This window comes from Niastella yeongjuensis (assembly GCF_900110245.1).
GTDB lineage: Bacteria > Bacteroidota > Bacteroidia > Chitinophagales > Chitinophagaceae > Niastella > Niastella yeongjuensis.
This window is the reverse complement of sequence record NZ_FOCZ01000007.1, coordinates 345,616-403,286: the sequence shown is the minus strand read 5'-3', so window position 1 is coordinate 403,286 and position 57,671 is coordinate 345,616. Positions and strand designations below refer to the sequence as shown.

General features: G+C 45.8%; 48 protein-coding genes (2 of these 48 only partly in view). 30 read left to right on the top strand and 18 right to left on the bottom strand.

Going from position 1 to position 57,671, the window contains the following annotated elements; translation table 11 throughout:
• A protein-coding gene (locus BMX95_RS20745; RefSeq protein WP_081203756.1) for a GMC family oxidoreductase crosses the window boundary here: on the bottom strand, nucleotides 1–136 show its start. 1,454 nt of this gene lie to the left of the window's left edge; the window shows 136 of its 1,590 coding nt (coding positions 1–136); its start codon is at nucleotides 134–136; the stop codon falls past the left edge of the window.
• 266 nt (nucleotides 137–402) lie between these two features.
• Nucleotides 403–606, bottom strand: a complete 204-nt coding sequence (locus BMX95_RS34575) for a hypothetical protein (RefSeq protein ID WP_133054051.1) — start codon at nucleotides 604–606, stop codon at nucleotides 403–405.
• 108 nt (nucleotides 607–714) lie between these two features.
• Between BMX95_RS34575 and BMX95_RS20740 the strand changes: the two genes are divergently transcribed.
• The 3 genes from BMX95_RS20740 to BMX95_RS20730 all read left to right on the top strand — a co-directional run bounded on the left by BMX95_RS20740 (nucleotide 715) and on the right by BMX95_RS20730 (nucleotide 6,370).
• Entirely contained in the window at nucleotides 715–4,380 is a 3,666-nt protein-coding gene (locus tag BMX95_RS20740) for a hypothetical protein (RefSeq protein ID WP_133054052.1), read from the top strand.
• Nucleotides 4,381–4,534: 154 nt separating this feature from the next.
• Entirely contained in the window at nucleotides 4,535–5,371 is an 837-nt protein-coding gene (locus tag BMX95_RS20735) for an SDR family NAD(P)-dependent oxidoreductase (protein WP_081203758.1), read from the top strand.
• A 96-nt stretch (nucleotides 5,372–5,467) separates the two neighbouring features.
• Nucleotides 5,468–6,370, top strand: a complete 903-nt coding sequence (locus BMX95_RS20730; RefSeq protein ID WP_081203759.1) for a helix-turn-helix domain-containing protein — start codon at nucleotides 5,468–5,470, stop codon at nucleotides 6,368–6,370.
• On the opposite strand, the gene BMX95_RS20725 is transcribed toward BMX95_RS20730, so the two are convergent.
• Complete coding sequence (locus BMX95_RS20725) at nucleotides 6,367–6,852, bottom strand: YqhA family protein (protein ID WP_081203760.1); 486 nt, start codon at nucleotides 6,850–6,852, stop codon at nucleotides 6,367–6,369. The genes BMX95_RS20730 and BMX95_RS20725 overlap by 4 nt on opposite strands.
• Nucleotides 6,853–7,077: 225 nt before the next feature.
• Here BMX95_RS20725 and BMX95_RS20720 point away from each other — a divergent pair, with 225 nt between their 5' ends.
• The 10 genes from BMX95_RS20720 (at nucleotide 7,078) to BMX95_RS20675 (ending at nucleotide 18,070) form a co-directional block, all read left to right on the top strand.
• Entirely contained in the window at nucleotides 7,078–8,652 is a 1,575-nt protein-coding gene (locus tag BMX95_RS20720) for an ArnT family glycosyltransferase (RefSeq protein ID WP_081203761.1), read from the top strand.
• The gene (locus BMX95_RS20715; protein ID WP_081203762.1) at nucleotides 8,649–9,599 is read left to right on the top strand and encodes a glycosyltransferase family 2 protein; all 951 of its coding nucleotides are present in this window, start codon (nucleotides 8,649–8,651) and stop codon (nucleotides 9,597–9,599) included. The genes BMX95_RS20720 and BMX95_RS20715 overlap by 4 nt, the downstream gene beginning before the upstream one ends.
• On the top strand, nucleotides 9,596–10,438 hold the full coding sequence (locus BMX95_RS20710) for a lysylphosphatidylglycerol synthase transmembrane domain-containing protein (protein ID WP_081203763.1): 843 nt from the start codon (nucleotides 9,596–9,598) through the stop codon (nucleotides 10,436–10,438). The genes BMX95_RS20715 and BMX95_RS20710 overlap by 4 nt, the downstream gene beginning before the upstream one ends.
• 34 nt (nucleotides 10,439–10,472) lie before the next feature.
• Nucleotides 10,473–12,215 carry an MOSC and FAD-binding oxidoreductase domain-containing protein gene (locus BMX95_RS20705; RefSeq protein WP_081203764.1) on the top strand — a complete coding sequence of 581 codons (1,743 nt, stop codon included), beginning with the start codon at nucleotides 10,473–10,475 and terminating at the stop codon, nucleotides 12,213–12,215.
• Nucleotides 12,216–12,446: 231 nt separating this feature from the next.
• Nucleotides 12,447–12,788, top strand: a complete 342-nt coding sequence (locus BMX95_RS20700) for a carboxymuconolactone decarboxylase family protein (RefSeq protein WP_081203765.1) — start codon at nucleotides 12,447–12,449, stop codon at nucleotides 12,786–12,788.
• Nucleotides 12,789–12,875: 87 nt separating this feature from the next.
• Nucleotides 12,876–14,321 carry a Gfo/Idh/MocA family protein gene (locus BMX95_RS20695; RefSeq protein WP_081203766.1) on the top strand — a complete coding sequence of 482 codons (1,446 nt, stop codon included), beginning with the start codon at nucleotides 12,876–12,878 and terminating at the stop codon, nucleotides 14,319–14,321.
• A gap of 7 nt (nucleotides 14,322–14,328) precedes the next feature.
• Complete coding sequence (locus BMX95_RS20690) at nucleotides 14,329–15,678, top strand: putative oxidoreductase C-terminal domain-containing protein (protein ID WP_081204118.1); 1,350 nt, start codon at nucleotides 14,329–14,331, stop codon at nucleotides 15,676–15,678.
• Between the two features lie 134 nt (nucleotides 15,679–15,812).
• On the top strand, nucleotides 15,813–16,601 hold the full coding sequence (locus tag BMX95_RS20685) for a DUF4382 domain-containing protein (protein WP_081203767.1): 789 nt from the start codon (nucleotides 15,813–15,815) through the stop codon (nucleotides 16,599–16,601).
• A 79-nt stretch (nucleotides 16,602–16,680) separates the two neighbouring features.
• Nucleotides 16,681–17,493, top strand: coding sequence for a helix-turn-helix transcriptional regulator (locus tag BMX95_RS20680; protein WP_081203768.1), 813 nt, complete (start codon nucleotides 16,681–16,683; stop codon nucleotides 17,491–17,493).
• Nucleotides 17,494–17,575: 82 nt separating this feature from the next.
• Nucleotides 17,576–18,070 (top strand): DinB family protein, encoded by a 495-nt coding sequence (locus BMX95_RS20675; RefSeq protein ID WP_081203769.1) that lies wholly within the window; start codon nucleotides 17,576–17,578, stop codon nucleotides 18,068–18,070.
• 87 nt (nucleotides 18,071–18,157) lie between these two features.
• Here the strand turns inward: BMX95_RS20675 and BMX95_RS20670 are convergent, their stop codons facing one another.
• Nucleotides 18,158–18,601, bottom strand: coding sequence for a carboxymuconolactone decarboxylase family protein (locus BMX95_RS20670; RefSeq protein WP_081204121.1), 444 nt, complete (start codon nucleotides 18,599–18,601; stop codon nucleotides 18,158–18,160).
• 110 nt (nucleotides 18,602–18,711) lie between these two features.
• Here BMX95_RS20670 and pdxR point away from each other — a divergent pair, with 110 nt between their 5' ends.
• The 3 genes from pdxR (at nucleotide 18,712) to BMX95_RS20655 (ending at nucleotide 21,266) form a co-directional block, all read left to right on the top strand.
• Nucleotides 18,712–20,190, top strand: coding sequence for a MocR-like pyridoxine biosynthesis transcription factor PdxR (pdxR, locus tag BMX95_RS20665; RefSeq protein ID WP_165759085.1), 1,479 nt, complete (start codon nucleotides 18,712–18,714; stop codon nucleotides 20,188–20,190).
• A 188-nt stretch (nucleotides 20,191–20,378) separates the two neighbouring features.
• Complete coding sequence (locus BMX95_RS20660) at nucleotides 20,379–20,822, top strand: hypothetical protein (protein WP_133054053.1); 444 nt, start codon at nucleotides 20,379–20,381, stop codon at nucleotides 20,820–20,822.
• A 9-nt stretch (nucleotides 20,823–20,831) separates the two neighbouring features.
• Nucleotides 20,832–21,266 carry a GNAT family N-acetyltransferase gene (locus BMX95_RS20655; protein WP_081203772.1) on the top strand — a complete coding sequence of 145 codons (435 nt, stop codon included), beginning with the start codon at nucleotides 20,832–20,834 and terminating at the stop codon, nucleotides 21,264–21,266.
• Nucleotides 21,267–21,478: 212 nt separating this feature from the next.
• On the opposite strand, the gene BMX95_RS20650 is transcribed toward BMX95_RS20655, so the two are convergent.
• Complete coding sequence (locus BMX95_RS20650) at nucleotides 21,479–22,249, bottom strand: cupin domain-containing protein (RefSeq protein ID WP_081203773.1); 771 nt, start codon at nucleotides 22,247–22,249, stop codon at nucleotides 21,479–21,481.
• Nucleotides 22,250–22,273: 24 nt separating this feature from the next.
• On the opposite strand from BMX95_RS20650, the gene BMX95_RS20645 reads away from it, so the two are divergent.
• Together BMX95_RS20645 and BMX95_RS20640 are read left to right on the top strand one after the other, a co-directional pair.
• The gene (locus BMX95_RS20645; RefSeq protein ID WP_081203774.1) at nucleotides 22,274–23,206 is read left to right on the top strand and encodes a sigma-70 family RNA polymerase sigma factor; all 933 of its coding nucleotides are present in this window, start codon (nucleotides 22,274–22,276) and stop codon (nucleotides 23,204–23,206) included.
• Between the two features lie 22 nt (nucleotides 23,207–23,228).
• On the top strand, nucleotides 23,229–23,600 hold the full coding sequence (locus BMX95_RS20640) for a DoxX family protein (RefSeq protein ID WP_081203775.1): 372 nt from the start codon (nucleotides 23,229–23,231) through the stop codon (nucleotides 23,598–23,600).
• A 392-nt stretch (nucleotides 23,601–23,992) separates the two neighbouring features.
• On the opposite strand, the gene BMX95_RS20635 is transcribed toward BMX95_RS20640, so the two are convergent.
• On the bottom strand, nucleotides 23,993–25,447 hold the full coding sequence (locus BMX95_RS20635) for a 2OG-Fe(II) oxygenase (protein WP_081203776.1): 1,455 nt from the start codon (nucleotides 25,445–25,447) through the stop codon (nucleotides 23,993–23,995).
• Between the two features lie 227 nt (nucleotides 25,448–25,674).
• Between BMX95_RS20635 and hemN the strand changes: the two genes are divergently transcribed.
• Nucleotides 25,675–27,042 carry an oxygen-independent coproporphyrinogen III oxidase gene (gene hemN, locus BMX95_RS20630; protein ID WP_081203777.1) on the top strand — a complete coding sequence of 456 codons (1,368 nt, stop codon included), beginning with the start codon at nucleotides 25,675–25,677 and terminating at the stop codon, nucleotides 27,040–27,042.
• A gap of 124 nt (nucleotides 27,043–27,166) precedes the next feature.
• Nucleotides 27,167–27,565 (top strand): hypothetical protein, encoded by a 399-nt coding sequence (locus tag BMX95_RS20625; RefSeq protein WP_081203778.1) that lies wholly within the window; start codon nucleotides 27,167–27,169, stop codon nucleotides 27,563–27,565.
• Between the two features lie 5 nt (nucleotides 27,566–27,570).
• Here BMX95_RS20625 and BMX95_RS20620 read toward each other — a convergent pair whose 3' ends face one another.
• Nucleotides 27,571–28,617: a response regulator gene (locus BMX95_RS20620; RefSeq protein WP_081203779.1), complete on the bottom strand. Its 1,047-nt coding sequence runs from the start codon at nucleotides 28,615–28,617 to the stop codon at nucleotides 27,571–27,573.
• A gap of 136 nt (nucleotides 28,618–28,753) precedes the next feature.
• Here BMX95_RS20620 and BMX95_RS20615 point away from each other — a divergent pair, with 136 nt between their 5' ends.
• The 8 genes from BMX95_RS20615 (at nucleotide 28,754) to BMX95_RS20580 (ending at nucleotide 37,628) form a co-directional block, all read left to right on the top strand.
• On the top strand, nucleotides 28,754–31,222 hold the full coding sequence (locus tag BMX95_RS20615; protein WP_242673239.1) for a heavy metal translocating P-type ATPase: 2,469 nt from the start codon (nucleotides 28,754–28,756) through the stop codon (nucleotides 31,220–31,222).
• A gap of 144 nt (nucleotides 31,223–31,366) precedes the next feature.
• Nucleotides 31,367–31,537 carry a cbb3-type cytochrome oxidase assembly protein CcoS gene (gene ccoS / locus BMX95_RS20610; RefSeq protein WP_081203780.1) on the top strand — a complete coding sequence of 57 codons (171 nt, stop codon included), beginning with the start codon at nucleotides 31,367–31,369 and terminating at the stop codon, nucleotides 31,535–31,537.
• 13 nt (nucleotides 31,538–31,550) lie between these two features.
• The gene (gene ccoN, locus BMX95_RS20605) at nucleotides 31,551–33,680 is read left to right on the top strand and encodes a cytochrome-c oxidase, cbb3-type subunit I (RefSeq protein WP_081203781.1); all 2,130 of its coding nucleotides are present in this window, start codon (nucleotides 31,551–31,553) and stop codon (nucleotides 33,678–33,680) included.
• Nucleotides 33,681–33,684: 4 nt separating this feature from the next.
• Nucleotides 33,685–33,843, top strand: a complete 159-nt coding sequence (locus BMX95_RS20600; protein ID WP_081203782.1) for a cytochrome C oxidase Cbb3 — start codon at nucleotides 33,685–33,687, stop codon at nucleotides 33,841–33,843.
• A 22-nt stretch (nucleotides 33,844–33,865) separates the two neighbouring features.
• A complete protein-coding gene (locus tag BMX95_RS20595; RefSeq protein WP_081203783.1) occupies nucleotides 33,866–35,026 on the top strand; it encodes a cbb3-type cytochrome c oxidase N-terminal domain-containing protein in 1,161 nt (386 codons plus the stop codon).
• 3 nt (nucleotides 35,027–35,029) lie between these two features.
• Nucleotides 35,030–36,457, top strand: a complete 1,428-nt coding sequence (gene ccoG, locus BMX95_RS20590; RefSeq protein ID WP_081203784.1) for a cytochrome c oxidase accessory protein CcoG — start codon at nucleotides 35,030–35,032, stop codon at nucleotides 36,455–36,457.
• A gap of 17 nt (nucleotides 36,458–36,474) precedes the next feature.
• A complete protein-coding gene (locus BMX95_RS20585) occupies nucleotides 36,475–36,918 on the top strand; it encodes a FixH family protein (RefSeq protein ID WP_081203785.1) in 444 nt (147 codons plus the stop codon).
• Nucleotides 36,919–36,923: 5 nt separating this feature from the next.
• Nucleotides 36,924–37,628, top strand: coding sequence for a sulfite exporter TauE/SafE family protein (locus BMX95_RS20580; RefSeq protein WP_081203786.1), 705 nt, complete (start codon nucleotides 36,924–36,926; stop codon nucleotides 37,626–37,628).
• Here the strand turns inward: BMX95_RS20580 and BMX95_RS20575 are convergent.
• Both BMX95_RS20575 and BMX95_RS20570 read right to left on the bottom strand, forming a co-directional pair.
• Nucleotides 37,622–38,866 (bottom strand): PAS domain-containing sensor histidine kinase, encoded by a 1,245-nt coding sequence (locus BMX95_RS20575; protein ID WP_081203787.1) that lies wholly within the window; start codon nucleotides 38,864–38,866, stop codon nucleotides 37,622–37,624. The genes BMX95_RS20580 and BMX95_RS20575 overlap by 7 nt on opposite strands.
• Before the next feature lie 10 nt (nucleotides 38,867–38,876).
• On the bottom strand, nucleotides 38,877–39,623 hold the full coding sequence (locus tag BMX95_RS20570; protein ID WP_081203788.1) for a DUF542 domain-containing protein: 747 nt from the start codon (nucleotides 39,621–39,623) through the stop codon (nucleotides 38,877–38,879).
• Between the two features lie 144 nt (nucleotides 39,624–39,767).
• Here BMX95_RS20570 and BMX95_RS20565 point away from each other — a divergent pair, with 144 nt between their 5' ends.
• The gene (locus tag BMX95_RS20565) at nucleotides 39,768–40,763 is read left to right on the top strand and encodes a glycoside hydrolase family 43 protein (RefSeq protein ID WP_081203789.1); all 996 of its coding nucleotides are present in this window, start codon (nucleotides 39,768–39,770) and stop codon (nucleotides 40,761–40,763) included.
• A gap of 8 nt (nucleotides 40,764–40,771) precedes the next feature.
• On the opposite strand, the gene BMX95_RS20560 is transcribed toward BMX95_RS20565, so the two are convergent.
• From BMX95_RS20560 to BMX95_RS20550, 3 genes are all read right to left on the bottom strand, one after another.
• A complete protein-coding gene (locus BMX95_RS20560; protein ID WP_081203790.1) occupies nucleotides 40,772–41,233 on the bottom strand; it encodes a hypothetical protein in 462 nt (153 codons plus the stop codon).
• 48 nt (nucleotides 41,234–41,281) lie between these two features.
• Nucleotides 41,282–44,008, bottom strand: coding sequence for a T9SS type B sorting domain-containing protein (locus BMX95_RS20555; protein ID WP_081203791.1), 2,727 nt, complete (start codon nucleotides 44,006–44,008; stop codon nucleotides 41,282–41,284).
• Between the two features lie 312 nt (nucleotides 44,009–44,320).
• Nucleotides 44,321–46,339 carry a kojibiose hydrolase gene (locus BMX95_RS20550; protein ID WP_081204123.1) on the bottom strand — a complete coding sequence of 673 codons (2,019 nt, stop codon included), beginning with the start codon at nucleotides 46,337–46,339 and terminating at the stop codon, nucleotides 44,321–44,323.
• A 69-nt stretch (nucleotides 46,340–46,408) separates the two neighbouring features.
• Here BMX95_RS20550 and BMX95_RS20545 point away from each other — a divergent pair, with 69 nt between their 5' ends.
• Nucleotides 46,409–47,005 (top strand): methyltransferase domain-containing protein, encoded by a 597-nt coding sequence (locus tag BMX95_RS20545; RefSeq protein WP_081203792.1) that lies wholly within the window; start codon nucleotides 46,409–46,411, stop codon nucleotides 47,003–47,005.
• Nucleotides 47,006–47,040: 35 nt separating this feature from the next.
• Here the strand turns inward: BMX95_RS20545 and BMX95_RS20540 are convergent, their stop codons facing one another.
• The 6 genes in view from BMX95_RS20540 to BMX95_RS20515 are tightly spaced (at most 31 nt apart) and all read right to left on the bottom strand, a layout consistent with a single transcriptional unit that may run on beyond the window.
• Nucleotides 47,041–47,910, bottom strand: coding sequence for a cyanophycinase (locus BMX95_RS20540; protein ID WP_081203793.1), 870 nt, complete (start codon nucleotides 47,908–47,910; stop codon nucleotides 47,041–47,043).
• A gap of 21 nt (nucleotides 47,911–47,931) precedes the next feature.
• Nucleotides 47,932–49,278: a RagB/SusD family nutrient uptake outer membrane protein gene (locus tag BMX95_RS20535; protein WP_081203794.1), complete on the bottom strand. Its 1,347-nt coding sequence runs from the start codon at nucleotides 49,276–49,278 to the stop codon at nucleotides 47,932–47,934.
• Between the two features lie 9 nt (nucleotides 49,279–49,287).
• Nucleotides 49,288–52,299, bottom strand: a complete 3,012-nt coding sequence (locus BMX95_RS20530) for a SusC/RagA family TonB-linked outer membrane protein (protein ID WP_081203795.1) — start codon at nucleotides 52,297–52,299, stop codon at nucleotides 49,288–49,290.
• Nucleotides 52,300–52,320: 21 nt separating this feature from the next.
• A complete protein-coding gene (locus tag BMX95_RS20525) occupies nucleotides 52,321–55,029 on the bottom strand; it encodes a M14 family zinc carboxypeptidase (RefSeq protein WP_165759087.1) in 2,709 nt (902 codons plus the stop codon).
• Nucleotides 55,030–55,060: 31 nt separating this feature from the next.
• Complete coding sequence (locus BMX95_RS20520) at nucleotides 55,061–56,395, bottom strand: RagB/SusD family nutrient uptake outer membrane protein (protein ID WP_133054054.1); 1,335 nt, start codon at nucleotides 56,393–56,395, stop codon at nucleotides 55,061–55,063.
• Between the two features lie 16 nt (nucleotides 56,396–56,411).
• On the bottom strand, nucleotides 56,412–57,671 hold the end of the coding sequence (locus BMX95_RS20515) for a SusC/RagA family TonB-linked outer membrane protein (RefSeq protein ID WP_081203798.1). Its footprint extends 1,785 nt past the window's final position; the window shows 1,260 of its 3,045 coding nt (coding positions 1,786–3,045); the start codon falls outside the window, past its right edge — the gene reads right to left on this strand; it ends in the stop codon at nucleotides 56,412–56,414.

Sequence of the window (57,671 nt, the reverse complement as noted above, 5' to 3'; positions counted from 1 at the left end):
CGCAACCGCTTGAACCGGCGCCGATGATGATAAAATCAAACTGTTTATCTTCTCCTTTTTTTAATAATGCATTGGGAGAAATGGCAAATCCCAAACCGATCGCTGCGGTAGACTTCAGAAATGTACGTCTTTGCATAACTATTTATTACTTACTGAAAATTTCTACAGAGGAAACTTTTTACATTCTCTTTCTTCGAAATTGTCTTTAGGCAAGTCTTAAATACACAATAAACAATCCAAACAGGATCCTTGCTTTTTTTACACTACCACCTCAAATGAATAACAGGATTTATAGACATGCGTTGGCGTTACGCATTAATGGGAATTTGTAACTGTTCAGTAGGTTAAATTGACTAACGTTAATGAGGCTGCAATAGTACACCTTATAATCATATTCTGATATTACGTTAACATTACCAATGTTTCAGCTGCAATAAAATCACCGGCCATTATTCTTCCCGTATAGAATACATAAAACTTACAAAAGCGAGTACCGCCGAGGCGGTAGCTGCAAAAATGAAGGAGAGTGGTGGTGGCAGTATAGTGAACATCGATCAGTTCCGTATCGTCCGTTTCCTGGTAGTTGGCTCCGAAAGTCTGTATCACCCGGGCAATCATTTACAAAAGTATATTATCAATTCGAAGTGCCTGATTTTTACTGATTTCGGGAAGCAAGTGTTTAATATCTTTGCAACACTTCCTTCAACAGGGCCCATGAATAAAAAAGTGTTCAAAAAAGCCAGTATTGCATCGCTTGTTATGGCGATGGTAATCGTGCTGTCCCTGATCTTTATAGTAAAATACCGGATCAAATCTATTATACAGGAAGTGGTTCGCCAGGAAACAAAAGGCTTTTATGAACTTGATTTTTCTAAAATAACCATAGATTTTTTTAATGGCATGGTAAAACTAAATGCCGTTGATCTTAAACCTGCCAGTATCGATACCAGTAAAAAGAACTACCAGCTAACCGTTGGCCATCTCTACTTTTCCCTTGCTTCCTGGAACCAGCTGCTCTTTCACCGGAAATTATTCGTTGACAGCCTACGGATAAACGATCCGGATATTACCATTTTTCAACGCCTGGTGCAGAAAAATAAAAATGGGTTGGCACCTATTCAGGAAATCTTCAGGTCGCTGGAAGATATAAGTGAAATTTTTAAACTGCACGTGCTGGAGATCAACCGGGGTCGTATCGAGGTCCATACAAAAACGAATGCCCTGCCATTGGTGATCAAAAATATCAATTTCCGTGTTGAGAATTTTGGGCAGAAGCAAAAAGAAAATAACCACCTCCGCTATGCCGACAATGTAACGCTCAATATAGGCAAACAGTATTGGTCGTTCCCCACCGGTCAAACCATTCAATTAGGAAGTTTATATTTTTCCGGTAAAGACCAGATGTTCCAGGTAGATTCCTGCGCTATCACAACGGCGCCCAACAGCAGGGGACAACGCACAGCTCTATATGCAGAGAAATTCTTATTCCGGATAGATGAAATTGTTTCCCTCTTTGATAAAAATGAACTCAATCTCGATACGCTTTATTGTAAATCGCCGGTGCTGTCAGTTGCCATTCCTGCCGGCACAAAAGATACTGATACGGTCAGCGACCTGAATGAATCAATACATCAGTTGCCGGTCAACATCAATATTAAATTTATAAATATTGAAAATGGACAAATCAAACTAACTTCTTCAGACAATAAGCGAACGTATACCGGTAAAAAAACAAATTTAAAAATATACAGGTTGAACGTTGGGCATAACCCGGACCCTGTGATCCGTGCCGGCAAGATCGATCTAAATCTCCATGAGATCAGTTTTGCAACCCGCGACAGCCTTTACCTGTTAACCGTTAACGAATTCAGATTTGATAGCAATAACCTGGTTTGCAGCAATGCCTTTCTAAAACCTTCGTTAAAAGCAAAAGGCTATTTAAAGGGTATAAATCTTCCTGCCTTTACACTTATTGATATAAGCCTGAATGACCTGTTGGAAAAACGATTGAAGGCGCTGGTAGCCGTGATAGATAAACCGCAGTTTTTCTTTTCGTCAAGGGTAGGAAAAAAGAAAGCCATTGAATATGGGATTCCTGTCGGTAAGTTTTACAGCACGTTAAAAGGCCTGGCGCAACTGATCGATGTGCACTGGTTAACGATCAAAGACGGGACACTGGACTATACCCCCCGTGGTTCCCCATCGCCTGAGTTATCCCTCAAAAATATCGATGTAGAAATAAACCTGGAAGGGATGCTGAACAGTTCTTCCCTTCAGGAAACCAGGCAAACCATTCAATCGTTGCGTATAGGTTCCATCAACCTGGTAAAGGACAAAATAAGTGCCGGTTTGAATAATTTTTTCATTAACGGCAGCCGGGAGATAGGGACCCTGGGATCGCTTGTTGTTCAGTTGTCGGCTGGTATACGGTTCAATGCGGCCAATTTATACTGGCAGGGGTTCTCCTGGGAAGATTTTGTCAGGAATAAAAGTATACACATCGACACCCTGAATATCCCGTCGCTTGGCTTTTGGGCACGCTCAACACAAGGTGGCCCCCTGAATAAGACAGGGGGGTTACATCCATTAGCCATTAATAAATTGAATATTGGACAAGCACTGATCGATATAAAAACCGTAACTAACGCGGAAATAAAGGCAACGGCAAGCCACGTAGCACTGGATCAGTTACATACTGCCGGTAACTTTTTCTACTGGCAAAAACTGAGCGCCCGGGCAGACAGTATTTTTTTTAAAGATGATAAAAGACAACTGGCCATTCAACAATTGCATGTGCAAACGCAGGGGGAATCACTTATCCGGCATTTCGAATACTCGGATGGTATGAATCGGGTGAAAGTCCCTCAAACAAAATTTCAGCTGCAGGCAAACAACTCTGACCGGAAACAATGGATGTTCCCTTTTTTATCGGTATATCAACCGGAAATAACCATTAAAAGTTCAAAGGAGGATAAAACGCCGGCTACCCCAATCAACGAACGCAGTTTTAATTTCTTTCCAATAGGCAAACTGGATATTTTCGATGGCAGCCTCCATTATACAAAAACCGGCACCCGGTTAAACCTGTTTACACGTTTCAATGCACACATTCTTTCAGCACGCGTAGAGAAAAGCAGCCATGCGCTTGTAACCGACAGGTTTTCTTTACAGGTAGATTCATTGGCGATAGATAAACCGATGCAACATGGCTCTATAGCCATCAGGAACCTGTGTGGCGGCATAACAGATTACCCGCTGATATTTTACCCTGGAACAGAGAATACGCATCTTAAAAGCCTTATAAACAACGTGCATGTAACAGATGGGCAGCTTTCTTATACGGACAGCGCTGTTATTGCATCGGTTTCAAAAATCACCGGCAATGGAAACGAGGGTACCCTTTCTTTCCGGAATGTTACCATCAATCCCCAAAAATCATTGGAAACCTTTCTTAAAACATCGATCTGGCAAAAAGATTACCTCACGTTCCATTGCGATGGTATTAGTTTACAGCAAATAAATAACCACGCATTTATAAATGATTCCGCGCTGGCCATCGGGCATGTTTATTTGCAAAACCCACACCTCTCCACTTATCGAAACAAGAATATCGCTTTTCAGCATGGCATTGAAAAATTAATGCCTACAAAACTGATAGCCAATATGAAGGTCCCGGTACGGATAGATTCGGTTCAAATTACAGGAGGGGCTATCGATGTACATGAAGTGTCGGCCATTACCAAAAGAAAAAGCATTTTACCTATAAGTGGGTTGAATGGCACCCTTACTAACCTGGTCAGCCGGCCCAATGAACAGGACAGCCTGATACTGGAAGCCTCAGCCCGCGTTTTGGATTATAAACTCCGCACAGTTAGGTATGCAGAATCCTACCAGGATTCATTATCGGGGTTTAACATGCAGTATGGCATATCGCCTATGCAATTGAAACACCTGACCCAGGTGACCGATCCTGCTACTGCCATTGCTGTTATACGCGGACAGTCAGATACCCTGTATGCAAACCTGTCGGGTAATAAGTATGCGTCATCCGGACAAATGAATTTTTATTACCGCGATCTGAAGGTGCGCTTATTGGACAAAGAAGATTCTCTGAAGAAAAGCTTATTGCTTTCATTGGAAACGCTGTTGGCAAACGGACTGATCAAATCAAAAAATCAAAAACCGGCGCGGATGTTTTTTATCAGGGACAGGGAAAAGTTCGTATTCAATTATTGGGTAAAAACACTTTTCAGTGGATTTGTTACCAGTGCAGGCGTGAAAAGCAATAAGAAATATAAAAAGATGTACAAAGAGGCGGATGAAAAATATTCGCTGCCACTTTTCACGCCTGATCTTCTTCTTCTTCACACGGAACGGTAGGCCAATTTACTAACAGTCCTGGCCGAACTTATCACAGATGCGCACTTTATAACAAAATCGGGGAATCTGCGTTTGGGATACAACTATCGCTCGTTCAGCTACTTTAAGGTTCCCACAGTCAGGGAAATTTGTGTTGAAATAAAAAGCACAAATTATGAGCAACAAAGTATGGTTTGTAACCGGCGCCTCCAAAGGAATGGGACTGGCCCTTGTTAAACAACTTTTAAATTCGGGACATAAAGTAGCAGCCACATCGAGAAATGTGGATGAACTGGTAAAACAGGCAGGTGGGCTGAACAATAACTTGCTTCCCCTGCAGGTAAATATTGGCAGTGACAGGGAGGTAAAAGACGCTCTGTTACGAACCATTATAACATTTGGCCAATTAGATGTGGTAGTGAACAATGCCGGCTATGCCATATATGGCAGCATGGAAGAACTTTCTGACCAGGAATTCAGGGATTCAGTAGAGATCAATCTTTTTGCAATGGCCAATGTGATCCGTAATGCCATGCCTTATCTGCGGCAACAGAGAAGTGGGCATATCTTCAACTTTTCATCAATAGCCGGTTACAGGGGTTATGGCTCTGCCGGCGCATACGATGCAGTTAAGTTTGCTGTAGTTGGATTATCGGAAGCATTGGCAGAAGAAGCGAAACCGTTTGGTGTAAACGTTACGGTGGTAGCTCCGGGGTTCTTCAGGACTTCTTTTCTCGACAAAGGTTCCATGAAGATGGCTGCCCACAGGATTGAAGGATACAATACCGCTGGTATCGAAAATTGGATGAAAGAAATGGACGGCAAACAATCGGGTGACCCACAAAAGCTCGCCAAACTGCTGGTAGACATTACCGCTGAAATAAATCCACCTGTACATCTTTTTGCCGGCCCGGATGCATACCAGATCAGAAAGGAAAAAGCAACAACTGATTTGAACAACCTGGAAGTATGGAAACACCTAACCCTCTCTACCGATTTTGATAATCAATAAACAGAGATCTCCGCTCATAAGCGGAGATTTTTCAATTATATAACCGGAAAGTGAAAATATTTTAACTTTATAACGGCACCTTTCCCCACAATTATTATGAAACCACATTTATTTGATTCCATATCAGCCTTTCTTCGTACACTGGATTTGCAAAAGCCCTTGCACCCGCTGGTAAATGTGATAGAACGGGTGCAACTGGAGGATGTCATCGATAAGTTGCCGCATAGCTTTCTTTTTAATTTTTACATTATATCATTTAAAGCCGACCCACCAGGAAAAATAAAATACGGCCAGCAATATTATGATTTTGAAGAAGGCACGATGATCTTTGTAGCGCCTGGCCAGGTAACTTCTATTGAAGATGAATTGCGGAACACCGGTTATTCTTTGCTTTTGCATCCTGATTTTTTGAACAGCTATCCGCTTGGGAAAACAATCAAAAAGTTTGGCTTCTTTTCTTATTCGGTAAACGAGGCCCTGCATCTTTCCGAAAAAGAACAGGCAATCATTGTCAATATCTTCCGGAATATAAGCGATGAGTTAAAAGAAAATATTGATGATTTCACACATGATCTTATCGTTGCCCAAATAGAGTTGTTGCTTACCTACAGTAATCGTTTTTACAAGCGTCAGTTTATTACCCGCAGCAGTGTAGTCAGCAATGACCTGTTGCAAAATTTTGAACGGCTGTTGAATGAATATTTCGATACCAATTCAGCGCTTCGAAAAGGTTTGCCATCGGTACAATATTTTGCCAAACAACTTCATTATTCGCCCAGGTATTTGAGTGATATGTTGAGATCGCTGACGGGGCTGGCGGCCAGCCAACATATCCAGAACAAGATCATTGAAAAAGCCAAGGAAATTTTATCTGTCAGTGATCTATCGGTAGCAGAAACAGCTTATCAGCTCGGCTTTGAGCATCCACAGTCATTTAATAAACTGTTTAAGCGAAAAACAAACCTGTCGCCGCTGGAATTCCGGCAATCATTCAGCTAATGACTGCCTTCTCCCTTCTTAAGAAAGAACAAACTCAATGCAATGATCAGGATGCCGGCCGGAATTATTAGCGAATAAACATCTGTTGGTACTCCATTGATCTTACTTTCTACCAGGCTGGCAAGCCAATGTACCACCAGTGTAGTTAAGATAGCTTCCCACAAAATAACTTTCAGTTGGGTAAAATTCTTTACATGCAACCAGGCGGGCAACTGCACCTTTAATGGCGTTTCATCGGTCTCGAATAAAATGAAAAACCCAAGTGCCAGTACAAAGAACACGATGGCCACCAGAAAGAAGTCAACCGCATGTAAAAGGCCGATGGCCATCAGGGAAGTGGTGTGTTCGGCATTGTCTGCCAGGTGAACAAAAACCAGGAATAAGTTATATATAGCTATGCCGGTTAAAACAATACCGGAAATAAATACCAGCCACGCAATGATTGCAATGATAATTTTTAGAGCTCCTGTGATCGCTTTCATGATCGGTTTTTAAGGCCCGCAATATTTCCTAAAAATACGATACCCCTATCGGCCATTAATAATTCAGCAGGATGTTAACCGATAAAACTTAACCGTAAAATGGGGGGGGTGATCAAAACACATACCAGCCCGATTGCAGAAATTAACCTTTAATTTTGAAAGGGTGCAAACAAAGTAGGCAAGGCGTTGTTTTGTCCCACTGTTAGCCAGAAAAAACTTTTGGGTATGAGGTATCCCCGGTCATTTTTTCTCATCCTGCTTCTTGCGGTGGTTTTATTATTTATAAGACTCGGGGCTGTTACCGTATTCCAGGTTGCTGAAGCGCGTAACAGCGAGGCGCCTGTTGAAATGCTGGTTAAACATGATTACATCGTACCGTATTATAATGGAGTCCTGCGCACCGATAAACCGCCGCTGCATTATTACGCTATGTTACTGGCTTATAAGATCGGTGGTATTTCCCCAACAAGCGCCCGTTTCTTTTCCGCAATATGCGGCGTGCTGGTTATAATGGCCACCTGGCTGTTCGCCAAAAAATATGCAGGCGTGCAGGCCGCCTGGTGGAGCTGCCTGGTATTATTAGGATCTGTACACACCATATTCCAGTTCAGGCTGGCCACGCCAGATCCATTTCTCATTGCCTGTCATGTGTTGTCGTTGTATTGTTTTTGGGAAGGTTACCAGGCACAAAAAAAAGAATTCCTGTGGCTGATGTATGGTTTGTTCGGATTGGCCATACTGGCCAAAGGACCGGTGGGCGCGGCCCTGCCTATTATGACGATTGCCTTGTACCTGTTTCTACAAAAAGAATGGTCTTTAAAAAATGTACGCCGGCTTCACCTGTTAAGTGGTTTTATTATTACCGCCGTTATAACTATTCCCTGGTTTTACCTTGTGCACGTTCAAACCCAGGGCGCCTGGACCAATGGCTTTTTCATACAACACAACATCAACCGTTTTAAAGACCCCATGGACGGGCATAAAGGCCCATTTGTGTTAACCTGGGTTTTTGTTATTATGGGGTTGTTCCCGTTTTCCATTTTTTTAATCCGAAGTGTTGGCTGGGCCTGGAAACAACGCAAAAGCAACCAATGGTTGTTCTTTAACGGAGTAGCGGCCGCAGCGATCATCCTCGTTTATTCTGTATCGGCAACCAAACTGCTCAATTATACTACGCCCGCTTATCCCTTCCTGGCCCTGATCATTGGTCCCTTTATTTTTCATACGATAGCCCACAAGGCCACTAACCGCCTATGGCCGGAATGGATAATACTTGCCGCGCTAACCGTTGCCTTACCGCCAGCGATGTATTTATGGATGCATTCGGAAGCGGCACTGCAGGCAATCGCTCCCTTAAGCATTTTACTGGCCGTACTGCCAGTCACCCTTCTGGCGGCCATCTATTTTTATAAACAATGGCGCGTTCAACAGGCTTTTCTTATTACTGCCATGGGCGCCATAACTGTAACCTTTATTTTCTTTTCCCTATTGTTTCCTGCGTTGGATAAACAAGGATCGGTGTATCAAATGAAACAACTGGTTCAAACGGGTAAACCTATCATTGCCTATCGCAATTTCAATGATGCATTTACCTTTTATCATGGGCAGCCTATAGTTGTATTCAACGGGGCTGATTCCATTGCCGCTTACCTGGAAAACCATCCGGATGCCCTTGTGCTGGAACGAGCCTCCCTGCCGGCCCTGCCCGACAGCCTGCCTCAGCTGGTTATGATCGCCAGCGGCAAGGACCTTTTCAGCCGCCAACATTCATTTATTTATCAATTGAAACAATCGAAATGAAAAGGCCCCAGGTCTCTGTTGTGATTGCCTTGTATAACGAAGCAGACAACATACAGCTCTTGTTGAACAAATCAAAGGCAGCCCTGCAACATCTTGATTACGAGTTGATCCTTGTTGATGACGGATCTACCGACGGTTCCGCCGCTGTTATAAAAAAATACCTGCATCCCGACATGAAGCTGATCGTACTGCGAAAGAATTATGGGCAATCGGCCGCAATGGCCGCCGGCATCAATGCTGCCCGGGGTGAGTTCATTGTTACGATGGATGCCGATCTGCAAAACGATCCTACCGATATCCCTGTTATGCTGGAAAAATTGCAGGCGGAAGATTGTGACCTGGTAGCAGGCATCCGGGCAAAAAGAATGGACAACTGGCTGAGAAAGATCCCCAGCCGCCTCGCGAATAAACTTATCAGATCAACCACCGGGGTTACCCTGCATGATTATGGCTGCACCCTAAAAGTATATCGGCAGGATTTAGCGAAAAACCTGGGTCTGTACGGCGATATGCACCGTTTTATACCGGTGCTGGCCGCTATGCAGGGCGCCAGCATGTGTGAAATGCCGGTGAAACACCATCCCCGGATCCATGGCAAATCAAAATATGGCATTGGGCGAACTGCTAAAGTACTTAGCGATCTGTTGCTGATCCTGTTTATTCAAAAATATTTTCAACGGCCCATGCATATTTTCGGCCCCATAGGACTGCTCCTGTTTTTTTCGGGGCTTGTTATCAACGGATATCTGCTCGTAGATAAAATGCTTGGCAAAGAGATCGGCGGCAGGCCGTTGCTTATTCTTGGCGTAATGTTGTTGCTGGCAGGACTACAGTTGATCATCTTTGGATTTGTTGCCGAAATTCTGATGCGTACCTATTATGAATCACAACATAAAAAAATCTTCCGCATCAGATCAGTTATTGAATTCAACAACGTACTGACATGAAAAAATGGTTACCTGTTCTGGCAAAATGCCTGGTTGCTGTTGTAGCGATTGCCATTGCGCTACAACATGTAAACAGGGAGGAATTGAAACATTTCCGCTGGGACCTTTCTGTTAGCTGGATCCTGCCTGCCATCCTGTTCTTTAATGCATCACAGTTCCTCAGCGCATACAGGTTATTACAATATTACAACCTGCTGCAAAAAGAGCTCCCGTACCGGTACAACCTGGAATTATATTATACAGGCATGTTTTATAATTTGTTTCTTCCAGGTGGGGTAGGTGGTGATGTATACAAAGTGATCCTTTTAAAAAAGCGGGGTATTGCCTGGGCGCCTGCAGCCAAAGCAACCTTGCTCGACCGGATCACGGGTTTATTGGTACTACTGGCTGTCGGGGTGTTGCTGCTGAATGTTGTTCCTGTTGCCATACCGGCATTGCCCATTCGCATACTAACTTTCGCCATTGTTCCCGGTTATTTGCTTTACGTGTTTATTGTAAAGCGATATTTTCCGCCATTTGGTATTGTCATAAATAAAGCCATTGTTTTATCGGTTGGAGTACAATGCCTGCAAGTCCTTGCATTCTTTTGCCTGCTTCATTTTCTGCATACCCGGCCCATTGCCTACACCCCTTATGCCGTGTTGTTCTTTGCGGGAGGGGTAACGGCTGCACTGCCAATAAGTATCGGCGGTATCGGCATACGGGAATTAGCCATGACCACGGGCGCCATTTATCTGCATATTTCAACTACCATAGCCATCACGGCCAGTCTGCTCTTTTATTTGATAACCGCCATCAGCGCCATCGCTGGTTGGTGGATACGAAGAAGCCACCGCTGAAAACGATTTGCTCACAAACAAAATGATACCGTATATGAAAGTCCTGTCTGTAAATGTTGGCATGACGCGTGAAGTTGAATTTCGCGGTAAACTGATCAAAACTTCTATTTTTAAAAAACCAGTGGAAGGCCGGGTGATGGTGAGGCGGCTTAATATAGATGGAGATGGGCAAACGGATCTGGCAGCGCATGGGGGTGAACATCGCGCCGTATTTGTTTACCAGGCAGATTCGTACCAATATTGGCGGGAAGTATTGAAACGACCCGAATTGTATTACGGCCAGTTTGGTGAAAACCTGACGGTTGAAGGATTAGCTGACAAGGACGTTTGTATTGGCGACCGCTACGCGATTGGTACGGCTATTTTCGAGGTCACCCAGCCAAGAGTAACCTGCTACCGGGTAGGGATAGCACTGGGCGTTCCAGAAATGCCGTCCCTGCTGGTATCACACAAACGACCAGGGTTTTATTTCCGGGTAATTCAGGAAGGCGAGATCGGCGTTGGTGACCCGATTGAAAAGGTCGCTGACGGACCGGAACACATGAACATTTCCGAAGTGGATGCCTTGTTGTATTTAAACAACCACCCGAAAGAGCAATTGCAGAAAGCCTTAAAAATCCCTGCCTTAAGCCATGGATGGCAACAATCATTTCAAGACCTTTTACAATCAGCAGAAGCCGGAATAAATGCGGGTAATACAGGGCTTTCAGGAGTGTATGGCCGGCCGCTTGCCTGGCTGGGGTACCGTTCCTTTATTGTTCAGCGTGCCAGTCACGAAACCAGTGACATCGATTCGTTTGAATTACGGCCGGAAGACGGAAAACCACTGGCCGCATTTTTACCCGGTCAGCATATTGCGGTCAGACTGCCTGCAGGCGCCGATAAAAAGCTCCTGACGCGCATGTTTTCCCTTTGCGGAACACAAGGGGCCAACACCTACCGCATAGCGGTTAAACGGGAGCAGGCAGGCATTGTCAGTGAATACATGCATACGCATTTGCAGGCCGGCGACCGTGTTGAGATCAGTGCGCCCATGGGCGATTTCATTTTGCAGGAAGACCAGCACCCCGTGGTATTGTTAAGCGCCGGCGTTGGTATTACGCCCCTGCTGGGCATGTTACATGCCATTGAAAGCAGTTGTCCCGGGCGTGAAGTCTGGTGGATCCACTCTGCACGAAACAGCGCGAACTACCCGTTTTTAAAGGAAGTGGAAGAAACAGGCATGCACCTGAGCCACTTCCATCCCGTAAAAGTTTTTAGCCGGCCGGCAGCCGAAGAACAGATGGGAATACAATATGACATCCAGGGACATCTTGATGTAACGGCTTTGAACAACCTGAAATTACCACCCGGGAGCTATTTTTATCTTTGCGGCCCCACGGGATATATGTCGGCTATAACAGGCGCCCTGCAGTCATTGGGAATTCCCGGTGAGCAAATAAAAACAGAGTCCTTCGGAAATGCAGGCATCGAAAACCCGGTCGCCTCGCCACCACACCTTCCTGAAGATAATTCAGGAACAGGTCCGTTGGTGAATTTTACCAAAAGCAATATTTCTTTTAACTGGAGTAGCCGGTTCAATAATATCCTTGAAGCGGCAGAAGCCTGTGACATACCGGTGTCCTGGTCATGCCGGGTGGGGGTGTGCCATCGATGTGAAAGCTCCCTGCTCGATGGAAAAATACAATACAACCCAACACCTTTAGACCCGCCCGCAACCGGGCGACTGTTGATCTGTTGTTCCCTTCCTGTTACGGATATCGAGTTGGATCTATAAAATACAATTCGGTTATAAAGGCATGACCGGCACACAGGATATGACGGCAAGCGCTTTCTTTTATTTTTTCCTTTTTCAGATCTGGACCGGAAGTTATAGACGTCGATTATAATGGGTAAGATGGTGCCATTGGATAGTATTAAAAAATATTTGATTCGCGGCGCCGATTCCTTTAAATTCAGGTAATTTCTATTTGAGGTATTACCTAACCATTAGACCCGAAATCCTGATATGTCGCACCAACCACTCGAAGCCTATGCTCCCGGCAGCATCCGGTTATTGAAACCCCGCCATGACCCGGGGCAATCGATCAATAAATTAACCCAATTCTTATTATGCGGCTCCAACACGCTTTCTGAAGCGGAAAGAGAATTAATTGCCACCGTTGTTTCAAATGGCAATCAAAGCCTGTTTAGCACCAGCAAAAAAATGCAGGCATTGCTTACGATCGCGGCTGCCATTCGGCAGAACGGGAAACGGGTTACACCAGAGCTGATTGACCTGGCAAGATCAGCCGGCGCCACGGAAGTTGAAATTAATGATACGGTTTTACTGGCCGTGTTGTTTGTTTAAGATGGAAACAGTCCGCTTTTTTTTAAAGGCTCAGGCTAAAAGCTTACATTTAAAGCACGGATGAATAACTAATTTCATAAGTGCCATATGAATAATAAAAAGATCAGCCGGAAAAAGTTCGTAAGCGATACGGCAAAAGCAACATTGGGTGCCGCCCTCACTTTGCGGTTACCCACCATTGTTCCCTCTTCAGTTTTTGGAAAAAACGCCCCCAGCAACCGCATCAACGTAGCCTCCATTGGTTGCGGAAGAATTTCAGTTACCCACGACATGACCTCCATTGCCCGCTACAGCGGTGCAAGGATCATTGCCGTTTGCGACCTCGACAAGGCCCGGGCGGATGCGGGTGTGCAGGCCGTTAAATATAATTACAACCGGGCTGTAAAAGAAAACGGCGGCCAAACCGGTGACTGGGATGTAAAAGTATATTACGATTACCGCGAGTTGTTGCTGAACAAAGACATCGATGCTGTACACATCAGTCTGCCCGATCACCAGCACGCCATTGTAGGGGTGCATGCAGTACGGGCCGGAAAAGATGTTTACCTGCAAAAGCCTGCCTCCTTAACTATCGAAGAAGGAAGGATATTAAGCAATGAAGTAAAAAAGACCGGCCGTATTTTACAAATGGGCAGTCAGCAAAAATCAATTGATCCCTGGCCTCAGTTTAAAAAGGCCTGTGAGCTCGTACGCAACGGGCGCATTGGTCAGTTGAAAACAATTGAAGTAGGATTACCGGGTGACCCGGGTGGCGGTAATCCCGCAAAAATGATCGTACCGGCCACCCTTAATTACGATGCCTGGCTGGGTTCAACACCAGATGTATATTATACAGAAGACCGCGTACATGCGCAGGACGCCAGTATGAAAGGCATTGCAAGCCGGCCGGGCTGGCTGCGTTGCGAACAATTCGGCGCCGGCATGATAACAGGGTGGGGCGCCCACCACATAGATACGGCACACTGGGCCATGGGTACCGAATACAGCGGACCGGTCGAGATCTGGGGCAAAGGAAGTTTTCCCACCGATGACCCGGCCTATAAAGGGCTCTGGGACGTGCATGGAATTTTTCGCACCGAAGCCTTATATGCCAATGGGGTACACATGATCGTCTCAAATGAATTGCCCAATGGCATCAAGTTCATTGGTACCGACGGCTGGATCTGGGTAACACGCGGCAGCTACCGGGTAACCGACAGCGATCCCGTGGCCGATAAAGACGGCATCAAACCCATCGATGCCAGCAATCCGAAGATCCTGCAATCCGTGATCGGCCCCAATGAAATTCACCTGTATGAAAGTTCGGAACAACATGCCAACTGGCTGGATTGTGTAAAATCCCGCAAGGAACCGGTGGCGCCCGTTGAAGTAGGGCACCGCTCCTGTACCGCCTGTTTACTACACCACATTGCCATGAAGGTGAAAAGAAAGATCTATTGGGACCCGCAAAAGGAAACATTTAAAAATAACGATAAAGAAGCAACCGCATTATTGTCAAGACCAAGAAGAAAAGGCTATGATTTTAACGCTTAATATTACAATGAAAAGAATAACCGGCTTATTTATAGTATTGTCAATGATCTCGTGCAGCGAACAGCAACAACAAAAGAAAAAATCCATTCAACTGATAACCCTTGACCCCGGCCATTTTCATGCGGCATTGGTGCAAAAGACCATGTATAACGATGTTGATTCCGTTGTACATGTGTACTCCCCGGGCGGCAAGGACCTGCAATCACACCTCGACAAGATCGATGCCTATAATACCAGGACCGACAACCCCACCCACTGGAAAGAGGAAGTGTATACCGGCAATGATTTCTTTGAGAAAATGGTAGCCGACAAGCTGGGAAATGTGGTGGTATTATCGGGGAACAACCAAAAAAAAGCTGACTATATTTTAAAGAGTTTACAAAACGGTTTTAATGTTTTTGCTGACAAACCCATGGCTATTAACAGCAGCCAGTTTGAACAACTGAAGCAGGCATTCGACGCTGCAGGCAAAAACAACCTGTTGTTGTATGATATCATGACGGAGCGTTTTGAGATCACCAATACATTGCTGCGGGCAATCTCGATGGATCCGGAAATTTTCGGCACACTGGAGAAAGGCACCACAGCAGATCCGGCAGTGGTAAAAACAAGTATTCATTACTTCTACAAATTTGTTTCGGGCAACGTGCTTACGCGGCCGGAATGGTTCTTCGATGCATCACAGCAGGGGGAAGGCATCGCCGATGTAATGACCCATTTGGTTGACCTGGTTCAATGGGAATGTTTTCCGGAGCAAACCATCGACTATTTAAAAGACCTGCAACTGGATTCTGCCAAACACTGGACAACTGATTTAAGCCTGAACCAATTCAAAACGGTAACAAAGGCGGCTGCATTCCCCGACTATTTAAAAAGCAGCGCCGCTAATGATACTTTGTTAAAGATCTTTTACAATGGTTCCATCAACTACACCATTAAAGGAGTGCATGCAAAAACTACTGCCCTGTGGGATTACCAGGCGCCTGCAGGCGGTGATAATTACTATGCCCTGATGCGCGGAAGCAAAGCCCGACTGGTGATTAAACAGGGCGCAGAAGAAAAATACAAGCCTACGCTTTATATAGAACCGGTAGACAAGAACTTCAACCCAACAGAAGCGTTCAAAAAAATTCAAACAAAATACCCGGGAGTAGAGTTAGTGAAGTCAACAACCGGCTGGCAGGTTACGCTTTCTGACCAATACAAAGAAGGCCATGAAGAGCATTTTGCCCGGGTTACGCAAAACATGCTGCAATATTTAAAGAATAAAAACATGCCGGCCTGGGAGGTACCCAATATGCTGGCGAAGTATTATCTCACCACAAGCGCTTTGCAACTGGCGGGTAAACAACACTGATATTGTAAATAATATACTCATTAGAATAGCTGAAATATAAGGTGTTACACTTATACGGGAGAGATTTTTTCGTAATATGAGGTTCCGGGAACGATCTTTGTATTACGATATTTATATATTTAAATTTAATCTCTATGAAATCTCGTATTTACTCAGTTCTATTCCTGGGTTTACTGTTTACCTCTTCACTGGTTTCCTGTTCCAAAAGTGACTCTGATGGCGAAAAAGCCAAATTGCAATTACGTTTAATCGATGCTCCCGCTGATTATGACCAGGTTAACATCGACATCAAAGACGTTCAGATCAATGTAACCGGCGATGACGATAAAGGCTGGCAATCATTGCCCGGCGTAAAAGCAGGCATTTATAACATCCTTGACCTGGTTAATGGTAAGGATACCCTGCTGGTGGATGCCGATATTCCTACCGGCAAACTGCACCAGATCCGTTTGATCCTGGGTGACAATAACAGCGTGGTGATGGGCGGCGTAAGCGCGCACCTGGAAACACCCAGCGCACAACAAAGCGGTTTAAAGCTGAACGTACAGCAAGATGTAAAAAGTGGCATTTTGTATACCATGGTACTTGATTTTGATGCAGCCAGATCAATTGTTACTACCGGCAGCGGCAAGTACAATCTGAAACCGGTTATCCGCACTGTGTTAAACGCAGTAGGCGGAAGTATTAAGGGCGCTGTTACCCCCGGTTCTTTACTCACTGCAGTATACGCTATCAATGGTACCGATACCATCAGCACGTTCACGGATGCAACCGGCGGCTATTTGATCAGAGGGGTTCCTGCAGCTACCTACAATATGCTGTTCAAAGCAACTGATTTAACTTACCAACAACAAACAAAAACAGGCATTGCCGTTACTACCGGTAATGTAACTGTAGTAGATACCGTTCGTCTGCAAAAATAATTTGTGAGATCCATGTCCTTTTTGCAGTTAACAGGCCCCGATTTTTACATCGGGGCTTTTTAGTGTACCTTAGTGCTGAATGAAAATCACTTCCTTTCTTCGCCATCGCACCAGTGATCTGGCAGTAAAGAAAAAAATAATACTGCAACAAAACCTGTTTACCTTTTTGCTGACCGGTGAAAAAACAGTGCATATTGCCGGTAACCGGGTTACCATACAACCGCATCAGTTTGTGCTGTTAACCGCAGGCAATTACCTCATGACTGAAAAGCTCGCCGCTAAAAACGCCCCTTACCATAGCATTCTTATTTTTTTTGACAGTACATTGCTGGTTGATTTTTTTGAACGTCATAACGCATTGATCGGCCGGCAAACAAAACAAGCTGCCGGTAATCCCTTTCTGGTGTTTGAAAAAGATGAGTTCCTGGCAAACTTCACCTGTTCGCTCGACATGCTTGTTGGAGATAAGCAGGTGCATCCCGAGCTGCAAAAGATAAAGGTGGAAGAACTATTCTTATACCTGGTCATGCATTACCCGAAACAGATGCAGCAACTTCGCAACATGAACTACGAAACAAATGACGAGGACCTGATCATTCGTCAGGCGGTAACCTCGCATATAAACAGCAACATCACCGTTGAAGAACTGGCCTTTTTATGCAATATGAGCCTGTCATCCTTTAAACGCCGGTTTGCGAGAATGTATGGCAACAGCCCTAACAGATGGCTGCTGGAAAAAAGAATGGAAACAGCTGCGCAATTGTTGCGACAACATAACCGAAAAGCAAGTGAGATCTATTATGAACTGGGGTATGAAAACCTGTCGAGTTTTATTCAATCCTTTAAGCAGGTACACGGTATAACGCCCAAACAATACCAGTTATCAAAGTGAACGTGTAGCTATAGTTTTTGAACGCCTGCCTGTTATTTACAGCCTGTCCCCGCAGCTACCTTTGAGCAATAATTCAAACAACATGCACAAAGCGTATTTTTCAGAATTGACAGATTACCTCATCTGGGCAGACGGCAATATTGTAGAATGGCTGCATCAGATCGATGACACCCAATGGGAACAAACCATCACCAGCAGTTTCCCCTCCATTAAACAAACCGCCCTGCATATTGTAAGTGCTGAAAGGATCTGGCTCGACTACTGGACAAAAACCCCGGACCCGGTTTTTCTGTCAGCGCAATTCACTGGAACAAAGAGTGACCTGATAGCCATCTGGATGCAGATCTCAGCGGGATTGAAATCGTTCGTTGATGCATATGCTGAAAAGGATTACCTGCAGCCTGTCACGTTTAAATGGCCGGGAGGCGGGGAAAGCACCATGGCATTCTGGCAAACATTTTCGCATTTTATCAATCATGCCACTTATCATCGCGGCCAATTGGTAACTATGTTGCGCCAGGCCGGTTTCACCAAACTGTCATCCACCGATCTGGCCGGTTATTACCGGTTGATCTAAAAATAACCGCTTTGTAAAATATTATAAAGGCCTTCCTCCGGCTGATCCGGAAAAGAGGGCCTTTCTCCTTTTCGACCTTATAGGGATTTAATCTAATACCGGCATCATGTGCGTGCTTATACCGATCCGGTTCCATGCATTTATAGCGATGACGGCCATTATTACCTGCGCTAATTCTTCCTCACCCAATTGTTGCAGGGCGTTGTTGTAGGTTTCTTCAGTTACCCCTTTTACTGAAATATGGGTAATCTCTTCCGCCAACGCCAGCACAGCCCGTTCTTTCTCTGTGTAGAAAGGTGTTTCACGCCAGGCGTTCAGTCCATAGATGCGCTGCTCTGTTTCACCATGTTTTCTCGCATCTTTTGTATGCATATTGATACAAAACGCGCAACCATTTATTTGGGAAACCCTGATCCTGATCAATTCCTGGATGGTGGGTTCAATTTTACTTTGGCTCAAATATTTTTCCAGTCCATACAAAGCTTCATATGCCTTGGGTTGTAATTCCTGAAGAACGATGCGTTTGCTCATTTCTTTTAAATTTTACACAAAGCTATCGCCGGCCAGCCTCAAATTACTTAAACTGCTTTAAGAAAGGAGGAGGCGCCAAAAACGTATCTTGGCGTTCTATTTCATTCATTATGAGCCTACCATTCAAGACGTTGATCAAGATCGAGCGCGGAAATCATTTGCCGATGTATGTGCAAATAGCCAATGAACTGATCAAATTGATCCGGGGCGGAAAGCTCACCCCCGGTGCCTTTCTGCCCGGAACGCGTGAAATGGCCGATCTGCTGGCCATTCACCGGAAAACCATTATCAATGCCTATGAAGACCTGTCGGTTCAGGGCTGGATAGAATCGCTGCCGCGAAAAGGATACCGCGTGGTTTCCGATCTGCCGGTAATAAAACCGCGTAGCTTTCAGCCGAAAAACAACTACCCCGCAACGTCCATTTCGCCCGAAGAGCTCCTGCACCTACCTGCGTTCACCCGTCCGGGTATGGTGAATGACTATCAACCCGGCGCCCTGATTGTGGATGATGGCTTTCCCGATATCAACCTTACGCCGTATGATTTCTTTTTACAACAATACCGCCAACAATTGAACAGCGGGATATTATATACACTCAATTTCCAAAAGGAAGAAGGCGGTCTGTTGTCACTCAGAACAGCGACCAGTTCCTTTCTCAATCAAACAAGGGGATTGAACATTACCCATGAACAGGTGGCCATTACCCGCGGGGCACAAATGGCTATTTATTTAGCAGCAGCCCTGCTTATAAAACCCGGTGACCGGATCATTGTAAGCGAACCCAGTTATTTTATGGCCAACCAGATCTTTCAGCAATTGGGGGCAGTGATACACCGGGTGCCTGTTGATGAGGAGGGGATGGATACGAATGCGCTGGAGGAATTGCTGAAAACCGGCACATTCAAACTGATATACGTTATCCCACACCATCACCATCCTACCACCGTTACCATGAGCACGGCCCGGCGTATACAACTGCTGACCCTTATAAAAGAATACCAGCTCTGGGCCATTGAAGATGATTATGACTACGATTTTCATTACCGCAACAGTCCCATTTTACCATTGGCCAGTGCCGACCACGATGGCCGCATCCTCTACATCGGTTCCTATACCAAATTATTGGGGCCATCCTTCCGCATCGGTTACCTCGTTGCCGGGGTACAAATTATTGAACAGGCTATCCGGTATCGCAGGCTGATGGATATCCGCGGTGATTTTATGATGGAATCGGCGCTGGCAGCCCTGATCGACAATGGCGAATTAAGCCGGCACATCAACCGCAGTAAAAAGATCTATGCAGCCCGTCTTGACAAAACAACCGAACTACTGACCAGTTCGAACATCCCCGTTAGTTTTCATAAACCACAAGGCGGTATGGCGCTGTGGCTGCGGTTCGATCCCCAGTACCCATTAGCCAACCTGCTTACCAACGCATCGGCCAATAACCTGCACCTGTACGGCACTGCCTACTTCGAAGGCTATAATACCAATTACAACAGCCTGCGATTTGGATTTGCCTCGCTGCAGGAGCAACAGATGGAGCAGGCAGTAAGTATTCTGGCTGCCTCATTAAAGAAAAAGTAAAAGGGCTTTGGCGCAATCAAGGTGTAATACGCTCATTCCTTTGTCTGTTTGATTTATACAGCGAAAGTATTTACCGGCTGCCTGCAGGCAGGGTACCAGATCTGTTTTGCCGGGTATACCTGGCTGGACTACACACCTGGCCCATGCTGGTACCTAAATGGGACGTACAGTCTGTTTACCTTTGCACCATGAAGACTCCTATGACCACGTTGGCCCAGCTTTTTACCCGTATAGCATTAGGACTTGGTTTTTTGTTGCCGGTTGGTGACCGGTTGGGATTTATGGGCGCTCCGGATTCCGGCAAGGCAGCCTGGGGCGACTGGCAGCATTTTGTAACCTACACCCACCAGTTAATGCCATTCACCAATATGTACACGGCGAATATCGCCGGTTTGGCTGCTACCATCGCAGAATGTGTGCTGGGCATTTGCCTGATCATTGGTTTTAAAGTAAAGTGGATGGGATTGGGCGCCGCCATCATCACGCTCACTTTTGCTGTGTTTATGATCTTTTCCCTGGGTATTGGCGCTCCATTCAGCTATCCTGTATTTGTATTTACAGGGGCCGGTTTACTCTTATACACACACCATTCATTTCCCTGGAGCGTGGATGCATTGTTAAACAAGAATTAGATATCGTTTATGAATTTGATTGAAGTTACTACCAGGGAGCAGGTCGCTTTCTGTAGGGAAGCCCTTTTTGCCTTCAGACCCCTGTTGCAGGAAGCAACCTATATCGACCTGATCATGAACATGATCGCTGATGAACGCTTTAAACTGGTGTACATCCCCAATGACGACAATACAAAAGCGGCTGCCTTTACCGGTTACCGGACCATGCATTTCCTGCGTACCAGCTGGCTGATCTATATAGACGACCTGTATACCGATCCCGCCTACCGGGGAAGAGGATACGCCGGCGCGCTGCTTGATTATGTGGATCGCGATGCGGCAAAGAACGGTATTAAAACTGTTCACCTCGATAGCGGTTATATGTTGCACGATGCACACCGGTTGTATTTAAACAAAGGCTACGTGCTGGCCTGTAATCACTTTGCGAAAAGCCTGGCGTCATGAATGGAGGAAAGATTATAGGATTTCTTAAACTGCTTTAAGTTTTTACTACATGATTGATGGGAACTTTGTATTATATAAATTTAATCCAATGAGTCATATTTTAGTTATTGCTTATGGCGGGTAAAGTTTAGTTTGGATTAGATAGACAATCTGTTAAAAGGGAGTTGCAAGGAATGGCAACTCCCTTTTCGTTTGTATGCGGTAAAAGATTACTATCTCCATTTAAAAGCAAAATAACTGCATGGCTTATCTGCTACATTGGTAATGCCATGCATTTTACCACTTTCCATAATATATAGATCACCGGGGCCGCCGGTATAAGTTTTACCATCAATGACCATAGAGGTATTGCCCTCGGTGATTAAAATGAGCTCTGTTTCTACGTGCTGGTGTGGGGCATGGCTGGGACCAGGATGGTCCAATTGAGTAACGTGCATTTCAAAGTATTCGCACATGGCTGTAGGGCGGTCAAAGTATTTACGTCCGCCGCCTTTTTCCGTCTTTTTAAATGTCAGGGAATCTATATTCAATATTAATACGCCACCTGCCTTTTTGCTCCTTTCCAGGTCCATTGGTTTCTTTGAGCGAAATGCAAAGGCATAATAGGTGAGGGGGCCATCGCCTACATTCTCGAATGCCTGCATCTCCTGGGGTGGTATCAATATCACACTACCTGCACCTATTGTTTTTGTTAGGTTACCTACCGTGCATTTCATAGTGCCCTCCTTAATTATTATCAATTCTTCCCGGTCTTTTTGTGCATGTGGGGGTTTGGCTGGTGCGCCTTTTTCCTGGGTGGTGGCGTGCACTTCGAAGTAATCAAATTCAGGGGTAGTACCTATTGTCAGCCTCCGGCTTTCGCGGTGATCGCCTTTGGTAACAGGCAGTTCATTCCAGTGAAAAACGCCCGATGGAACGGGTTGCGTTTGGGCAAATACGCTTAAAGCGATCAAATTAATCAGGCAGGCAAGTATGATTTTCATATCGTAAGATTGGTAACTGTGTAAATGTTACGGAAATTTAGGGATTTATTGTCACAAAATGGGCTGGATTTAGTCTTAAGGGATATGGAGCCCCAAAGTCACGATATTAATGAATACAGATCTATGCTATTTTCTATAGCATATAACATGCTTGGCACATCAGCCGATGCGGAAGATATGGTTCAGGAAACCTATATCAGTTGGTTGCATGCAGACCGGTCGCATGTAGAAAATATAAAATTCTACCTGATCAGAACCATAAGCAATAAATGTATTAGCCATTTAAAAAAGCTCAAAAAGGAACGGGAAACCTACCTCGGCACCTGGTTACCGGAACCGCTATTGTTACCTACAGACGCAGAAAACATAGAGACGAAAGATAAACTTTCAATCGGGTTTATGTATATGCTTGAAAAGCTTAGTCCTATTGAAAGAGGCGTTTTGATCTTAAAAGAAGCTTTTGAGATCGACTACCCTGGAATTGCGGCAATCTTCGACATCTCCTATGAAAATTGCCGTCAGCTTTTTAGCCGGGCGAAAAAGAAACTGCTACTTGAAAAGTCAAAGTTCACGGTTGATAGAAATAATTACGAAAAGATCCTGCGCGAATTTTTGAATGCCTGTATCAATAAAGATCCGCAAAAGCTGATCGAGCTCCTACAGGAAGAAGTAGCGGTATATATTGATGGGGGCGGAACCGGTAAGGGTTTGTTGAATCCTGTTTTTGGAAAAGGAAATGTAATAACGCTGTTTGAAAGCGGCATGGATAGATTCGCCGCATTTGCCCGAATGGAAATCATCTCGGTAAACGGGTTAAGCGGGGCAGCCTTTTATCAAACCTCCAATGCAACCATTCCTGCGGTATTGGTTGCAATCGATATAACAGAAGGATATAAAATAGAGAACGTTTACTTTATGGCCTATCCTGAAAAGGTTGTCACAAAAGAGACACACTGAAGTCTTATCCATAAAAGATACAATGAAAATAGACAAGATCGTTTATTGGATCGTAACGGGTTTATTAAGTCTTAGTTTAGTGTTAGCTGGCTACCTGTATTTAACAAGCCCTGTTATGGCCGCAGGGTTTAAACATTTTGGGTTTCCGGGTTTCTTCCGGATGGAATTGGGTATAGCAAAAATTGTTGCATCGTTGCTATTGATCCTGCCTATGGTTCCCCCAAGGATTAAAGAATGGACCTATATTGGAGTAGCGATAGTATTTATTTCTGCCTTTATTGCACACGTATCGGTTGATGGTATTACTACAACGCTCAGCGTAGTAATCTCGTTCAGCATTTGGGCTGCATCTTTTGTATTCTTCATTAGGATTAACAGGGTGAAGGTCCGATAGCTTATAAAATAGTGCACAAATAAAAAACCATCCCGATTTAATCGGGATGGTTTGAATGTTTTATACTACTAAAATTATTTCTTCTGTTTAAAATCTTCAGGCATGCCGGCTGTCTGACCACGAAAGCATCATAATTCACCTACCTCACACACATCATTATCTTCCCATACAATACCCCCTCTTTCAACCCTTGCCACCTTGGGCAGCCGAAGGCCCACGGAGGAGCAACAGAGGATGAACAGTGAGGGAACAGAGAGAGCATATCGCTGTAAGGTCGCTGTAAGGTCGCTGTAAGGTTGCCCGGGAAGGCGTGGTTTGAGCATGTGCGTTTAGAACCAAAGAGAGGTAATTAAAGTTAATGTATTTGAATGAAAAAATGCGTGATGAACAGCTCACATTATCTCCCACACCTTTATCATCCCATCATACGAAGCACTAATAATCTTATTATCGGCTAATTGCTCAATGGACTGTACAAAGTTCTGATGATTGAGTTCCGCTTGTAATTGCCCGTTAAAATGCCAGAGCTTTACTTTATTATCTTCCCCCCCGGTGGCAATGATATTGTTTTGAAGAAGCTTAATGGTCCTGATAATGCCGTTGTGCGCTTTGAAGGTGGTGCAGGAATGATCGTTCAGCGACCGGATGGAAATTTCTCCATGCAGATTGCCGCTGATCAATTGATTCGTGGAGGCATGAAAGGCCACGCTTATAACAGGAGCATTTTCAATAAACGTAGTCAGCAACTGTCCGGTTTCAAAATTCCAGATCTTAATAGTGTGATCTTCGGAAGCTGACGCAATGGTTTTCTCATCCAGTTTTATCACCTGCCAAACCCAGTTGGTATGCCCGGTTATGGTTTTTAAAACAGTTCCATTCAGGTCAGCAATATGAATGGTATTATCACCACTGCCTGAGGCAAACGTGTTATCGGTTATCCGGCACAACGATAATACAATGGCAGAATGGATCCTGATCTTCTTTAGGGCTTTGTAATGCTGCCAGACAATTATCTGCTGGTCCCGGGAGCCGGAGATAAACGTATCCGCATTCATTTTCTCCAGGCTAAGGATAGAGTGCTGGTGTTCCCTTAGCGATAACTTTTCTTCCCCCCACAAACTCCAGGCTTTTATACTGGTATCCCTGCCGCCGCTTAAGATAGTATCCTCATCAAATTTCAACAACGACCAGATGTAGCCTAAATGTCCGGCAAAGGGTTCCTTTGGCTGGGTGCCTGTTATTCGGGTGTATAAGATGTCACTTCTCAGCACAAACTTTTCTCCTTCCGACAATACCTCGCCCTCATGCCAAACGTTGTGATCAAACACTATCAGGTCGCCCTGCCTGGGAATATAAGACGCCCACACTTCACTGGTTTCTTTTGTTTTGAAGAACAGCGTTCTGCCGCCTTTAAATTCCGTGGCACTGTTCAGATAGATCATGAACGTGAGTTTTGACTGAACCGTTTCACTGCGGTAATGAACGCCATCGAGGTGACGATGGAAATACTGATTGGCCGAATATTTACAAAACCTGAGCCGGGTATTTAATTCCTGTAATTGCCAAATGCCGTTTTCGGCGGGAATGTCGGCATTAACGGTAATGGTCGTTGGCAAATAAGGTTTTACTTTTTGAAACAGCTGTTCTGCCAGTGCTTCATCGTCTACTACAAAACGGTCATTGTTTCTGTAATAGGTAGGGTAATTGGAGTTTGCTTTTTGAAAGGAGTTTTTGATTGCCGGGTTTAATAATGCTTCACATGCTGTTTGAGAGAACAGGGAAGGGATCACAAAACAGGTGTAAGGGGAGTCGGGGAGTACATGTTGTACGGAGATAGGGGTTGCCATAAAACTAAAATTTAATTAGTTCGTTTCATATGGCTTAATAAATGTAACTACTGGCCGTTAGTTTTAATATAGATTTCAACAGCAGCCAGGTAAAATCGCATTTGAATGGTAAAAAAGCGGTGATGACCGGTAAGCGGTTTCTGGTTTGACAGAAATCAGGCCGCCGGTTGACACGCATCAGGTGACCGCCAAACCGGGGAATGTACTTTTGAATAAATTCTACCCCCGTGTTTATAGATCAGGCTTTATTGCAAAAATATAATCAACCTACGCCCCGGTATACGAGTTACCCCACCGTTCCTTTCTGGACAGAAGGGATCGATGGTGAATTGTGGAAAGAAGCCGTGCGGCAACGGTTTGCGGTCTGTAATCAGGAAGAAGGAATTAGTTTATACCTCCACCTTCCTTTTTGCGAATCGCTTTGTACCTATTGTGGTTGTAACAAAAAGATCACCACCAATCATAAAGTAGAAGAAGTATACCTGGAGGCCATTTTAAAAGAATGGCGCCTGTACGGGGCCTTATCGGATGCCCCGCCGTTGATCAGGGAGATTCACCTGGGCGGTGGTACGCCCACCTTTTTTTCACCGGGCAATCTGCACCGGTTGATCGCTGCAATCCTTAAAGACGCTGTTATACACCCCGACTATGCCTTCAGTATAGAAGGACACCCCAATAATACCACCCGGCAACACCTGGAAGAATTATACCAGCTTGGCTTCCGGCGTATCAGCTACGGCGTGCAGGACCTTAACCGCGAGGTGCAACAGATCATTAATCGCATTCAGCCTTTTGAAAATGTACAGCACGCTACCGATATAGCCCGGGCTGCCGGCTTTACCGCTGTAAATTTCGATTTGATCTATGGCCTTCCCCGGCAAAATGGCGACCGGCTGGCCCATACCATAACACAGTCGTTAAGTCTGCAGCCCGATCGAATTGCTTTTTACAGCTACGCACACACGCCAAAGGTGATCGATGCCCAACGCCTGATCAATGAAAATGATCTGCCCGATGCGGCTGAAAAATTATCGTTATACCTGTTGGGAAAAGAACTGATCTCGGCGCAGGGGTATGCCAATATTGGCATGGACCATTTCGCTTTGCCGGGTGATGAACTATATACTGCCTGGCAACAGCACACGCTGCACCGGAATTTTATGGGCTATACCACGCAAAAAAGCGGTATGCTCCTTGGACTCGGAGTTTCAGCTATCAGTGATACGAATACGGCCTTTGCCCAGAATGAAAAGACCTTGGGGGGGTATTACAAGTCAATTCATTCGGGCAGCCTGGCCGTTCTCAAAGGGTATTTCCTGAACAAAGAAGATGCCTTATTCCGCCGCCATATCCTGGATATGGCCTGCCAGGGCCGCACTTTCTTTTACCCTAACAGTTCGGTTGAGCTGGAACAATGGACCCTGCCCATGCTGCGCGATCTGCAACAGGACGGATTGGTAGATCTGTATCCCGATCATGTGGTGGTAACAACAATAGGCAGGCATTTTATCAGGAATATCTGTAAAGCTTTCGACCTGCACCTCCTTCGCCGTGAAGCTGCCAGCCCGCAGCAGACCTTCAGCAAGGCCATCTAAGTTAATTACCTGTTTGAGTATTATCAGCCTGGTTTGTAACGGGTGTCATACATTAGGGGAGCCTTAGGATGTATTTTTATTATAGAAACTGGGAATTGTATTTATAAATTGAAAATTATCGACTATGCGTTTATCAATTTATGGTGAAAGACTGATCACTGACGTGCAAAATCAATTTGCCAGTGTGTATCCATTTTTAAAGATCGAGTTCTTTAAGAATGTGGACTTCAGCAAAAACATTTACCCAAGGCAACGGCAAATAGCCCATTCGCTGCAATTAAAAGATGCCTGGATCTGGAAAAAAGGAGAAGGGGAGCTGCTGATAGATGATGTAATGACTGTATCTGACCTGGAGAATACCTTTAAAAACCAGTTTGGGATGGCAGCCCAGGTATTTCGCCGGTCAGGAAATATCTGGCTTGAAACGTCCATCACCAATGGATGGACGCTGAAGCAACAAAATGACCACGGCCGCGAGATCACGATCAGCATAAGACCCGACAACCGGAATGAAAATGAATAGAATGTTTAATACAACAAATTACGCAGCTTTTCAGGCTGCTCGATCTTAATCTTACCTCCTTTGATCTCAATTAATTTTTCCGCTTTAAAATCACTCAGGGTTCGAATAAGCGACTCAGTAGCGGTTCCTACATATTGTGCAATATCCTCCCGGGAAATATCGATGTTTTGCGCTGCATTGAATTTTTGATGAATATCTACCAGCGCCTTGGCCACCCGTTTACGCAGCGATCCATACGCCAGCCGCATTAATCTTTCTTCTTTTTCTTTTACTTCTTTCGAGATCAGTTTTATGAATTTGGAAGCAATGTTCATGTCATTATACACGGCCTGTAAAAAGTGGTCTTTGGGAATGGCAATCACGTCCGCATCTTCCAGTACTTCGGCTGTATCGTCGTAATTGGTATCTTCCAACAAGGTTACATGACCGATATAATCGCCGGTACTGTACAGGTTGGTGATGTATTCTTTACCCTCATCATGCACCTTGAAGGTTTTAATTTTCCCGCTTTTAACGTAATACAAATATTTAGGCCGTTTCCCCTCGGTGTACAGGGTCATTTTTTTATTCAGGCGTTCACTGTCGTACTGCTCTGGGTCCAGTGGCAGCATGCCTGAACCTTTCAGCTCTTTTATCAACTCATTGGCGCCCTTTTCACCGGTGGGATATTGCGCTTTAATGATGTCTACTTTCTTAAGCCTGACTTCAATGGCATTCAACAGTTCGATATCATCGAATGGTTTGCTGATATAATCATCAGCGCCCATTTCCATCCCTTTCCTGAAGTCCTTGCGTTCGGCCTTTGCCGTAAGGAAGATAAAGGGAATGTGTTCGGTGTCGGGATTTTTCTTCAGCAGGTGTAAAACCCCGTAACCATCCAGTTCGGGCATCATAATATCGCAAATGATCAGGTCAGGTTTTTCCTTAATGGCCTTTTCCACGCCCTGTTTGCCATGTTCGGCACCAAAGGCATTATAGCCGGCAAGGCTTAAAATTTCTACTATATTTTCCCTGATCTGTGTATGATCGTCGATAACCAATATCGTTTTCATTTGCTGGTAATTTTATAAGCCTGATAAAAGTACAAATACGCTGTGGATCAGACCTGACAAAAATCATCTTTTTTCCTGAACCTGGTCATGGACCTCCTAATAACCGGCTTCTAATTTAGCCCCCAAAATTCTAATTATGCCTACAGCCGCTACGGGAAAGCAAACAGCGTGTTACCACTGTGGTGAAAACTGCCAGGAAAGAAAGATCGCCACAGATGGGAAATATTTTTGCTGTGAAGGGTGTAAGATGGTTTACCAGCTCCTGAACCAAAGCGGTCTGTGCGAATATTACGACTTAAACGGCCAGCCCGGCACCAGCCAGCGGATGGCCGTGCGAAAAGATAAATTCGCCTTCCTGGAAGTAGATCATATCCAACGGCAGCTTATTTCCTTTACGGATGAAAAACAAACCCACATCACCTTTTACCTGCCGCAAATTCACTGCAGCTCCTGTTTGTACCTGCTGGAGAATTTGCACAAACTGCATACAGGGGTCATCAGCGCCATTGTGAATTTTACCCGGAAAGAAGTAGCCATCGTTTTTGATCACCATACCATTTCCTTACGCGAAGTGGCAGAACTGCTTACCAGCATCGGGTATGAGCCATATATCAGCCTGAATAACCTGGGGTTGAAAAAATCCCCGGTAAACAGGCAGCTGCTATACCGGATGGGAATTGCGGGGTTTTGTTTTGCGAATATCATGCTGATCAGTTTCCCCGAATACCTGGGCCTGGAAGGATCGGAAAAAGCATTGCAGGGAATTTTTCGCACGCTGAATTTTATCCTGGCCTTACCGGTTGTTTTTTACTGCGCCGTTCCTTTTTTCAGTTCCGGCTGGAAAGCTTTAAAACACAAACACCTCAATATCGATGCGCCCATTTCGCTGGCTATCCTCATTACCTTTTGCAGAAGTGTGTATGAGGTGGCCAGTGGCACAGGCGGCGGTTATTTCGACTCTATGTCGGGCATTGTATTTTTCATGCTGGTGGGCCGCGTATTCCAGGATAAAACCTACCAGCAATTGTCGTTCGAACGCGACTTCACTTCTTATTTCCCCGTAGCAGTTTCGGTATTGAAGGAGGATAAAGAAATACCCACTGCACTGCCCGAAATAAAAGTAGGCGACACCCTGGTTATTCATAATGAAGAACTGATCCCTGCCGATGGGATCCTGACCCGCGGCAAGGGTTTTATCGATTACAGTTTTGTTACCGGCGAATCATTGCCTGTGACCAAAGAAATGGGCGAGATCGTATATGCCGGCGGTAAACAAACCGGCAGCGTAATGGAGATACTGGTGGTAAAAGAAGTGGCGCAAAGTTACCTGGCCAAACTTTGGTCAGACAATGACTTTAAAAGAAACGAGGAGAAAAATATTTCTTTCGTGCACCTGCTCAGCCGCTGGTTCACTTATATCTTATTAGGTATTGCCACCAGCGCGGCGGTGTACTGGTCGCTGGTAGACAGCAGTAAGGTATGGAACGCCATTACCGCCGTTTTGATAGTGGCCTGCCCCTGCGCCTTGTTATTGTCAAATACCTTTACCAATGGCGTTATCCTGCGCATTTTGGGCCGCAATAAATTTTACCTCCGCAATGCCCAGGTTATTGAAGACATGGCCCGCATCGATCATATAGTGTTCGATAAAACCGGTACGCTGGCCTCGGCCCATGAACAGCAGATTGAATACTTTGGAAAAACTTTAAGCAAACGACAATTGTTACAGATCGCCACACTGGCGGCGGGCAGCAACCACCCGCTGAGCAAGGCACTGGTAAAATATATTGGCAGGAAAGGAAAAATGCCGGTCAACGATTTCCATGAAATAACCGGTAGAGGCGTGGAAGGCATTGTAGGAGATCATTACATTAAACTGGGATCCTATCACTATGTAACCGGTAAGGAAAAACACCTGGAAGGAACCGCGGTGTACATCAGCTACGACCACGAAGTGCAGGGATGTTTCCAATTCAGTAACCAGTTCAGGGAATCGGTGCCTGCGTTAGTAAAAAACCTGAAACCGCAATACAGTCTGTCGGTTTTATCGGGCGACAATGCCGCCGGAAAAACCAACCTGGAGCAGTTGCTGGGCCACGACAGCGTTATCCTCTTCCAACAGAAACCCGAAGATAAATTACGATATATCCAATCCCTGCAAAAACATGGTAAAAAGGTAATGATGGTAGGGGATGGATTGAACGATGCTGGCGCCCTGCAGCAAAGTAATGTAGGCATTGCCGTGGCAGAGGATTGCAACAACTTTACCCCCGCCAGCGATGCCATTATCGAGGCCGGACAATTATCAAAACTTCCAACTTTTATCAGGCTTTGCAAAGTGAACAAACGCATTGTCATTGCGAGTTTTATTTTATCCATCGCCTATAATATAGTCGGACTTTCTTTCGCCGTACAGGGTGATCTGTCGCCCCTGATCGCCGCCATCCTGATGCCGGCCAGTTCCCTTAGCATCTTACTGGTCACATTTGGCAGCGGCCATCTGGCTGCCCGGTTATTGATAAAGAGCCCCCTCCCGGCCTCCCCCGGAAGGGGGAGGAGTAATACAACCTCGCGACAATCGCGAGCAAACACACACAGAATGTAAGAGATTAATAGCGAGGTAGCCAACTCCCCCTCCACCGGAGGGGGCCGGGGGGAGGCCTGATTAAAATCAGCTTTTGTTTTGAGGCTGCTCATTAACCAGGTGGATACCCTAAAATATGTTTGCAGTAAGTTAATTATTACAGTTATGAGCGCCATCGTGATCCTTCTTGTTGCAAGTATATCCGTATCTGCCATTTTCCTGGCTGCTTTTATCTGGAGTGTACGCTCTGGCCAGCTGGATGACGATTTTTCTCCTCCACAACGCATTTTATTCGATAACCAGGTTACCACCCAAACCAACAATAACCAACAGTAAACAGAATATCCCTATGCAAGTTGAAAAGTTTTATTACGACAACAAGATCGTTAAATGGTTTGCCGTAGCCACGGCCGTCTGGGGCATTGTAGGCATGCTGGCCGGTTTGTATGCCGCTATTCAGTTGTACGCACCCGGTGCTGCATTAGGCTACGCACCCACCACCTTTGGCCGCGTACGCCCGGTTCACACCAATGCCATCATTTTTGCATTTGTAGGCAACTGTATTTTTACGGGGGTGTATTATTCGCTGCAACGCCTTTGTAAAGCGCGCATGTTCAGCGATAAATTAAGTAAGCTTCACTTCTGGGGCTGGCAGGGTATTATTGTAGCCGCAGCCATTACCCTGTTGCTGGGTTATACCACCGGTAAAGAATATGCTGAACTGGAATGGCCCATCGATGTTGCCATTACCCTGGTTTGGGTAATCTTCGGCATCAATATGTTCGGCACCATTATAAAAAGAAGAGAAAGGCACCTGTATGTGGCCATCTGGTTTTATATAGCCACCTGGGTAACGGTAGCCTTGTTGCATATTGTCAATTCTGTTGAAATACCTGTTTCCTTTTTTAAAAGCTACAGCTGGTATGCCGGTGTTCAGGATGCGCTGGTGCAATGGTGGTATGGGCACAATGCGGTAGCTTTTTTTCTTACTACACCCATTCTTGGTTTGATGTATTATTTTCTGCCGAAAGCTGCTAACAGACCCGTGTATTCGTACCGGCTTTCTATCATTCACTTCTGGGCATTGATCTTTATTTACATCTGGGCCGGTCCACACCACTTATTATATACTGCATTACCCGATTGGGCACAGTCGCTCGGTACCGTTTTTTCCATTATGCTGCTGGCGCCCAGCTGGGGCGGTATGCTCAATGGATTGTTTACCTTACGCGGAGCCTGGGATAAAGTGCGGGAAGAACCGGTATTGAAATTCTTTGTAGTAGCCGTTACCTGTTATGGCATGGCCACTTTTGAAGGCCCCATGTTATCGCTGAAAAATGTAAATGCCATTTCTCACTTTACCGACTGGACCATCGCCCACGTGCATATTGGCGGTTTGGGTTGGAACGGTTTTATGGCTTTCGGGATGTTGTACTGGCTGGTACCGCGCATGTGGGGCACACCGCTGTACTCAAAAAAATTAGCTACCAATCACTTCTGGCTGGGCACCATCGGTATTGTACTGTATGCTGTGCCGTTATACTGGGCCGGTTTTGCCCAGGCACAAATGTGGAAGACCTTTACCGAAGAAGGACAACTGAAATTCCAGTTCCTGGAAACAGTGACCCACATTATTCCCATGTATGTTTCCCGCAGCATTGGGGGCGGTTTGTACCTCGTGGGCGCCCTGCTGATGGTATATAACCTGGCTAAAACCGCTGCCAAAGGATACTTTATTTCCGATGAAGTTTGTGAAGCAGCGCCTTTACATAAAGAAGAATCCCATGGCCGCGAACACTGGCACCGCTGGATAGAAAGAAAACCAATGACCCTGTTGGTATTCAGTTTGATTGTGGTAGCCATTGGCGGCGCTATTGAAATGATCCCCACCTTCCTGGTAAAAAGCAACGTACCATCCATTGCCAGTGTAAAACCTTATACACCGCTGGAACTGCAGGGCCGCGATATATATGTGCGGGAAGGTTGTTATACCTGTCACTCGCAAATGATCCGTCCGTTCCGCGATGAAGTAGCCCGTTATGGCGAATATTCCAAAGCCGGTGAATTTGTATACGATCACCCCTTCCAGTGGGGATCAAAAAGAACCGGTCCCGACCTGGCGCGTGAAGGCGGTAAATACCCCGACAGCTGGCACTACAACCACATGATGGATCCCCGCATCATGTCACCCGGTTCTATTATGCCTTCATATAGCTGGTTGCTCGATAATAAAATTGATACCGGTTCCACCCCCGCTAAAATAAGGGCCATGCAAACCCTGGGTGTACCATACCCCGCAGGGTACGATAAACAGGCAAACCATGACCTGATGATCCAGGCCAACAGCATCCGGCTTAGTTTAAAGATGGATAAAATTGAAACGCCTAAAGATGCAGAGATCGTAGCCGTGATCGCTTACCTGCAACGCCTGGGAAAAGACATAAAGGCAATGCCTAAAGAACAAACTGCTAAAAACTAATTATATGAAGTTCATCCACTATTTGGAAAAGATAACCGGTGTAAGCATATACCCACTGATCTCGTTTATCATCTTCGGTCTTTTCTTTCTGGTAATGTTGATATGGGTACTTAAGAGCGATAAGAAATTGATCTATGACATCAGCCGTATTCCTTTAGACTAACCACCTTAAAACATAGTATTGTATGCGTAAAGCAGTTGCTGCACTGGCCGCCTTTTTATTGACAGCGCCATTCGTGATGGCGGATGGAGGCGGTCATCCCACTGTAGAATCTTCCATTTATGATCCGTTTGTAGTAACAATGATAATTATAATGGCTGTTCTGTTACTGGCTATTGGATTACTGGCCAATGTGGTAATAGGAGCCGCCAGTTATTATTATAATAAACAAAAAGAAGCTGAGCAACAAACAGACGCCGGCAATACCCTGAAGGCACTCTCCATTATTGTTTTGTTGCTGATGGCAGCGCCTTCCTTTGCCCAGGATGCAGCACCCGCCGCAGCTGCCGTGCAAACTGCCCCTTCTTATGGTGGCTTGTCGCCAACTACATTTTATTTTATGGTGGGGGTTATTGCCATAGAATTGCTGGTGGTATTTGTGTTGTTGTACCAGTTGCGTGTTTTCATTGGTAAAACAAAATTGAAAGAGGGAACTGCCAGTGCTACCGAATTTAAATTGAATCGCAGCATCAGTGTATGGCATAAAATGAACAAATTTCAACCGCTTGAACAGGAAGCACAGATCGATACAGGTCACGATTATGACGGCATTCGTGAGCTGGATAACCGCTTACCACCCTGGTGGCTGTATGGGTTTTATGTTTCCATTCTGTTTGCCGTCATTTACTTCTATCGTTTCCATATTTCCCATTCTGCGCCATCAAGTACGGAAGAATTTCAGATAGCCATGAACGAGGCCGAAGCGCAAAAAGCACTGTACCTGAAGAAATCGGCCAATAACGTGGATGAGAATACCATAAAGGTGTTGACGGCAGCTGCAGACATCGAGGGCGGACAAAAAGTATTTACCCAGAACTGCGCGGCCTGTCATGGTAAAGCCGGCGAGGGTGTGGTAGGACCGAATTTAACAGATGATTACTGGCTGCACGGCGGCAATATTAAAGATGTTTTCAAAACCATTAAATATGGCTGGCCCGAGAAAGGGATGCGCAGCTGGAAAGACGATCTGTCGCCCATGCAAATGGCCCAGGTAGCCAGTTATATCAAATCCATCCATGGCAGCAATCCGCCCAATCCAAAACCTCAACAGGGTGAATTGTACAAGGAAGAAGGCAGTAATACAGACTCGCCAGTCAATAAAGCAACTGAAGTCACTAAAAACTAAGTAGTGGAAACTGAATCTAAAACACCACCCGCAGACATAGCAGAGAACGAATCGTTCCGCGACCGCATCGCAACCGTAGATGCATCCGGTAAACGGAACTGGGTGTATGCACAAAAGCCCAAAGGCAAATTATATTCCTTACGTACCTGGATAAGCCGGGGCTTTTTTATCCTCTTCTTTGCGTTACCATTTGTATATGTACATGGCCGGCCCCTGTTCCTTTTTGATGTAACGCAGGCGCACTTTATCATTTTTGGCAAAGTGTTCTGGCCACAGGATTTCTTCATCTTTGGGTTGGCCATGGTTACGTTTATTGTGTTTGTGGTATTGTTCACCGCTGCCTTTGGCCGGTTGTTTTGCGGCTGGGTTTGCCCGCAGACCATCTTCATGGAAATGTTCTTCCGAAAAATTGAATACGCCATCGAAGGCAATGCAGCCGAACAAAAGCTACTGGCACAGGCACCCTGGACAGGCAAAAAGATAATGAAGAAAGTCAGTAAACACACCGTGTTTTTCGTGAGTGCGTTTATCATTGCGAATTTCTTCCTGTCTTATATTATCAGTATAAAAGAATTGGGAAAGATAATTACCGAACCGGTTTCACAACACATCGGCGGTTTATTCGCCATTCTTATTTTCTCAGGCATCTTTTATGCCGTTTATGCCTTTTTCCGCGAGCAGGCTTGTACGGTTGTTTGTCCTTATGGCCGCCTGCAGGGTGTTTTGATGGACCGCAACTCCATGATCGTTGCTTATGACCACAAACGCGGTGAACCCAGAGGTAAATATAATAAAAAGGTTACCCGTGAGCTGGGCGATTGCATCGATTGTTTTCAGTGCGTGAAAGTGTGCCCTACCGGTATCGATATCCGGAACGGCACCCAGTTGGAGTGCGTAGGCTGCACGGCCTGTATAGATGCCTGCAATGCCATCATGGATAAGATCAATCAGCCCCTGGGGCTCATCAGGTATGCTTCGGAAAATGGCATCGGGAACCGCGAGCCATTGCGCTATACCGGTCGCATGAAACTGTATACCGTTTTGCTGACAGGCCTGCTGGTAGTTCTGGGAATATTACTGTCTACCCGCAAGGAAATAGATGCTACCGTCATGCGCACACCCGGTATGTTGTACCAGCAACGGGGCACCGATAGTGTATCGAACCTGTACAATATAAAGGTGGCCAATAAAACTATTTACAAGGTTCCTTTACAACTGAAACTGGAAGGCATCGATGGCCGCATAGAGATCATCGGCGAACACAATGCCATTTCAGTAAAAGAAGAAGGACAGGGTTCAGGTACTTTCTTTGTGGTGCTGCCTGCCAAAAGCATTCACGCCCGCAAACAGCCCATTAAGATAGCACTTTATAATGGCAATGAGAAAGTAGATGCTATAGCCACTAATTTCCTGGGACCGGTAAGCGAGTAACCTTAAAACAAATTATTATGATACTCAATTGGGGACATAAACTGATAGGCGTATTCCTGATCTTTGTAGGCATGATGTCGTACCTGGTATACCGCTGTATACATACCAATTACGATTTGGTTTCAAAGGAATATTACAAAGAGGAATTATCGTACCAGCAGGTGATCGATGGTACCACCAGGGCCAACCAGCTGGGCAATAAGATAAGCATTTCACAAACCGGTAATGAGCTGGTGTTGCATTTACCAGCCGAAATGAAGCATACCACGGTGAAAGGCACTGCCTGGTTCTATTATGCCGCTGACGCCAAACGCGACAGGAATATAACATTGAATCCTGATGCCGAAGGGGTGCAGACAATCAACAGCGGTTTATTCCTGCCCGGCAACTATACGGTAAAGATCAGGTGGGAAAGCAACGGACAGCAATATTATTCAGAAGAATTTGTAACCATACAGTAAGTTTTATGTGGTCGATCGTAGTAGCAGGTTTTTTGCTGGGTTGTATAAGCAGTTTGCACTGCATAGGCATGTGCGGGCCGCTGATGCTGGCATTGCCTGTTCGTCACCTGAGCAAAGGATTGCAGATACTAGCCATTGTTTTATATAACTCCGGTAGAGTAATCACCTATGTGCTGATAGGTGCCTTGCTGGGACTGGCCGGGCGGAGAATTTACCTGGCCGGTTTTCAGCGGAGGTTTACTATTGTAATAGGAATAGTAATGCTGGTAATGGCCGTCAACTATTTTTACAAACAAGCATCCGTTCAGCCCAAATGGATACAATCCATTCATCTCCGCGTACAACAGCTTATGTACCGTTTTTTGAAATCAAATAAAATATCAGGTTATTTTATGTTGGGGATGGCCAACGGGTTATTACCCTGCGGTATGGTGTACCTCGCCATTGCCGGCGCATTAACGGCCAATACGGTATTACACAGTGTATTGTTCATGTTCCTTTTTGGCGTGGGCACTTTGCCTGCCATGCTGGCCCTGGGTGTATTTGGTCTGCGAATTAACATGCCGGTACGGCAACAAATGAAAACCGCCATGCCCTATGTAGTGGCGGCCATGGCGGTGATCTTAATATTGCGTGGACTTAACCTGGGTATTCCATTTATCAGTCCGGTTATTGCAGATGTTCCGGGTCAGGTGATCTCCTGTCATTGATCTACTTTCAGTTCGGGCAGTTCCATCGTAACGGTAGTGCCTTTGTTCAGCGCACTTTCCAGATGAATATTTCCCTGTAACAAACCCACATACCGGTTTACTATATGTAATCCCAAACCGGTTCCCTGGATATTGATCGCGTTCCGTCCTCTGAAGAAACTGGTAAACATGTGTTGCTGGTCTTCTTCCGAAATGCCAATGCCTTCATCTCTTACCGATAACACCAGTTTATGGTCGTGTAATTCAACATTCACCCATACATTGGCGTTTTCCGGCGAAAACTTAATAGCATTGCCTAACAGGTTTATCAGAATGTTCCTCAATAATTTCTTATCGGTTATAAACGAACCGTCACCGTGGCAGGTTAGGTGAATCTGTTGTTCTTTGCGGTTGATGGCTTTTATTTCTTCTATCACTTCCTGCAGGAAAGGGTTTACTTCAAATTGTTCGGTTTTTATATGTACTTTTCCTTCCTCCAGTTTACCCAGTGACAGAAAATCTTCCAGCAGGTCGTTCAGGTGTTTAACAGAGTCTTTGATGATATTGATATGCCGCAGGCGTTTATCCTGGTCTTCCGGTTGATTGTATTTGGAAGCCAGCGCGGCTGAGGACAATACCGTACTGAGTGGCGTACGGAATTCATGCGAAGCCATAGACACGAACCGAGATTTTATTTCACTCAGCTCTTTTTCTTTATCCAGCGCCTCGCTTAAGCTTTTCTGTGACTTCTCCAGTTCCTGCAGGGCTTCCTTCAGGATCATAGTCCTTTCCTCTACTTTACTTTCCAGTTCCGCATTCAGCTTTCGCATATCACTGGTCATTTGCTCCAGCTGTTTTTGCTGCAACAAAATGTTCTCTTCTATTTTTTTCCGGTGGGTGATATCTACAATAAAGGCAATTACAAAAAGCTCTTCATCCCGTTTGTAAAAACTAAGGCTCACTTCTACCGGGATCTCCGATCCATCCTTACGTTTTCCATACAGGTCACGGCCATGCCCCATTACCCGGTGTTGCGGATGGTGATAAAAGCCTTCCCGCAATTGGGAGTGCTGTTTGCCAAAACGGCTGGGGATCAGCACTTCCACATGTTTGCCGGTCAACTCGGTTTCGTTATAACCAAAAGTCCGCTGTGCGGCGGGGTTCATCAACACAATGGTCCCTTCACCGTTGGTAAGCACAATGCCTTCCGTAGCATGTACAAACAAGGCCGACAGATGGGTGGCATCTATATTATTCATAGGAGCGAACTTACAAAAAAAGGAGCTTTTTTTCCATTTCAATTGACCGGGGAAAAAGAATGCCATTCTCCAGATGCATGTGTTGCGCCAGGTCGGTATCTATTTCGAGCAGTTTTGAAAAGGTTACCCGGTGATTGACGCAGGAATTTGCAGGCGCGGTATATCTGTTGGTGAGTTGCCGCATTTGGGCGAGTATTTTATTGACCGACTCATGCTCATGATTCATCACATTTTCAACCGGTTTTCGCAACGTTCGAACCAGCAGGCTTGCATACGTCTCCCTGGTTTCATAAGCATGCGCTATTTGCTTAATATAAGGGAATATTATTTCTTCCTCCTGTTGTAAATGAGGCAGCATTTCAAGCGTGAGGCTTTTAAATACCAGCGCCAGTTCAGTAAGCGCCGGGTATTTTTTATGATGGCCCTCCGTAAACTTTTCCAATTGCTCCCTGGTATCGGGCAATGCCTTTTTCAGGTAGGCGTGGTGAATATTGACAATGTAATCGATGAGAAAATCAATGTCCCATTCTTCAAAAGGCAGGCTGCGTGGTATGCCAATGGGATGTATTGACAACTCCAGTTCTTTTATTACTTCGGCAGCGTTCAGGTCTTTTGATTCAATGATCATTTGTAAAGGCCATTTGCCGGCGCAGCAGTATTCTATGCCATGTTTCCGAAACACCTCGGCAGTGCGGTAATCGTTGTTTACGATCTCCGAAACGGACGAAAGCGGATCTATTTTCCGTACTGTATTCATTTTCCAAATCTGTTGTCAATGCAAAATATAATTTAGCTTTTGCCTGGCAGCTGACTTTCGTCAGGTTTGCATGATTTTAAAAATGAATATGCCTCTCATTGCAAAATGATTTTTGCAGTAACTTCATTTTAACTATCAAAGAACATGAGAAAACTATCAGTTCCCACTTTATTATATGTTTTCATTGCCTGCAGTTGGTTAACAGGAAGTGCCCAGCAAGCTGCCAGCAAAAAAACTTCCGGCAATCCGGTTTTTCCCGGCTGGTATGCTGACCCCGAAGGCGCTATTTTTAACAAACAATACTGGATCTATCCTACGTATTCGGCCCCTTATAATCAACAGGTGTTTTTAGATGCTTTCTCTTCAAAAGACCTGGTGAACTGGACCAAACACGCGCACATTGTCGACACCGCCGCCATCAAATGGGCTAAACGGGCCATGTGGGCACCAGCTATTGTACACAAGGATGGTAAATACTTTTTGTTTTTTGCTGCCAATGACATTCAAAACGAACAGCAACCCGGTGGCATTGGCGTGGCAGTTGCCAATAAACCGGAAGGCCCGTTTAAAGATCACCTGGGCAAACCATTGCTCGATAAGATCGTGAACAAAGCACAACCCATTGACCAATTTGTATTTCACGATAAAGACGGGCAGTATTACATGATCTACGGCGGGTGGGGCCATTGCAACATTACCAAACTGAAAAATGATTTTACCGGTCTGGTCCCGTTCGAAGATGGAAACACGTTCAGGGAGATCACCCCCAAGGGTTATGTAGAAGGACCTATTATGTTTATCCGCAACAACAAATACTATTTTATGTGGAGCGAAGGTGGCTGGACGGGTCCTGATTACCGCGTGGCGTATGCGATAGGGGATTCTCCATTTGGCCCTTTTGAGCGCATTGGTACCGTATTACAACAGGATGCGGCCGTGGCAACCGGGGCTGGCCACCACTCGGTATTGCAATTTCCGGGCAGTAATGAGTGGTATATTGTGTATCACCGCCGGCCTCTTGGCGAAACCGACGGTAATCACCGGGTAACCTGTATTGATAAAATGGAGTTTGATGAAAAAGGATTCATTAAACCGGTTGCAATAACCTTTGAAGGCGTACCCAAAAAGACGTTACAATAAACGACCGTTTATTTACAGGGGATCTCTTCCAGCTTCATGGAAGAACTGAAGACAATGGAGTCAACGTTTTTAAACTTTTCAACGCCATTCACTTCAGCACTTTCTCCATAACCTTCAATAAAAGCATTGCCGGCCTTTTTAAATGCCACCTGTCTGGTTGATTGGGTGCCTTCAGATTTAAAGGTATAGTCAGCCAGCAGGATGTCGCCATTCATCGTTCCATTTATGGAGCCAACGTTCCTGTCTTTTTCTTTCAATTGATAGATCAGCATGCCGTTGATATTATCGCCCACATGCACCAGGGTAAGGCGCACCGTGTCAGTAGCAGTAGCATACTGGTAACAGTTAACAGTAGGTTCGTGGCTGGCTGGTTGTTCTGCTTTTGCTTCGGTTTCTTTTTCTTTGTCTTTTGGTTGCGAATTACAGGCTGCCAGTAATCCCAAAAGGAATAAGAAGTGGGTTGATTTCATATTGAATTTTATTCTATTGCAGCGAAAGTAGGCAAGTTTTACCAATAGTTATCTTAGTAACACAAACGTTCCTTTTCTTTTGATGGGCCTTCCTAAGTAATCAACGGCCTGCACTACATAAATAAAGCTGCCGGCATCAACTTTTTCGCCGTTATAGGTGCCATCCCAACCCTGGTGATAGTCGGTAGTGCGGTAAACCAGCTGGCCCCAGCGGTTGTATACAGCCAGGAAACCAAACGTTCTAAGACCGGTAGGTATCACTTTAAACAGGTCGTTTTTGCCATCTTTATTGGGCGTGAAAGCGGTGGGCACGTACAGTTCAGGGCCGGCATACCGTTTTACCAGCACCTTTGTCGATTTTTCACAACCTTCCTTGGTAACTGTATATAATTTGTAAACCTGATCGTGGTCGAGGATGGCAATGGGTTTCTCCACATCATCCCGGTTCAAACCGGTTAACGGCGACCAGGTGTATTGCATACCGGGTTCGCCATGGGCATCCAGCTCAATAGGTTCATTATAAGGCGCCGAAGTATCCACGCCGGCATAGGCATACGATTCATTGCTGTAAATGATGACCGGACGAATGATGGTGTCTTTACAATTCTTCCCGGTTTTACCAATGAGGGTTAACACATGGTCGCCTTTATGAAAAAAGGTCCTTTCCAAGCTGTTGCCATACCGCATAGACCTGTCATCCCAATTCCAGGTCCAGCCGACAACAGTGCCCGATACGTCGATCGCGTTGTATAACAACTTTACATACACACACGAATCGCTGACCTCCATTCTGGTAGTGGGTTTGGGGAAGATCTCGAAACTATGGGATACCGGAAGGCTTTTGCAACCATAGTTGTTTTCTGAGATCAGCTGCGCGGTATGCATTCCGGCACTGAAAACAACACCCGGTGTTTGTGCATTATTGGAAACAGCGTTATCGTATAACCAGTTCCATTTAGAAACGGTTTCGCCCACGGCTGCCGAAGGCATGGTGGAGAGATCCGTAAAACGGATGATCTCATTATTGCACATCAGGTTCAGGTCCCCGTATTTGAATTCTGCTAACGGACGAAAATGGATGTCCAATACTTTACTGTTGGTATCAGACAAACAACCTTCCTGTGTGGTAACCACCAGTTTTACAGGAAACGGTCCGCCGGGAGGCGCCAGAAACGTCGCCGTTGTTTGAGTGGTGGTTATTTTGCCATTGATATTCCACCACCATTTGTTGATGGTAGTAAATTGCGGGGGAATAGAAGACTGGTCGGTGATTGTTAGGATGGTTTGATCTTCGCAAATGGGATCAGGATAGTTAAATGCCGCGGTTGGTTTTGGCACTACAAAGATCTTTGCCGAGTCTGTTTTTGAACAGGCGATCAAACCGTGATTGGTGGCTATCAGTTTTACCTGGTAAATACCGGATGATGGATAACTGTAGCTGCTTGTTCGGCCCGTTGATGAATCTATTTTTCCATCTCCAAACGCCCAGGTATAACCGGGGTTCACCAAATTTCCGGATATGCTTGTGAACGTAAAGCTGTTGCCTACATGGCACTGTCTTGCTTTATTAATATTGAATGCAGTAACAGGCGTTGCCGTTACATTCACCACAATTTCCCGTCTGAATCCTTCACAGCCGTACAGCGCTTTTTGCGAAACATAATACTTTGTAACGCCGGGCAGAGCGGTGGAGGGTACCGGGGCTGTGGAAACAGGTATACCGCCAATGGGTGTTGTATACCAGTTTAACTGGTGCCCGGGCAATACGGATGCAGCCAGCGGTTCAGGGATCTCGTTCTGGCATAAATTAACGATTGTGTCTGCCAGGGGGAGATCAGGCACCGGGTATGGCTTTACAAGGGCCTGTAAGGTATCGCGGCAGCCGAAGCCCGGGTAAGGTTCCACATCCACATAAAAGTAACCCTGGGTTACCGGTGGCGGACTTAAAGTAGCAGACTGGCCATGCGCCACTACGTTGTAATTGGCATCGAACCAGGTATAATTCTGAAACCCGAAAGGGGCATCCAGGATCAAAGAATTTGTTTGTATACAATACGGCGCTGTGGCCAGAATGTTTGAACAGGCGCTGGCCACATCAAGATAGGCATAACCAAAGTGGCCGCTGCGGGTACAATCGGCCGTGCGGAATTCCAGGCGAACGAGGTGACCGCCCATTCCGGGAAACTGCAGTGAGGTCGGCGTCCAGCTTTTATACAAAACCTGGGTGCTGATGGGTGATGGCTTAAACCCCGGCAGGCCGGCAGTGGAAACATAATCGAAAGAAGCGCAGTTAATAACAGCACCCGTATTTACATCATAGGCAGTTACAAAAAAACGCGGTTGCTCCGCCGGTCCGTGTTGCGGATCTTCCAGCACTACCGCATAAAAATAAGTGAAGGTAAAAGTATCGATGGTACTGGGTACCTGAAAAGTATAGGAGATGGCTTCGGCCTGGGCACCGGTATATTCATTCCCCAGCTTAACGGAATAGTTACCGCCATACGGACAAATTTTAGGGAAACCGCCATACATGTCCTTCCCCGGATTGCTGGCGGCGGAAATGAGCAGATGCCGGTCGGGCAAGGGCGCCGATGGCGAAAGATTCATATTGTTTTTACCACCAATGGTATCGGTATTCCCAATAAAACATTCCCAGTTATCAAAATTTCCATTTTCAAAATCAAGATTGGGTGGGCAACCAGACTGACTATACGTTCTGGTAAGTGAACATAAAAAAATAACTACACAGCAGGCTACGGTTCTTGCCTTCATCATCAGGACAGTAAAATGGGGGTTTCGTTTTCGTGGCACTAAAATGATACTTAGGGTTATGGCAAACCGGTATATTTCCGAAGTAAGATAATATCTTTTTTTAGCAAAAAAAAGCAACCGACACCATCCTGAAAACAACTGCCGTTGTATTTACACAATTACAGCACAGTTAAATCACTTATTGGATAAATCTGCATACATAACGGGTTAAAAGGAATGCCAACCTGCTTTTGACAGGCCGATTAAAACCAGATTAAAACGTATTAAAAAAGGTGAAAACCACCCTTTTTTGGCAATCCCTTAGCTAAAACAGATTTACCGGCTATACGTGGTTTTACTAATACCAATACCAGTAAGCGTTAGCGATTTCCATTGGGCGGGTAAACCGGTTTTTAATTGTACAATACCAGCTGGCGTAATAGACAGACCACCAAACCCATTCAACATAGCCTGTAACATACCACCGGCGCCTGTGGCAAAATAAGGATTGGTGCCGCCCGCCGTTTCCGCAATAACCCCAAAGGGCGGCAACAGGTTAGGGAGGAACCCATTCTTAAAAGCACTAAATGCTTTATCGGGCATCCCCAACCGGGAATATAAAATAGAAAAGATCGCATGTGTCATGGCCGGCCCTTCACCCACACGGCCTTCATAATAATCAAGGTCTCTTTTGACAGCAGTGACGTTGGTGACCTCAGTAAGCGGATAGGCAAGCAGGTTCACATCCGCCTGTTTTATTTTTTCACCGGCATAGGCACTGTGTTCTTTGGTAACGCCATCGGCAAACTTGTCTATGGGAATGTTGGCGGCAACAGTTTGCCAGTCGGGATCGGGCGTAATACCCAGCAGTGCCGCAGCCTGGCTGGCGTAACGCAGGTTGGCTTTGGCGGCGGCATTGGTAAACGCATTGTTGTCTACATTCTCGGCCCATTCATCGGCCGCTACTACGTTCTTTATATCATAATGGCCTGTCCCATTTCTTTCCACGCGGCTGGCCCAGAAATCGGCTGTCGCTTTTAGTAACGGATATCCCTTTTGACGCAGCCAGTCTTTATTCTGCGTAACACAATAATAATTCCAGGCGGCTATACCGATGTCGGCAGTAATATGGTGTTCAAAGGGGCCCGACAAAGCCCATACCGGCGTTTCTTCATTGCCGCTGGCAGCGCTTTCCCAGGGAAACATAGCACCTTTGTAACCATGTGACCAGGCATTGTGCCTGGCGGCTTCCAATCGTCGAAACCGATAGTCGAGCAGCGATTCAGCTATAGCAGGTTGCAACAACAGCAATGCCGGGAACATCCAAAGTTCTGTGTCCCAGAAGGAATGTCCGTTATAACCCAGTCCACTTAGTCCCATGGGAGAAAGCCCGTAGCCGCTGCCTGCCCGTGTAAACGCATACAGGTGATAGATCATGCTGTGCACCTGTTGTTGTGTGGCAGCATCGCCACTGATGAGGATATCGCTTTTCCATAGTTCGTCCCAGGCATTGTTGTGGTGTTCCAGCAGCCGCTTTTCTCCTTCCAGCGTAGCGAACAAAGTCATGCGTTCCACTTCATTCAACGGATCGTCGTGCTGCGCTGAAGTGATGGTAGAACCAACGATGGCAAAATGATAGGTTTCGCCTGCCTTTAGTTTCTTTTTAAATTTCAACAGGTGCATGCTGTTGTCCCACAACTCATGAATAAGGGCCGGTTCGCTGCCATGCGGTTCATCAAATAAAAAACTATTACTGGCAGCAATAAAAAGTTTACCGGTAGGGCTTTTCGCCGTGGAGGTCAATAAAGAAATGGACACGTGCGGTCTGTCGATCTGGTTGTAATAGGGTTGAACACTGTTAAGCATCTCGGGCGCTTCCATAACACTGGCAGGAATGAGCTCACAATCCTTGTGGGTTGTGACCACCACATCTACCAGGGCGGAATAGGGCAGTTGACGAAGGGAGTAATACGTATATTGAATGGTGGCTTTATCTTCAAAGCTGAACCGGGTGGTAAGCGCGGCATGTTTCATATCGAGCGATTGCGACAGTTGCGTCACCTGGTTAAAACGCGAGATGTCTGTACCATCGACAGACAGCTGCATATTAACAAAGTTGAACGTCTTGAGGATGTTACTCACCCGGCCCCGGCCATACAGATCGAAGGCGCCATTCAACACCACATCTTTTACTTTAAATGGAGTGGGGGAAGAAACAATCCCGATCATGCCATTGGCAACAGTTTCGCCATAATAATTGGCAGGATCAATTTTATCCGCAGTAACAACCCAGGGGTCCTGCGCCAGTAATACAACAGGCAACAGCCAGGTAAACAGGAGAAACATGCTTTTCATTCCCATAAGTCCTGATTTGTATAAAGATACATTAAAACAGCACCAGAAATCAGGTAACTTTGCGACCTCATGAATCCTATACATACTATGGAAAACTGGTTCAGCTCAGATGACAAGTTTCATAAACTTTATTCAAGACGTGTAAGATCATTGGCCCGCATGCATTGGTCGCCATTATATATAATTCAGAAAGTTGTTACCTACCTGACGCCAAACAATTCAACAAAAGTATTAGACATCGGCAGTGGGGTAGGGAAATTTTGCCTGGCAGGTGCTTATTATAAACCAACAGTGTCTTTTTACGGAGTGGAACAGCGAAAAAATCTGATCTCCTGTGCCGAAACCGCCCGAAAGAAACTGGGACTACACAATGTTCATTTTATCAATAAGAACTTTACCCAACTTCTATTGAATGAGTACGACCATTTCTATTTCTACAATGCTTTTTTCGAAAACCTGGATGCCACGGATAAAATAGATAACGAGATCGTTTATTCGAATGAGCTATACAACTACTATAGTATTTACCTGTATAATCAATTAGAAAAAATGCCCATTGGTACCAGGATAGCAACTTATTGTAGCTGGGGTGATGAGATACCTCCCTGCTATCAGTTGGCAGAAGCGCATTTTGATAACTTATTGAAGTTTTGGATAAAGATGTAATCGGGGCGTTTTTTTTGAACCACCACGCATTTATGTTAGTTAGCAGTAGCCGGATTTCCCGGTACAGGTATTAACTTCCTTTCTTTCAGATCGTACCGTTGCCCCTTACCCAGGAAGGTGAAAGGCTTCGATTCTTCCGCAGCGCTTTTGGCGGTATTGCCGTCGTAGACAGCTACGTAAGAACTACCTATTACTTCAAATGTATTCTTTTGTACCACTACAGCCGTATTCTCATCGATGCCAATGCCTAATAACTCCGGATGCGTTTTTACAAACCCTGCCAGGTCGAACTGGCGGTTGCGCCGAAGGATGTGCTGGTCAATTGCTACATTATGTATAAAATCAAGTCCCTGGATGTGATCGCCTACAAGTACATTGTTGCCTTTTGTATCACCACGGAATAAAAACGAACCCTGAATGGTTGCACCGGCAGATGTGCCGCCAATAACGCCACCCCGGTTTAACAACGCATTGAATTCCTTATGAGCTAAAGTATTTAAATAAGCATCGGCCAATCGCCATTGACGGCCGCCAACGAACCAGATACCGGTTGCTCTTTTTATAGGCGCTACAAAGCTGTCGGTATTGGCTACTTTAGGATCCCGGGTATGCAGCACCACTACGTTTTGTACGCCCAGATTCAGCAATAATTCCTTCTCAAACGACTTGCCGATATTAAGCGCCGAATCTTCACCTGCTGTTGGAATAACAACAATGCGTGCATTGGCGCCACCGGCCAGTTCTATAAAGCGGGCCCAGATCTCGGGGCCTAAACGGCCACCGCCAACGATCACCAGCGTGCCTTTTTCAGGTCCTGCGAAGCTGGTGGTTTTTTGCTGGGCAAAATCAGCGGTGGTTATTAATACAAGTGCTACTGCGGGTATTACTTTAGATAATAGTTTCATATTAACAGGTATAGTTTAAAGTTAGTAACCTAAATTGGGATCCAGGTATTTGTCTGCAATAATTTCTGAAACCGGGATCGGGAAAACAAATTTGTTTGGGTCAGTTATATTCAGCACGTTTTTTACACTGCCGGTACGCACCAGGTTGAACCAGCGGTCCCCTTCAAAAGCAAATTCAAGCCGCCGCTCGTTTTCAATATCCAGTAATACATCTCCGGTTGTAGTAGCCGTTGCGGGTGATAATCCAGCGCGTTCGCGAACCGCGTTAAGATCTTGTAACGCCTCAGTTAGTTTGCTTTGTTGTACCCTGGCTTCCGAACGGATAAGATACAATTCCGCCACACGGATCAAATAAGCAGGATCAGTGCCGGTTGGATTGCGGTAATACAATTTACCATACCATAAATTACCGGGTGGCGCTGTTTGCGCAATAAGCGCATTTCGATTGCCGCCAATGGCGGGGTCGTTCAGCAACGTAACCAGGTTACCGTTTGGCGCCCATTCGCGACGGCCACCCAATGCAGGTGGCAGCCACCAGTTGTAATGTCCATTCTTAAAGGAGGTGCTATACCCCAGTTCAAAAACAGACTCGGCAGTAGCAGTTACATTATTGGCAAAGAAGGCGCTGTAAGGCTTAAGCAATTTATAATTGGCCGCGTCATCAATTATTTTGGAGGCATAACTTTCTGCTTTTGCCCAATCCCGCTGGTATAAATAAAACCGGGCTTTTAAGGCCCACACCGTTTTTTGCGTGGCTTTATTCCGGTTGACGGTTACAGGTAACAACGCTTCTGCTTTATCCAGATCACCCAGCACCTGTGCATAGGTTTCTGCCACACTACTTCTGCGAATACCCTCCTGGTCGCTTTTAGAATAGGTAGGACGGGTGATCAACTGCACACCCCCCCAGGCCCTTGCCAGGTCGAAATAAGCCAGCGCCCTGATAAAGTAGGCTTCGCCCTGGTATTGATTTCTCTTTGCGTCGGTAAGCAGAGGATCGGTTAATCCGGGAACAATATCTATAATGTAATTGGCCGATAGAATGGTGCGGTAAATAGCCGTCCACGCACTGGCAACATTCGAATTGTCGGCCGTTAATGCACGCGCTGCAATTTGCGCCGGCGCCGATTGAGAACCTGTCCATTGAATGTCGCCACCCATTAAATAGGAGAGGGAAATAAAATTGGAACCATAATAGCCATCACTGCCCAGGCGGTTGTACAAGCCGTTTACAGCAGCTTCTGCGCTTACCGCATCGGTAATGGCTACGGATGCATCTACCTGTTGCTGCGGTTGCACATGGAGGAATTTTTTGCAACCGGTTGTCAGCATCAGGAAGGCGAGGTATATGTAAGTAAAACGTTTCATGCATGTTGATTAAAGAGATAAATTAATGCCGAACTGAATGGTGCGGGGCTGCGGGGGCGTTCCCAGATCATAACCCTGTACATTAGGGTCCGAGGTCACATTGATCTCCGGATCAGGTCCCTGGTATTTTTTCCATAACCACCAGTTGGACCCGCTGGCATAAATGCGGATAGAATTGGTGTGGATCCTGGTTGTTAGCTTTTGAGGAAGCGTATAACCAAGGGTCAACGTACTCAGTCGAATGAATGAACCATCCTCGATAAAACGGCTAACAGGACTCAACGTATAATTCGTGCCCAGGGTGGTAATTCGGGGCACCTCTGTTATATCGCCGGGCTTTTGCCATCGGTTGAGCTGGTTTTTATTGATAGCCCGGCGGTCGTCACGCGTACCGCCTGATTCATGAAAGAAACGGTTGTTGTTAAAGATCTTGTTGCCAAACTGGAAATTGAAGAAGATGGAAAAATCGAATCCTTGATATCGAAGGCTGTTGTTGATGCCGCCGAAGTACCTGGGTTGGGCATTGCCAACGATCTGCCGGTCATCGGCAGTGATCTTGCCATCTTTTACATAATCTTCATAAACTGCATCGCCTGTTTGCGGATCAACATACAATTGTTTGTATACATAAAAAGAATGCATGGAATAACCCTGTAACATTCTTTCTGCGGAATAGGAAGCATCAACGGGAATATCCAGCTTTTCAATCTTATTTACATTGTGTGCAATATTGAAACTGGTTGTCCAGGTAAACCGGCGGTTGCTGATGTTGGTGGTAGTAATACCCAGTTCAAATCCTTTGTTGCTGATCTCGCCGGCGTTGCTCGACACGGAAGAGAAACCGGTGCTTACCGGTAAAGGCAGACTTAACAACAGATCGGTGGTATATTTCTTATAGAGATTGAATTCTATGTTGATGCGGTCCTGCAATAATCCAAGATCGATACCGAGGTTGGTTTGCCGGGTGGTTTCCCAGCTTAAACCGGTATTGCCCAGTTGTTGCGGCACGGTTCCGGGGTTGTCGAGGTAGTTAGCTCCGCCATTCCATAAATTGCGGGAAGCAAAATTGCCAATACCATTCTGGTTACCGGTAATGCCAATATTCGCCCGTAATTTCAACGTACTGATTGCATTAATATTTCTGATGAATGGTTCCTCACTGGCCAGCCAGGCCAAACCTACAGAAGGGAAGTATCCCCACTGTTTGCTGGTGCCGAATTTTGAAGACGCATCGCCACGTACATTGAACTCAGCAAAATATTTACCGGCATAATTATATTCCAACCGGCCAAACACAGATACCTGCCGGTTGCCGGCGCTGCTGCTGGAAGAAGTAGTAGTAGCTGCCGAGGCGATCTGTTTATAGGAGTCATTGGGAAAATTGGTACCCTGTGCCGAGGTTACTGTTTCCACGGTGCCCTGCACGGAATTTCCTGCCAGTAGCCCAAGACCATGCTGACCCAGTTTTGCTTTATAGGAAAGCGTTTGTTCTGTTATCCAGATGGCGTTTTTACTTACGCTGGAAGAGGCAAGCCCTTTGCTGGCGCTTCCCCGGTTGGTAAGGCTGTTCCAGTATTCGTATTCGTTATAATCGTTGTAGTCAATACTCCAGCTGGTACGAAATTTAAGATTGCGAACAAGATCTGCTTCGCCATAAATATTTCCTATGTATCGGATGCTGGTGCTGTGCATATCGGTGTATTTGATCAATACATCCAGGTTATCGAACCCGGCCCACTTGGCATAGGTACCATCATCATTGAATTTGGGCAGGTAAGTAGGGGTGTGCAGGGCCGCCTGTAATATGCCACCTTGCGGACCGTCGCCCACCCGCGCATTAGTGCGGTAAGAACGCGATAACAGATTGCTCGAGCCAATTCGAACATGGCTGTTTATCTGCTGATCGAGATTGAACTTAAAACTGGCCCGCTGAAAATCATTGGTACGCAAAATGGCCTGTTGTTTATTATACCCACCGCCAATATAATAACGCGTTTTGTCATTGCCGCCGGAAACGGAGAGATCATAATTCTGCAGATTGCCTGTCCTGAAAATATCATGCAGGCGGTCATAGGTAGGTTGTTCTTCCGGCAGTCCGCGGCCGCCTTCCGATTTAGGCCGGAAGGGCCTTGTTGCAAATGATTTGCCATCATTGGCCCACGCCTCGTTAATGATGGTTGCATGTTCAGGACCAGTTACCAGGTCCCACAATTGGGGTGCCCAGGATGAACCGTAATAGGCATTGGCATTTACTTTTGCCTGTGTATTATACTGCCCGCGTTTGGTAGTGATCAGTATAACGCCATTGGCAGCACGCGCACCATAAATAGCCGTGGCAGATGCATCTTTTAAAACGGAGATGCTTTCAATATCTGCCGGATTGATATCAGCTAACGGGTTATTGGACTGTCCCTGGGTGGTGATCTTCTGTAATGACTGGTTATTGATAAAAACACCATCAACCACATACAACGGGTCATTGCCGGCATTGATAGAAGTAGTACCCCTGATGCGAAAGAAAATGCCATCTCCGGGAATGCCGGTATTGGCGCTTACCTGAACACCGGCCACCCGGCCTTGTAATTGCTGATCAAAGGCAGCTACCGGTTTATTCTTTATTTCATCTGCCTTTATAGTAGCTACTGCACTTACCAGCGATTTTTTGCTTTGTGCACCATACCCCACCACCACAACTTCACCCAGTGAATTACTGGCGGCAGCAAGCGTTATCTCAATGAATTGCTTGCCATTAACGGGTTGCTCAACCGCAGCATGACCGATTGCAGTGATCAATAAAATATCATTTGATGGAACCGTTAAACTGAACTGGCCATTTTCATCGGTACTGGTTCCAACCCTGGAGTGTTTTGATTTCACCGATACACCGGGCACCGGTTTTTGCGTACCTGTTTCCCGAATGGTGCCTTTTATGGGAATGGGTTGTTGCGCATAGGCTGTTATGCCGGCCAGGATAAATGTTGTTATAATCAGTATAGTTTTGGTCTGTCGATTTCTATTCATACAAATACTTTTAGAAGGGGTTTATTCGTGTTCGCTTTCCCCGGCGAAATTTCTACCGCCACTTACCAGGTTTGCAAAAAAGATACTGTTCAGGAACAACCGGGTGGTGCCCAGCCAGTAACTGCGGTAAGTAGGATCGTCGGCAAACAGCACCACCTGTCCGTTGCCACTGTTGCTTAAAAGGATAGCTGCCGAGCTGCTTACTTTTTTGATATTCTCTTTGGAAGCATAACCATTTACAAATGGTTTGCTGTCGTACAGCGCTACGGTCGCATATTTGTTGGCACTGCTTTGTAAAAAAGTATTGCTGTTCTTGTTTATAAACAATTTACGGGTGGTAACGCCAAAGGCTATGGGATGGGTAGTATCCAGGTCCGCAGTGAAAATAGCGCCATTGATGCGTTTGGCGCCTTCCACATCCTGCTGTGCATCATAATCAAGCCGGCTGTTCCTGCTTTTTGATACCGGTTCGCTTTCGGGTCTTTCAGTAGCGCTTTGTCCAAACGAAGTTTGTTGAACCGGCCGGCCTGCACGATTATCAGTGGCTGTGGCTGTGGTGAGGGGTGCAGCAGGCTTACCTTCGGGTTTATCCTTGTCATCGTCCAATAATTTCTCTTTTACCAGGTCGTTCTGGATGGCCCAGGCGCTGGCATTTTGCAGAGTGATCAGCACACCGCCTTCTGCTACCCAGTCTTTTATTTTATCAACTGTGGCTTTGTTCCAGGCACTGTAATTACCACCAGGCAGTATCAGGGTATTGTATCGTTTCAAAGAGGCCCGTTCAAAATTCTGCAGGTCCAGTTTTACTACTGGTAAACCTAAATGTTGATTCAGCAGGAACCATATTTGTCCGGCTTCCGATGAAGTAACACCCTGACCAAATGCCAGCGCCACTTCGGGTTTGCGAATGGCTTTAATATTGCTGCTCCCCAAATCGATGCCTTCTGCACTGAACCCGGTAGATACCGCAGTAAAGGTGATGTTTGCATTTGCAGCTATGGCTTTTACCAGCCTGTACAGGCTGTCGGCGGCAATAGGTTGTCCGGCCACCGGAATGATCAATGAGCCATTGCCAAATGTTTTTTTGCTGTTGTTATGATTAATTGTAAAGGGCCTGAAGGCTGTTTTTACCAGGATGCCCTTTTGCAACAATGCATACAGGGCTTTTGTGGCATTGAAGTCGGTATAAGCTGTTATGTAAGCGAGACTGGATTGTCCGCCCAACACGTCACCGTTGATCGATGGCAGGCTGGTTACCTGTTTTCCTTTGGCAAAGGTGGGCGTATTGATGGCGGCATATTGCAAGCCATATGCATGGATGACGCTCCAGCCGGTATTGTCGTAATAAATACTGTCTTTTAAAATGTTCTCTTCAAACAGGGAATGTACAATGAGGTAGTTGGGTTGTTCGGCCGGAACTATATAACTTTTTCCCTTTTCAAACTTCTTATCCTCCTGCGTGGTATTGCCTTCCAGTTCATATACCTGAATGTGGTGTTGCAAAAGCAGGTTCAAAAATGTAAGGGTGAGGTTTTCATCGCGGCTGTCGCCAAATACATACGCTTTTGTTTTGCTGGCCCGGGCTTGTTCCAACGCCTGCTTAAACAGGTTTTTCTGCACCTTGAATAAATTGGCTTTTTCCGCTACTGAACCACGTATGGTTGACAAACTGGTGGTTACATGGTTGCGAATGGAAAAGGCAAAGGTCAGCAGGCCATTGGTTGATTCCGTTACCAGTCCGCGGGAACTGGCTTCTTCAAACGTAGCCGCTACGCTGCCATAAAATTTTGGATAGGTGCTGCCATAGATGGGGGAGAGATTGTCGTAATTCTCTTTAGTGAAATATAAAGACCCGATCTCATCGAGCGCTTTGGCATGGTAAGTAGCCAGCACTGCGTTCTCATCATACAGGAACTGTGGTACAATGGGGCTTTCGTGGCGTTTGGGTGTTGGTTCAAAATAATAGGTAGCATTGGAACCCTGTTCGTGAAAGTCTATTTGTACGTTGGGGTACCATTGGTGAAAGAACTGCACGCGGTTACGGCTTTCAATATGTACCAGGTTCAACCAGTCGCGATTGAGGTCGGCAAAATAGTGATTCGTTCTGCCGCCCGGCCATTGCTCCTGGTGTTCTTTATCGAGTGGGTCGGCTATGGGCGGAAAGGAGCTATAACTGTTGTACCAGTTGGCAGCACGGTCACGGCCATCAGGATTTAAGGAGGGATCGATAAAGATAACGGCTTCTTTCAACCACTGCTGGGTTTCCGGGTCGTTGTTTGCGGCCAGGTACCAGGCAGTAAGCATGCTTACTTCTGCGCTCGATGATTCGTTGCCATGCACGTTATAACCGAGGTGAATGATCACCGGTGCCTTGTTGTCGATAATTGGTTTGGAAGGATCAACGAGGGTGAGGTGTTCCTGTCTGATCTCCTCCAGCCGGTTATAGTTAGCGGGCGCGGTAATGGTGGCAATGATCTGTTCTCTTTCTTCATAAGTTTTGCCGATCGTTTGTACATGAATGCGATTGCTCACCCGCGCCAGTTCGCGGAAGTAGGCAACAATTTGTTCGTGTCTTGTATAGTGGGTACCAATAGCATACCCAAGAAATTTCCCGGGTGAAGGAATGGAGGCATCAAAACTAGCTGCCTTGGGAAAAAAGTAACTGGTTTGCGCCAGCGCTGAAACAACCGGCAGGAATAACAGTAAGGTGAAAATATTACGAAGTTTCATAAAAATGTTTTTTGCGTCAATTGTTTTGGTTTCAGTAGCCATCATTTTGTTTTGCATCGGGGTCTGATAAAATATCGGAATAGGGCAGGGGAAATACCCAATAGTTTTTATTAGTGATACCCAGGATGTCATCTACCCGTTCGGTACGCACCAGGTCGAACCAGCGGTGTGCTTCAAAGGAGAACTCGATGCTGTTCTCGTTTTCTATAGCCAGTATCAATTCCTCTTTGGTGGCAGCGGTTGAATTGGGTACACCGGCCCGGTTCCTGATCTTATTGAGGTCGGCCAATGCGCCTGTCAGGTCTTCCAGCCACACCCTGGCTTCCGCCCGTATCAGGTACAGTTCGGCAATGCGGATAATGTAAGAAGGGTCGGTACTGGTGGCGCTGGTGTTGTACAACACACCGTATACATTATTGCCAGTTCCCGCAATAAGACTACTACGGCTTCCACCAATAGCTGCATCATTTATTTTGCTTACAAATGAAGCGGAAGGTTTTAATGTATACTGCCCACCGGCGGAACTGGGATACCACAGGTTCCAATAGGAGTTTTTGTCATTGGCTGAAAAGGTTAATTCAAACACAGACTCTGTAGTACCAAACGGTGTGGTGAAGAATGTTTTAAAAGGCGTAACCAATGCGTATTTGTTATTGGCGATCACCAGGGAAGCGTATTTGTCGGCTTCGGCCCATTCCTTTCTGTATAAATGTAATCGTGCCCGCAATGCCCGGGCCGTGCTTTTTTGCGCCCGGTTACGCGTGCTGCCATCTTCGGGTAACAGTTCTTCCGCTTTTACCAGGTCGCTCAATACCTGGTCGTAGGTTTGTTGCAGCGTGCTGCGTTTTATTCCGCGTGCGGCCGAAAGACTGGTTGTTGGTTGTACCTGCAATTGCACACCGCCCCAACCACGGCCCAGATCAAAATAGCCCAAGGCCCGAATGAAATAAGCTTCACCCAACAGTTTGTTCTTTTCCGCATCGGGCAGCAAAGGATCTGAAACCTCCGGCACATAGGTTATTACACTGTTAGCAGAGTTGATGGCTTTGTAAATATTCTGATAAGCGGCTACTGTTGTTACATTATCTGCCGGAATAGCGTTCTGGTCTAATTGCAGATACTCACTCAGCGTGCCATTGAAGATCACGTTATCGGCAGTAATGGTGCCCAATGTAGGATAGCTGGCCGAATAGTATCCCTGCACGGAATTATAGGCACCAATAATAGCTGCTCTGGCGGTAGCGGCATCGGTAATGCTTTTATTGGCGGGCAATGCATTGTTGGGTGTTTCTTCCAGCCACTTTTTGCAGGAAGTAAAAAACGTTAAACCACCAATAAGTACGATATAGTTAAAGCGTAATTGCATAGTGTATTTTTTTCCGTTAAAAAACAAGGTTTACTCCTACCTGAATTGTTTTTGGCTGTGGTACTGTTGCCCAGTCGTACCCGGCGGTATTCTGGTTTCCACTTTGTGAACTTACTTCCGGGTCGGGACCGCCATATTTTGTGATGGTGATCAGATTGGTTCCCTGGATGTACGCCCTGATATTATTGAACTTTAATTTGCTGATTATAGAGGCAGGCAGGGTATAAGAAAGCGACAACGTGCGCAAACGGATAAACGATCCATCTTCCAGGTAGCGGCTGCTTAAATTGGCTACGTTACCGCCGTAGTTATTGGCTGCGCTGTTGTTTGCTTCCGGAGTAAGCGAAGAAGTAGTAACGCGTGGGATGTCGGTAATGTCGCCCGGTTTCTGCCAGCGTTCCAGCTGGCGCGGCACAAACCCGATATTAGCCTGGGTATTTCCATGCACCAGGAAAAAATCGTTCATGTTCATGATCTTGTTGCCCTGCTGGAAATAAAAGAATACGTTCAAATCAAATCCTTTATAACTGAAAGTATTGGTGAATCCGCCGGTATAACGGGGCAGCGCATTCCCTACGATCTGCCGGTCGGCAGCGGTAATATTGCCTTCTTTGGTAAGGTCTTCATATACGGCATTACCGGTTTGCGGATCGACGTACAGTTGTTTATATAACTGGAAGGAATTCACGGCATATCCCTGCCGCAGGATGGAAATATTACGACCGGAAGCGCCCAATGCAATGTCCGATGCCAGCTTTTCAATGCGATTGGTGTTCTGTGAAATATTGAACTCGGTTGTCCACTTAAAAGTGCGGGTTTTGACATTGGTTGAACGGATGGCCAGTTCAAATCCCTTGTTGCTCACGGCGCCATAGTTCTGCAGATAAGTTGCAAATCCTGTTCTGTTGGGAACAGGCACATTTAACAGTAAGTCGTAGGTATACTTGTTATAATAGTCAACAGCTACAAATAACCGGCTGTTTAAAATGCTGAACTCCGTACCGAAATCGGTTTGGCGGGTTGTTTCCCAGGTAAGATCGGGATTGGCCAGTTGCGAGGGTGCAATACCGGGCTGGTCGAGGTAGTTGTTACCCGATTGCCAAAGCCCCTGTGCGGCATATGGCCCAATTCCGTTTTGATTGCCTGATAAACCAACGCTGGCCCTGAAACGCAGTTCATTGAATAGGTTTAAAGATTGAATAAAGCCTTCCTGATCGGCCCGCCAGGTAAAACCTCCCGATGGGAAAAAGCCCCACCGGTTGTTCGCCCCGAATTT

What these genes read in the sequence shown, in the direction of transcription:
- BMX95_RS20675 (WP_081203769.1), top strand. Translation starts at nt 17,576, where the DNA reads ATGCACAAAGCGTATTTTTCAGAATTGACAGATTACCTCATCTGGGCA.
- BMX95_RS20540 (WP_081203793.1), bottom strand. Translation starts at nt 47,910, where the DNA reads ATGAAACTATTATCTAAAGTAATACCCGCAGTAGCACTTGTATTAATA.
- BMX95_RS20730 (WP_081203759.1), top strand. Translation starts at nt 5,468, where the DNA reads ATGAAACCACATTTATTTGATTCCATATCAGCCTTTCTTCGTACACTG.
- BMX95_RS20550 (WP_081204123.1), bottom strand. Translation starts at nt 46,339, where the DNA reads ATGAAAAGCATGTTTCTCCTGTTTACCTGGCTGTTGCCTGTTGTATTA.
- BMX95_RS20620 (WP_081203779.1), bottom strand. Translation starts at nt 28,617, where the DNA reads ATGAAAACGATATTGGTTATCGACGATCATACACAGATCAGGGAAAAT.
- BMX95_RS20700 (WP_081203765.1), top strand. Translation starts at nt 12,447, where the DNA reads ATGTCGCACCAACCACTCGAAGCCTATGCTCCCGGCAGCATCCGGTTA.
- BMX95_RS20640 (WP_081203775.1), top strand. Translation starts at nt 23,229, where the DNA reads ATGAAAATAGACAAGATCGTTTATTGGATCGTAACGGGTTTATTAAGT.
- ccoS (WP_081203780.1), top strand. Translation starts at nt 31,367, where the DNA reads ATGAGCGCCATCGTGATCCTTCTTGTTGCAAGTATATCCGTATCTGCC.
- BMX95_RS20680 (WP_081203768.1), top strand. Translation starts at nt 16,681, where the DNA reads ATGAAAATCACTTCCTTTCTTCGCCATCGCACCAGTGATCTGGCAGTA.
- BMX95_RS20670 (WP_081204121.1), bottom strand. Translation starts at nt 18,601, where the DNA reads ATGAGCAAACGCATCGTTCTTCAGGAATTACAACCCAAGGCATATGAA.
- BMX95_RS20685 (WP_081203767.1), top strand. Translation starts at nt 15,813, where the DNA reads ATGAAATCTCGTATTTACTCAGTTCTATTCCTGGGTTTACTGTTTACC.
- BMX95_RS20570 (WP_081203788.1), bottom strand. Translation starts at nt 39,623, where the DNA reads ATGAATACAGTACGGAAAATAGATCCGCTTTCGTCCGTTTCGGAGATC.
- BMX95_RS20635 (WP_081203776.1), bottom strand. Translation starts at nt 25,447, where the DNA reads ATGGCAACCCCTATCTCCGTACAACATGTACTCCCCGACTCCCCTTAC.
- BMX95_RS20720 (WP_081203761.1), top strand. Translation starts at nt 7,078, where the DNA reads ATGAGGTATCCCCGGTCATTTTTTCTCATCCTGCTTCTTGCGGTGGTT.
- ccoN (WP_081203781.1), top strand. Translation starts at nt 31,551, where the DNA reads ATGCAAGTTGAAAAGTTTTATTACGACAACAAGATCGTTAAATGGTTT.
- BMX95_RS20560 (WP_081203790.1), bottom strand. Translation starts at nt 41,233, where the DNA reads ATGAAATCAACCCACTTCTTATTCCTTTTGGGATTACTGGCAGCCTGT.
- BMX95_RS20655 (WP_081203772.1), top strand. Translation starts at nt 20,832, where the DNA reads ATGAATTTGATTGAAGTTACTACCAGGGAGCAGGTCGCTTTCTGTAGG.
- BMX95_RS20615 (WP_242673239.1), top strand. Translation starts at nt 28,754, where the DNA reads ATGCCTACAGCCGCTACGGGAAAGCAAACAGCGTGTTACCACTGTGGT.
- BMX95_RS20545 (WP_081203792.1), top strand. Translation starts at nt 46,409, where the DNA reads ATGAATCCTATACATACTATGGAAAACTGGTTCAGCTCAGATGACAAG.
- BMX95_RS20535 (WP_081203794.1), bottom strand. Translation starts at nt 49,278, where the DNA reads ATGAAACGTTTTACTTACATATACCTCGCCTTCCTGATGCTGACAACC.
- BMX95_RS20575 (WP_081203787.1), bottom strand. Translation starts at nt 38,866, where the DNA reads ATGAATAATATAGATGCCACCCATCTGTCGGCCTTGTTTGTACATGCT.
- BMX95_RS20650 (WP_081203773.1), bottom strand. Translation starts at nt 22,249, where the DNA reads ATGAAAATCATACTTGCCTGCCTGATTAATTTGATCGCTTTAAGCGTA.
- BMX95_RS20715 (WP_081203762.1), top strand. Translation starts at nt 8,649, where the DNA reads ATGAAAAGGCCCCAGGTCTCTGTTGTGATTGCCTTGTATAACGAAGCA.
- BMX95_RS20555 (WP_081203791.1), bottom strand. Translation starts at nt 44,008, where the DNA reads ATGATGAAGGCAAGAACCGTAGCCTGCTGTGTAGTTATTTTTTTATGT.
- BMX95_RS20625 (WP_081203778.1), top strand. Translation starts at nt 27,167, where the DNA reads ATGCGTTTATCAATTTATGGTGAAAGACTGATCACTGACGTGCAAAAT.
- BMX95_RS20705 (WP_081203764.1), top strand. Translation starts at nt 10,473, where the DNA reads ATGAAAGTCCTGTCTGTAAATGTTGGCATGACGCGTGAAGTTGAATTT.
- BMX95_RS20565 (WP_081203789.1), top strand. Translation starts at nt 39,768, where the DNA reads ATGAGAAAACTATCAGTTCCCACTTTATTATATGTTTTCATTGCCTGC.
- BMX95_RS20740 (WP_133054052.1), top strand. Translation starts at nt 715, where the DNA reads ATGAATAAAAAAGTGTTCAAAAAAGCCAGTATTGCATCGCTTGTTATG.
- BMX95_RS20695 (WP_081203766.1), top strand. Translation starts at nt 12,876, where the DNA reads ATGAATAATAAAAAGATCAGCCGGAAAAAGTTCGTAAGCGATACGGCA.
- BMX95_RS20525 (WP_165759087.1), bottom strand. Translation starts at nt 55,029, where the DNA reads ATGAAACTTCGTAATATTTTCACCTTACTGTTATTCCTGCCGGTTGTT.
- pdxR (WP_165759085.1), top strand. Translation starts at nt 18,712, where the DNA reads ATGAGCCTACCATTCAAGACGTTGATCAAGATCGAGCGCGGAAATCAT.
- BMX95_RS20710 (WP_081203763.1), top strand. Translation starts at nt 9,596, where the DNA reads ATGAAAAAATGGTTACCTGTTCTGGCAAAATGCCTGGTTGCTGTTGTA.
- BMX95_RS20530 (WP_081203795.1), bottom strand. Translation starts at nt 52,299, where the DNA reads ATGAATAGAAATCGACAGACCAAAACTATACTGATTATAACAACATTT.
- BMX95_RS20690 (WP_081204118.1), top strand. Translation starts at nt 14,329, where the DNA reads ATGAAAAGAATAACCGGCTTATTTATAGTATTGTCAATGATCTCGTGC.
- BMX95_RS20645 (WP_081203774.1), top strand. Translation starts at nt 22,274, where the DNA reads ATGTTACGGAAATTTAGGGATTTATTGTCACAAAATGGGCTGGATTTA.
- BMX95_RS20595 (WP_081203783.1), top strand. Translation starts at nt 33,866, where the DNA reads ATGCGTAAAGCAGTTGCTGCACTGGCCGCCTTTTTATTGACAGCGCCA.
- BMX95_RS20660 (WP_133054053.1), top strand. Translation starts at nt 20,379, where the DNA reads ATGAAGACTCCTATGACCACGTTGGCCCAGCTTTTTACCCGTATAGCA.
- BMX95_RS20585 (WP_081203785.1), top strand. Translation starts at nt 36,475, where the DNA reads ATGATACTCAATTGGGGACATAAACTGATAGGCGTATTCCTGATCTTT.
- BMX95_RS20580 (WP_081203786.1), top strand. Translation starts at nt 36,924, where the DNA reads ATGTGGTCGATCGTAGTAGCAGGTTTTTTGCTGGGTTGTATAAGCAGT.
- BMX95_RS20520 (WP_133054054.1), bottom strand. Translation starts at nt 56,395, where the DNA reads ATGCAATTACGCTTTAACTATATCGTACTTATTGGTGGTTTAACGTTT.
- BMX95_RS20735 (WP_081203758.1), top strand. Translation starts at nt 4,535, where the DNA reads ATGAGCAACAAAGTATGGTTTGTAACCGGCGCCTCCAAAGGAATGGGA.
- BMX95_RS20725 (WP_081203760.1), bottom strand. Translation starts at nt 6,852, where the DNA reads ATGAAAGCGATCACAGGAGCTCTAAAAATTATCATTGCAATCATTGCG.
- BMX95_RS20600 (WP_081203782.1), top strand. Translation starts at nt 33,685, where the DNA reads ATGAAGTTCATCCACTATTTGGAAAAGATAACCGGTGTAAGCATATAC.